Source organism: Haladaptatus sp. AB643 (assembly GCF_024136975.1).
Classification (GTDB): domain Archaea; phylum Halobacteriota; class Halobacteria; order Halobacteriales; family Haladaptataceae; genus Haladaptatus.
On the sequence record NZ_JAMYJW010000001.1, the window covers coordinates 447,493 to 502,497 of the forward strand.

The 55,005-nt window shown below is 61.9% G+C and carries 62 protein-coding genes (2 of these 62 cut by a window edge); 31 read left to right on the forward strand and 31 right to left on the reverse strand.

The features are described 5' to 3' along the window. Positions 1-778: the 3' portion of an SPFH domain-containing protein gene (locus NKF25_RS02295; protein WP_253225109.1), read on the forward strand. Its footprint begins 341 nt before the window's first position; the window shows 778 of its 1,119 coding nt (coding positions 342-1,119); its start codon lies off the left edge, out of view; it ends in the stop codon at positions 776-778. A 112-nt stretch (positions 779-890) separates the two neighbouring features. Beyond that, a complete protein-coding gene (locus tag NKF25_RS02300) occupies positions 891-2,015 on the forward strand; it encodes an SPFH domain-containing protein (protein WP_253225110.1) in 1,125 nt (374 codons plus the stop codon). 21 nt (positions 2,016-2,036) lie between these two features. Here the strand turns inward: NKF25_RS02300 and NKF25_RS02305 are convergent, their stop codons facing one another. From NKF25_RS02305 to NKF25_RS02315, 3 genes are all read right to left on the reverse strand, one after another. Continuing rightward, positions 2,037-2,951 carry a sulfite exporter TauE/SafE family protein gene (locus NKF25_RS02305; RefSeq protein WP_253225111.1) on the reverse strand — a complete coding sequence of 305 codons (915 nt, stop codon included), beginning with the start codon at positions 2,949-2,951 and terminating at the stop codon, positions 2,037-2,039. 187 nt (positions 2,952-3,138) lie between these two features. Beyond that, positions 3,139-5,196: an excinuclease ABC subunit UvrB gene (uvrB, locus tag NKF25_RS02310; RefSeq protein ID WP_253225112.1), complete on the reverse strand. Its 2,058-nt coding sequence runs from the start codon at positions 5,194-5,196 to the stop codon at positions 3,139-3,141. 214 nt (positions 5,197-5,410) lie between these two features. Beyond that, the gene (locus NKF25_RS02315; protein WP_253225113.1) at positions 5,411-5,917 is read right to left on the reverse strand and encodes a GNAT family N-acetyltransferase; all 507 of its coding nucleotides are present in this window, start codon (positions 5,915-5,917) and stop codon (positions 5,411-5,413) included. A gap of 166 nt (positions 5,918-6,083) precedes the next feature. Here NKF25_RS02315 and hmgA point away from each other — a divergent pair, with 166 nt between their 5' ends. Together hmgA and NKF25_RS02325 are read left to right on the forward strand one after the other, a co-directional pair. Then, the gene (gene hmgA / locus NKF25_RS02320; RefSeq protein ID WP_253225114.1) at positions 6,084-7,295 is read left to right on the forward strand and encodes a hydroxymethylglutaryl-CoA reductase (NADPH); all 1,212 of its coding nucleotides are present in this window, start codon (positions 6,084-6,086) and stop codon (positions 7,293-7,295) included. Between the two features lie 282 nt (positions 7,296-7,577). After that, entirely contained in the window at positions 7,578-7,718 is a 141-nt protein-coding gene (locus NKF25_RS02325; RefSeq protein ID WP_190303700.1) for a hypothetical protein, read from the forward strand. Positions 7,719-7,766: 48 nt separating this feature from the next. Here the strand turns inward: NKF25_RS02325 and NKF25_RS02330 are convergent, their stop codons facing one another. Both NKF25_RS02330 and NKF25_RS02335 read right to left on the reverse strand, forming a co-directional pair. Further along, positions 7,767-8,288, reverse strand: a complete 522-nt coding sequence (locus NKF25_RS02330; RefSeq protein ID WP_253225115.1) for a DUF5817 domain-containing protein — start codon at positions 8,286-8,288, stop codon at positions 7,767-7,769. Between the two features lie 504 nt (positions 8,289-8,792). After that, positions 8,793-9,002, reverse strand: a complete 210-nt coding sequence (locus tag NKF25_RS02335) for a hypothetical protein (protein ID WP_253225116.1) — start codon at positions 9,000-9,002, stop codon at positions 8,793-8,795. Between the two features lie 232 nt (positions 9,003-9,234). On the opposite strand from NKF25_RS02335, the gene NKF25_RS02340 reads away from it, so the two are divergent. Beyond that, the gene (locus tag NKF25_RS02340) at positions 9,235-10,125 is read left to right on the forward strand and encodes a DUF6293 family protein (RefSeq protein ID WP_066140725.1); all 891 of its coding nucleotides are present in this window, start codon (positions 9,235-9,237) and stop codon (positions 10,123-10,125) included. 10 nt (positions 10,126-10,135) lie between these two features. On the opposite strand, the gene NKF25_RS02345 is transcribed toward NKF25_RS02340, so the two are convergent. Next, positions 10,136-10,861 carry a DUF1405 domain-containing protein gene (locus NKF25_RS02345; RefSeq protein ID WP_253225117.1) on the reverse strand — a complete coding sequence of 242 codons (726 nt, stop codon included), beginning with the start codon at positions 10,859-10,861 and terminating at the stop codon, positions 10,136-10,138. A 108-nt stretch (positions 10,862-10,969) separates the two neighbouring features. Here NKF25_RS02345 and pdxS point away from each other — a divergent pair, with 108 nt between their 5' ends. Then, positions 10,970-11,878, forward strand: coding sequence for a pyridoxal 5'-phosphate synthase lyase subunit PdxS (gene pdxS, locus NKF25_RS02350; RefSeq protein WP_253225118.1), 909 nt, complete (start codon positions 10,970-10,972; stop codon positions 11,876-11,878). 68 nt (positions 11,879-11,946) lie between these two features. Here pdxS and NKF25_RS02355 read toward each other — a convergent pair whose 3' ends face one another. The 4 genes from NKF25_RS02355 to NKF25_RS02370 form a co-directional block, all read right to left on the reverse strand. Next, positions 11,947-12,126: a hypothetical protein gene (locus tag NKF25_RS02355; RefSeq protein WP_253225119.1), complete on the reverse strand. Its 180-nt coding sequence runs from the start codon at positions 12,124-12,126 to the stop codon at positions 11,947-11,949. Continuing rightward, entirely contained in the window at positions 12,126-12,383 is a 258-nt protein-coding gene (locus NKF25_RS02360; protein ID WP_253225120.1) for a hypothetical protein, read from the reverse strand. Before NKF25_RS02360 ends, NKF25_RS02355 begins: the two co-directional genes overlap by 1 nt. A gap of 306 nt (positions 12,384-12,689) precedes the next feature. After that, on the reverse strand, positions 12,690-13,112 hold the full coding sequence (locus tag NKF25_RS02365; RefSeq protein ID WP_253225121.1) for a hypothetical protein: 423 nt from the start codon (positions 13,110-13,112) through the stop codon (positions 12,690-12,692). 185 nt (positions 13,113-13,297) lie between these two features. Continuing rightward, positions 13,298-13,897 carry an NUDIX domain-containing protein gene (locus NKF25_RS02370; protein ID WP_253225122.1) on the reverse strand — a complete coding sequence of 200 codons (600 nt, stop codon included), beginning with the start codon at positions 13,895-13,897 and terminating at the stop codon, positions 13,298-13,300. A gap of 128 nt (positions 13,898-14,025) precedes the next feature. Here NKF25_RS02370 and NKF25_RS02375 point away from each other — a divergent pair, with 128 nt between their 5' ends. Continuing rightward, entirely contained in the window at positions 14,026-14,490 is a 465-nt protein-coding gene (locus tag NKF25_RS02375) for a DUF5812 family protein (protein WP_253225123.1), read from the forward strand. A 9-nt stretch (positions 14,491-14,499) separates the two neighbouring features. On the opposite strand, the gene NKF25_RS02380 is transcribed toward NKF25_RS02375, so the two are convergent. Then, positions 14,500-14,640 carry a phage terminase large subunit family protein gene (locus NKF25_RS02380; protein ID WP_253225124.1) on the reverse strand — a complete coding sequence of 47 codons (141 nt, stop codon included), beginning with the start codon at positions 14,638-14,640 and terminating at the stop codon, positions 14,500-14,502. Between the two features lie 122 nt (positions 14,641-14,762). Here NKF25_RS02380 and NKF25_RS02385 point away from each other — a divergent pair, with 122 nt between their 5' ends. The 4 genes from NKF25_RS02385 (at position 14,763) to NKF25_RS02400 (ending at position 21,095) form a co-directional block, all read left to right on the forward strand. Continuing rightward, the gene (locus NKF25_RS02385) at positions 14,763-15,494 is read left to right on the forward strand and encodes a nucleoside phosphorylase (protein ID WP_253225125.1); all 732 of its coding nucleotides are present in this window, start codon (positions 14,763-14,765) and stop codon (positions 15,492-15,494) included. A 63-nt stretch (positions 15,495-15,557) separates the two neighbouring features. After that, positions 15,558-17,432, forward strand: coding sequence for a chloride channel protein (locus NKF25_RS02390; RefSeq protein ID WP_253225126.1), 1,875 nt, complete (start codon positions 15,558-15,560; stop codon positions 17,430-17,432). A gap of 165 nt (positions 17,433-17,597) precedes the next feature. Then, a complete protein-coding gene (locus NKF25_RS02395; RefSeq protein WP_253225127.1) occupies positions 17,598-19,514 on the forward strand; it encodes a chloride channel protein in 1,917 nt (638 codons plus the stop codon). 117 nt (positions 19,515-19,631) lie between these two features. Next, positions 19,632-21,095: an HPP family protein gene (locus tag NKF25_RS02400; RefSeq protein WP_253225128.1), complete on the forward strand. Its 1,464-nt coding sequence runs from the start codon at positions 19,632-19,634 to the stop codon at positions 21,093-21,095. On the opposite strand, the gene NKF25_RS02405 is transcribed toward NKF25_RS02400, so the two are convergent. Continuing rightward, entirely contained in the window at positions 21,092-22,279 is a 1,188-nt protein-coding gene (locus NKF25_RS02405; RefSeq protein ID WP_066140751.1) for an NAD-binding protein, read from the reverse strand. The genes NKF25_RS02400 and NKF25_RS02405 overlap by 4 nt on opposite strands. A gap of 45 nt (positions 22,280-22,324) precedes the next feature. On the opposite strand from NKF25_RS02405, the gene NKF25_RS02410 reads away from it, so the two are divergent. From NKF25_RS02410 to NKF25_RS02420, 3 genes are all read left to right on the forward strand, one after another. After that, the gene (locus NKF25_RS02410; RefSeq protein ID WP_253225129.1) at positions 22,325-22,468 is read left to right on the forward strand and encodes a hypothetical protein; all 144 of its coding nucleotides are present in this window, start codon (positions 22,325-22,327) and stop codon (positions 22,466-22,468) included. 221 nt (positions 22,469-22,689) lie between these two features. Further along, the gene (locus tag NKF25_RS02415) at positions 22,690-22,965 is read left to right on the forward strand and encodes a ubiquitin-like small modifier protein 1 (RefSeq protein ID WP_253225130.1); all 276 of its coding nucleotides are present in this window, start codon (positions 22,690-22,692) and stop codon (positions 22,963-22,965) included. 3 nt (positions 22,966-22,968) lie between these two features. Then, entirely contained in the window at positions 22,969-23,745 is a 777-nt protein-coding gene (locus NKF25_RS02420) for a 5'/3'-nucleotidase SurE (protein ID WP_253225131.1), read from the forward strand. Here NKF25_RS02420 and NKF25_RS02425 read toward each other — a convergent pair. Together NKF25_RS02425 and gatD are read right to left on the reverse strand one after the other, a co-directional pair. Next, entirely contained in the window at positions 23,736-24,650 is a 915-nt protein-coding gene (locus tag NKF25_RS02425) for a GNAT family N-acetyltransferase (protein ID WP_253225132.1), read from the reverse strand. The two genes, NKF25_RS02420 and NKF25_RS02425, sit on opposite strands and share 10 nt — an antisense overlap. Next, on the reverse strand, positions 24,641-25,888 hold the full coding sequence (gene gatD, locus NKF25_RS02430; RefSeq protein WP_253225133.1) for a Glu-tRNA(Gln) amidotransferase subunit GatD: 1,248 nt from the start codon (positions 25,886-25,888) through the stop codon (positions 24,641-24,643). Before gatD ends, NKF25_RS02425 begins: the two co-directional genes overlap by 10 nt. Positions 25,889-25,969: 81 nt before the next feature. Here gatD and NKF25_RS02435 point away from each other — a divergent pair, with 81 nt between their 5' ends. Further along, positions 25,970-26,443 (forward strand): hypothetical protein, encoded by a 474-nt coding sequence (locus NKF25_RS02435; protein ID WP_253225134.1) that lies wholly within the window; start codon positions 25,970-25,972, stop codon positions 26,441-26,443. Positions 26,444-26,563: 120 nt separating this feature from the next. Here NKF25_RS02435 and NKF25_RS02440 read toward each other — a convergent pair whose 3' ends face one another. The 3 genes from NKF25_RS02440 to NKF25_RS02450 form a co-directional block, all read right to left on the reverse strand. Then, positions 26,564-27,280 carry a metalloregulator ArsR/SmtB family transcription factor gene (locus NKF25_RS02440; RefSeq protein WP_253225583.1) on the reverse strand — a complete coding sequence of 239 codons (717 nt, stop codon included), beginning with the start codon at positions 27,278-27,280 and terminating at the stop codon, positions 26,564-26,566. 124 nt (positions 27,281-27,404) lie between these two features. Then, entirely contained in the window at positions 27,405-28,193 is a 789-nt protein-coding gene (locus tag NKF25_RS02445; RefSeq protein WP_253225135.1) for a hypothetical protein, read from the reverse strand. Positions 28,194-28,305: 112 nt separating this feature from the next. After that, positions 28,306-28,935 (reverse strand): DUF1405 domain-containing protein, encoded by a 630-nt coding sequence (locus NKF25_RS02450; RefSeq protein WP_253225136.1) that lies wholly within the window; start codon positions 28,933-28,935, stop codon positions 28,306-28,308. Positions 28,936-29,085: 150 nt separating this feature from the next. Here NKF25_RS02450 and NKF25_RS02455 point away from each other — a divergent pair, with 150 nt between their 5' ends. Next, complete coding sequence (locus NKF25_RS02455) at positions 29,086-29,454, forward strand: DUF5802 family protein (RefSeq protein WP_253225137.1); 369 nt, start codon at positions 29,086-29,088, stop codon at positions 29,452-29,454. A 6-nt stretch (positions 29,455-29,460) separates the two neighbouring features. Here the strand turns inward: NKF25_RS02455 and tmk are convergent, their stop codons facing one another. Then, positions 29,461-30,054, reverse strand: a complete 594-nt coding sequence (gene tmk, locus NKF25_RS02460) for a dTMP kinase (RefSeq protein ID WP_253225138.1) — start codon at positions 30,052-30,054, stop codon at positions 29,461-29,463. Positions 30,055-30,216: 162 nt separating this feature from the next. Here tmk and NKF25_RS02465 point away from each other — a divergent pair, with 162 nt between their 5' ends. Together NKF25_RS02465 and dnaG are read left to right on the forward strand one after the other, a co-directional pair. Beyond that, positions 30,217-30,942, forward strand: coding sequence for a sugar phosphate isomerase/epimerase (locus NKF25_RS02465; RefSeq protein WP_253225139.1), 726 nt, complete (start codon positions 30,217-30,219; stop codon positions 30,940-30,942). A gap of 182 nt (positions 30,943-31,124) precedes the next feature. Beyond that, positions 31,125-32,549: a DNA primase DnaG gene (gene dnaG / locus NKF25_RS02470; protein WP_253225140.1), complete on the forward strand. Its 1,425-nt coding sequence runs from the start codon at positions 31,125-31,127 to the stop codon at positions 32,547-32,549. A 10-nt stretch (positions 32,550-32,559) separates the two neighbouring features. Here the strand turns inward: dnaG and NKF25_RS02475 are convergent, their stop codons facing one another. Beyond that, entirely contained in the window at positions 32,560-32,979 is a 420-nt protein-coding gene (locus NKF25_RS02475; protein WP_253225141.1) for a GNAT family N-acetyltransferase, read from the reverse strand. Further along, on the reverse strand, positions 32,976-34,292 hold the full coding sequence (locus tag NKF25_RS02480) for a DUF92 domain-containing protein (protein WP_253225142.1): 1,317 nt from the start codon (positions 34,290-34,292) through the stop codon (positions 32,976-32,978). The genes NKF25_RS02475 and NKF25_RS02480 overlap by 4 nt, the downstream gene beginning before the upstream one ends. A 96-nt stretch (positions 34,293-34,388) precedes the next feature. Here NKF25_RS02480 and NKF25_RS02485 point away from each other — a divergent pair, with 96 nt between their 5' ends. The 3 genes from NKF25_RS02485 (at position 34,389) to NKF25_RS02495 (ending at position 37,261) form a co-directional block, all read left to right on the forward strand. Beyond that, positions 34,389-34,997, forward strand: a complete 609-nt coding sequence (locus tag NKF25_RS02485; protein WP_253225143.1) for an undecaprenyl diphosphate synthase family protein — start codon at positions 34,389-34,391, stop codon at positions 34,995-34,997. A gap of 98 nt (positions 34,998-35,095) precedes the next feature. Next, positions 35,096-35,680, forward strand: a complete 585-nt coding sequence (locus NKF25_RS02490) for a hypothetical protein (RefSeq protein WP_253225144.1) — start codon at positions 35,096-35,098, stop codon at positions 35,678-35,680. 192 nt (positions 35,681-35,872) lie between these two features. Further along, the gene (locus NKF25_RS02495) at positions 35,873-37,261 is read left to right on the forward strand and encodes a hypothetical protein (RefSeq protein WP_253225145.1); all 1,389 of its coding nucleotides are present in this window, start codon (positions 35,873-35,875) and stop codon (positions 37,259-37,261) included. 42 nt (positions 37,262-37,303) lie between these two features. Here NKF25_RS02495 and uppS read toward each other — a convergent pair whose 3' ends face one another. Next, positions 37,304-38,227, reverse strand: coding sequence for a polyprenyl diphosphate synthase (gene uppS / locus NKF25_RS02500; RefSeq protein ID WP_253225146.1), 924 nt, complete (start codon positions 38,225-38,227; stop codon positions 37,304-37,306). Between the two features lie 126 nt (positions 38,228-38,353). Between uppS and NKF25_RS02505 the strand changes: the two genes are divergently transcribed. From NKF25_RS02505 to NKF25_RS02535, 7 genes are all read left to right on the forward strand, one after another. Further along, positions 38,354-38,548: a cold-shock protein gene (locus NKF25_RS02505; RefSeq protein WP_007976778.1), complete on the forward strand. Its 195-nt coding sequence runs from the start codon at positions 38,354-38,356 to the stop codon at positions 38,546-38,548. Positions 38,549-38,663: 115 nt separating this feature from the next. Next, positions 38,664-39,065: a DUF5778 family protein gene (locus NKF25_RS02510; protein ID WP_253225584.1), complete on the forward strand. Its 402-nt coding sequence runs from the start codon at positions 38,664-38,666 to the stop codon at positions 39,063-39,065. A 112-nt stretch (positions 39,066-39,177) separates the two neighbouring features. After that, a complete protein-coding gene (gene hemA / locus NKF25_RS02515) occupies positions 39,178-40,473 on the forward strand; it encodes a glutamyl-tRNA reductase (protein ID WP_253225147.1) in 1,296 nt (431 codons plus the stop codon). Between the two features lie 329 nt (positions 40,474-40,802). Next, complete coding sequence (locus tag NKF25_RS02520) at positions 40,803-41,078, forward strand: 4a-hydroxytetrahydrobiopterin dehydratase (protein WP_253225148.1); 276 nt, start codon at positions 40,803-40,805, stop codon at positions 41,076-41,078. Further along, positions 41,078-41,449, forward strand: coding sequence for an LWR-salt protein (gene lwrS / locus NKF25_RS02525; RefSeq protein ID WP_253225149.1), 372 nt, complete (start codon positions 41,078-41,080; stop codon positions 41,447-41,449). Before NKF25_RS02520 ends, lwrS begins: the two co-directional genes overlap by 1 nt. Positions 41,450-41,487: 38 nt before the next feature. Further along, positions 41,488-41,961, forward strand: coding sequence for a pyruvoyl-dependent arginine decarboxylase (locus tag NKF25_RS02530; protein ID WP_253225150.1), 474 nt, complete (start codon positions 41,488-41,490; stop codon positions 41,959-41,961). Between the two features lie 57 nt (positions 41,962-42,018). Beyond that, on the forward strand, positions 42,019-42,414 hold the full coding sequence (locus NKF25_RS02535) for a DUF5811 family protein (RefSeq protein ID WP_066140809.1): 396 nt from the start codon (positions 42,019-42,021) through the stop codon (positions 42,412-42,414). Here NKF25_RS02535 and NKF25_RS02540 read toward each other — a convergent pair. After that, positions 42,395-42,616, reverse strand: coding sequence for a hypothetical protein (locus NKF25_RS02540; RefSeq protein WP_253225151.1), 222 nt, complete (start codon positions 42,614-42,616; stop codon positions 42,395-42,397). The two genes, NKF25_RS02535 and NKF25_RS02540, sit on opposite strands and share 20 nt — an antisense overlap. A 79-nt stretch (positions 42,617-42,695) precedes the next feature. Beyond that, entirely contained in the window at positions 42,696-44,501 is a 1,806-nt protein-coding gene (infB, locus tag NKF25_RS02545) for a translation initiation factor IF-2 (protein ID WP_253225152.1), read from the reverse strand. Between the two features lie 159 nt (positions 44,502-44,660). Between infB and NKF25_RS02550 the strand changes: the two genes are divergently transcribed. Next, positions 44,661-44,906, forward strand: coding sequence for a PRC-barrel domain-containing protein (locus tag NKF25_RS02550; RefSeq protein WP_066140814.1), 246 nt, complete (start codon positions 44,661-44,663; stop codon positions 44,904-44,906). After that, positions 44,907-45,365, forward strand: coding sequence for an NOB1 family endonuclease (locus tag NKF25_RS02555; RefSeq protein ID WP_253225153.1), 459 nt, complete (start codon positions 44,907-44,909; stop codon positions 45,363-45,365). It begins immediately after the preceding gene. A gap of 4 nt (positions 45,366-45,369) precedes the next feature. Here the strand turns inward: NKF25_RS02555 and NKF25_RS02560 are convergent, their stop codons facing one another. The 5 genes from NKF25_RS02560 to pepF form a co-directional block, all read right to left on the reverse strand. Further along, complete coding sequence (locus tag NKF25_RS02560; RefSeq protein ID WP_253225154.1) at positions 45,370-46,128, reverse strand: type II CAAX endopeptidase family protein; 759 nt, start codon at positions 46,126-46,128, stop codon at positions 45,370-45,372. A 40-nt stretch (positions 46,129-46,168) separates the two neighbouring features. Beyond that, a complete protein-coding gene (locus NKF25_RS02565) occupies positions 46,169-46,861 on the reverse strand; it encodes a BGTF surface domain-containing protein (protein WP_253225155.1) in 693 nt (230 codons plus the stop codon). 107 nt (positions 46,862-46,968) lie between these two features. Continuing rightward, complete coding sequence (locus NKF25_RS02570; RefSeq protein ID WP_253225156.1) at positions 46,969-48,261, reverse strand: glucose-6-phosphate isomerase; 1,293 nt, start codon at positions 48,259-48,261, stop codon at positions 46,969-46,971. 411 nt (positions 48,262-48,672) lie between these two features. Next, positions 48,673-49,896, reverse strand: a complete 1,224-nt coding sequence (locus NKF25_RS02575) for a proteasome-activating nucleotidase (RefSeq protein WP_253225157.1) — start codon at positions 49,894-49,896, stop codon at positions 48,673-48,675. Between the two features lie 145 nt (positions 49,897-50,041). Then, positions 50,042-51,832: an oligoendopeptidase F gene (pepF, locus tag NKF25_RS02580; RefSeq protein WP_253225158.1), complete on the reverse strand. Its 1,791-nt coding sequence runs from the start codon at positions 51,830-51,832 to the stop codon at positions 50,042-50,044. A gap of 100 nt (positions 51,833-51,932) precedes the next feature. Here pepF and NKF25_RS02585 point away from each other — a divergent pair, with 100 nt between their 5' ends. After that, positions 51,933-53,267, forward strand: a complete 1,335-nt coding sequence (locus tag NKF25_RS02585) for a M28 family metallopeptidase (protein WP_253225159.1) — start codon at positions 51,933-51,935, stop codon at positions 53,265-53,267. Here NKF25_RS02585 and NKF25_RS02590 read toward each other — a convergent pair. From NKF25_RS02590 to NKF25_RS02600, 3 genes are all read right to left on the reverse strand, one after another. Then, entirely contained in the window at positions 53,264-53,500 is a 237-nt protein-coding gene (locus NKF25_RS02590; protein WP_253225160.1) for a hypothetical protein, read from the reverse strand. The genes NKF25_RS02585 and NKF25_RS02590 overlap by 4 nt on opposite strands. A 30-nt stretch (positions 53,501-53,530) precedes the next feature. Beyond that, entirely contained in the window at positions 53,531-54,322 is a 792-nt protein-coding gene (gene truA / locus NKF25_RS02595; protein WP_253225161.1) for a tRNA pseudouridine(38-40) synthase TruA, read from the reverse strand. A gap of 135 nt (positions 54,323-54,457) precedes the next feature. Next, positions 54,458-55,005 carry the 3' portion of an asparagine synthase-related protein gene (locus tag NKF25_RS02600; RefSeq protein WP_253225162.1) on the reverse strand. The gene runs 52 nt beyond the window's last position, so the window shows 548 of its 600 coding nt (coding positions 53-600); its start codon lies off the right edge, out of view; it ends in the stop codon at positions 54,458-54,460.

The window sequence follows — 55,005 nt, forward strand, 5'->3', positions numbered from 1 at the left end:
GGACAACTCGCCGCTGATGGCCGACGCCGTCATCTACGTCCGCGTCACGGACGCGAAGCAGGCGTATCTCGAAGTCGATGACTACCGCCGTGCGGTTTCGAACCTCGGGCAGACGACGCTCAGGGCCGTCCTCGGCGACATGAGTCTCGACGAGACGCTGTCGCGCCGCGACGAAATCAACGCGCGGATCCGTAAGGAGATAGACCCGCCGACGGACGAGTGGGGTGTTCACGTCGAAAGCGTCGAAGTGCAGGAAGTCATGCCAAGCCCCACCGTCGTCGAGGCGATGGAACAACAGACCAGCGCGGAACGCAGACGCCGCGCCATGATCCTCGAAGCACAGGGGGAACGACACAGCGCCATCGAGCGTGCGGAGGGTGAGAAGACGTCGAACATCATCCGCGCACAGGGGAAAAAACAGAGCGACATCATCACCGCACAGGGTGATGCGGTCGCCACCACGCTCCGCGCGAAATCCGCCGAGGCGATGGGCGAACGCGCCGTCATCGAGAAGGGAATGGAGACGCTCCAAGCCATCGGTGAGGGCAAATCGACGAAATTCGTCCTCCCGCAGGAACTCACCTCCACGCTCGGTCGCTACGGCAAACACCTCACCGGAAGCGACGTGCGCGAGGACGGCGCTCAATTGGAGAGCAAGGAGTTCGACGCCGAAACCAAAACGCTGCTCGGGTTGGACGATATCGACGAGACGCTGGCGGAACTCGAATCGCCGGACGAACCGGAACCAAAGCCGATTGAACCCGTCGAGGCCGAGTAGGCAGTCGAGGCGGAGTAGGACTTCTATTTTCCCCGTGGCGTCGTTGGATTCACGCCACCAATGTGGTTTGTTAGCACGTAACTGTTAAGCGACTCGTGGCGTAACCTTTCACATGGACAACCCCTTCTACGTCCTCGGCAAACTCTCGTCGGGGACCAGTGCAGGGAAGTCCCTGTTCGCCGTCGGATTCGTCGCGTTCTTCTTTCTCGCGCTTCCGTTTCTCGACACGACGGCGATAGCGGGGCTTCTCATCCTCGTCCTCGCGGCGGCAACGGTCAACAGCGCCATCGAAATCGTCGGTCCGTACGAGAAACGCGTCCTGACCGTGTTCGGCGAGTACCGACGCCTCCTCGACCCCGGCATTCACTTCGTCCCGCCGTTCGTGAGCGCGACCCACCGTTTCGACATGCGAACCCGCGTGTTCGACGTGCCGAAACAGGAAGCGATCACGAAGGACAACTCGCCCGTCATCGCCGACGCCGTCCTCTACGTTCGCGTGATGGACGCAAAGCGGGCGTTTCTCGGCGTCAACGATTACGAGCGCGCCGTCTCTAACCTCGGGCAGACGACGCTCAGGGCCGTCCTCGGCGACATGAAACTGGACGAGACGCTGTCGCGCCGCGACGTCATCAACACCCGAATCCGGGAGGAGATCGACCCGCCGACGGACGAGTGGGGGATTCGCGTGGAGAGCGTCGAAGTGCGTGAGGTGATGCCGAGCCGTTCCGTCGTCGGCGCGATGGAACAACAGACGAGCGCGGAGCGGCAACGCCGTGCGATGATCCTCGAAGCGCAAGGCCGACGCCGCGGTGCCATCGAACGTGCGGAGGGTGAGAAGACGGCCAACATCACGCGGGCACAGGGGGAAAAACAGAGCCAAATCCTCGAAGCGCAGGGGGACGCCGTTTCGACCGTGCTCCGTGCGAAGTCCGCCGAATCGATGGGCGAGCGGGCCGTCATCGACCGCGGACTCGAAACGCTTCGGAGCGTCGGCGAGAGCAAGTCGTCCACGTTCGTCTTCCCGCAGGAACTCTCCTCGCTGTTGGGTCGCTACGGCAAACACCTCTCCGGAAGCGACGTGCGCGAGGACACCATCCTCCTCGAATCGAATACGTTCGACACGGAGACGCGCGAACTGCTGGGACTGGACGATGTGGACGAAATGCTGGTCGAACTCGACACCCAGATGGACGAATCCTCGCAACTGGGTGGGAAGACGGCTACCGAATCGGACTGATTCTAAAAAGCGCTCGTCCGGTCACCCCAGGGCGAACACGCGGACGAGCGTGAAGATACCGACGAGCGAATAGACGACCATCATCGTCTGGACGGTCCGATGCTCCGGAACGCGGCTATTGAGGAACGCCCCCATCTGGCCGCCGACTGCACACGTCACCCCGGCGACGAGACCGTACTCGAACGGGACGGTGAAGTTGTGACCGCTCAGCGATTCGGGCGCGTAGCGCAGGAGGACGAGGTTCGCGACGAGCGCGGAGACGACGGTCCCGTGCAGGATGAGCGCGCTCGTCCCCGTGGAGATGCGGATGGACACGTTCTTCCGAACCGTCAACAGCGTCTGTGCGAGTTCGCCGATGGCGATGCCGACGAGGCCCGCCATCGCCCCGCCGACGCCCGCGATGGTGCGGTCGAAGCGGTCGAACCGGGGGGTTCGTGCTCCCCCGTCCGTCCGTATCCGATTCGAGTCCCGGGAAAGCACTCCCGACAGTCGGCTTTCATCGACCAAGTCACCGAGCGATTTCCCGTCCCGGTGTGAGAGATAGAGGACGGTCGATAGCACGAGCAACATCCCGCCGAACAGCAACTTGAGCGCGGTGGACGGGACGAAGTAGGACACCGCCCTCGCGAGGATTGCGATCGGGATGCTGACCAAGAGAATGGATTTGGCGACGGTCCAATCCACCTGCCCGCGGAACCAGTAGGCCGAGACGCTACTCGTGTACCCGAACAGTTCGACGAACAGCGCGAGGCCGATGGCACCCTGCAACGCCAGGTCGGGGAACGCTGGCACCAGTTCCGGGTAGACGAACAGGAACGCGGGCGTGAACAGCACCGCCGCCTCCATGGCGAACGTGTTGACCGTCGTCGCGATGAGGAAGGTCAGCAAGACGAAAACGCCGAGTCCGGTCGGAGAGAATCCCAACGGAAGCGACATCTCAGCTAACACCTTCGTTCGGGGAGTTCCAGCATCGGATTCCGCATTCTTCCTTGGAATCGACTGACGAACGACGTAGTGCGGTCGCTCGGTGTAATCGTGACATCGTGACTGCTACACACCCGTTGGCACTGAAAAAGGTTGATGTTCGTGAAAATCCCGGTGAACGATGAAGCAGAAAATCCGGTCAGAACTCCCCGCGCTCGGGTTCGACGCCGCCCATCTCCTCGTCCATGTGGAACTCCTCGCGGATGGCGCGAATCCGGTCACGGATGTCGGCGGCCAGTTCGAACTCCAAGTTATTTGCGGCCTCCTCCATGCGGTCTTCGAGTTGCTGAATCTGCTCGGCCGCTTCCTCGTCCGTTTCCGGTTCGCTCCGTGAGATGCCGCCCGTGTCCGTCTTGCTCCCCGGCAGATTCGCCTCCGAGACCTCCTTCTGAATGGTTTCGGGCGTGTTGCCGTGTTCCTCGTTGAACTCCTGTTGAATCTGCCGCCTGCGCTGGGTTTCGTCCATCGCGCTCTCCATCGCGTCCGTCACCTCGTCGGCATAAAGGATGACTTCGCCGTTGACGTTCCGGGCCGCCCGGCCCATCGTCTGGACGAGTGCCGTCTCCGAACGCAGGAAGCCCTGCTGGTCGGCGTCGAGGATGGCTACCATCGACACTTCCGGGATGTCCAACCCTTCGCGGAGTAGGTTGATGCCGACGAGCACATCGAACTCGCCCAACCTGAGTCCACGAACGAGTTCGTGCCGTTCGAGTGTGTCCGTCTCGTCGTGCATGTACTCGACTGCCACGCCTGCTTCCTCCAGATATTCCGTGAGGTCCTCGGCCATCCGCTTGGTCAGCGTCGTCACGAGGACGCGCTCGTCGTTCTCGATGCGCTCGTCGATACGATCCATCAGGTCGTCGATTTGGCCCGACGCGGACGCGACCTTCACTTTCGGATCCACGAGGTGCGTCGGGCGAACGATCTGCTCCGCGATCTGCTCGCTCTGCTCGCGTTCGTAGTCGGCGGGCGTCGCGGAGATGTAGAGCGTTTTGTCGCTCTTCTCCTCGAACTCCTCGAACGTGAGCGGGCGGTTGTCGTAGGCCGTCGGGAGGCGGAAACCGTTCTCCACGAGCGAGTCCTTTCGGGATTTGTCGCCCGCGAACTGCCCCCTGATTTGGGGCACCGTCTGGTGGGATTCGTCGATGACACAGAGGAAGTCGTCGGGGAAGTAGTCCAGCAAGGTGTACGGCGCGTCGCCGACCTCCCGCTCGGTGAAGTACACCGAGTAGTTCTCGATACCCGAGCAGTAGCCCGCCTCCTTCATCATTTCGAGGTCGAACGTGGTCCGCTCCTCGATCCGCTGGGCGGCCACCAGGTCCCCGTTGCGCTCGAAGTAGCGGATTCGTCGCTCCAAATCACCCTCGATTTCCGCGATCGCTTCCGCCATCGTCTCCTCCGGAATCGAGTAGTGCTCCGCCGGGTGGACGAGCACGGCGGGTTCCCGCGATTTGACTTCCCCTTCGAGCGGGTCGATCTTCACCATCTGATCGATCTCGTCACCCCACAGTTCGACGCGGATGGCGTACCGACCGTACATCGGGAAGATTTCGACGGTGTCGCCGCGAACCCGGAACGTCCCCTGCGTGAAGTCCATGTCGTTTCGGTCGTAGTTCAGGTCCACGAGCCGGGCGAGCAGTTCCTCGCGTTCGATGGTCTCGCCGACCTCCAGCCGTAGCCGCATGTCCTCGTAGTTTCGCGGGTCACCGAGGCCGTAAATCGCGGAGACCGAGGCGACGACGATGACGTCGTCACGGGTCAACAGCGAGCGGGTCGCGGAGTGGCGCAGGCGGTCGATCTCCTCGTTGATGGACGCGTCCTTGTCGATGTACGTGTCCGTCTGTTCGACGTAGGCCTCCGGTTGGTAGTAGTCGTAGTAGGAGACGAAGTACTCCACCGCGTTGTCCGGGAAGAGGTTTCTGAATTCTTCGTACAGTTGTGCCGCCAGCGTCTTGTTGTGTGCGATGACGAGCGTGGGTTTCTGGATTTCCTCTATCGTCCACGAAACCGTGTTCGTCTTTCCCGACCCCGTGACGCCCAACAGGGTCTGTTTTTCCATCCCCTGGTTGAACCCCGTCGCCAACTGCTCGATGGCCTCGGGTTGGTCGCCCGCCGGGTCGAACGGCGCGTCAACTCGAAAGTCGGTTTCGGCGTCGGGGTTGTCCGGCCGAAGCGGGCCGGACTGGGTGTCGCTCATGGTATCTTTCGTAGGAATTCGAGCTACTTGAGCGGGTCGCTTGTCTGAGCAAGTGGCGGTTCTCACGGCCGTCGTTGGTGGGGTGTAGCCCTCGAAAGCCCCCTCCGAGCCACGCTCGCACGATTCGCGTGACTGTACCGGTAGCTCCGTGGAAAGTCGCTACGAAAGGATCGAGTTTACCGCGACTACAGTTCCAGATCCCTCCGGCGCAACGTTATCCCGTGAATTGGTGGTGGTAGACGTACTGTTCCCTCGTCCCGCCGGTGAACAGGTCGGTGATGCGCTCCTCGATGCGTTCGAAGCCGTTGGATTCGAGGAACTCGGTTCCGGATTCGCTGTCGGCGAGGACGGGGGCTTTCAGTCGGGTGAGGCCGCGTTCGTGGAGTCGGTCCTCGACCCTGGAGAGGAGGGCGGTGCCGATCCCGGTCCGCCAGTGGTCGGGGTCGACGTAGATGTCGGTCAGTTCGCCCTCGCCGACGCTGTCGGCGTGGGTTTGTGCGGTGGCGTGACCGTACCCGACGAGTTCGTCGTCCGTGGTGGCGACGAGGGTTTCCGCCTCGTCGTCGGCCATTCGGGCTTCGATCTGTTCGACGGTATACCATTGGTTGAACGCGGCATCGTGCTCCTTGGGAGGGAGAAAGTCGTAGGCCTCCTGCCACGCCGCGCGTGCGACTCGGCGGATGTCGGCCGCGTCGCTTGTCGTCGCGGGTCTGATTTCCATACGGAATATGATTCCACGCTGAATCATAGCGTTGGCGGTGGTTTGGAACGGTTCTGCCGTACTCGGGGAATGGAACGGCACCGAATGGGCATGGAACGGCCCCGAATGGATAAGGAACGGCACTGAATGGGCAACTGTTAGGGGATGGAACGACAACCGGCGAATCATGACCGATGCAGACGACCTCGCGGAGCAGGTATTGGCGGGAGACCTGCGCCTGCACGAACTCGAAGACCACACGGATGCCGATACGGCGACGGAGGCGCGCCGGAAACTCCTCGAATCGGAGACGGACGTGACGCTCGACACGGTCGGTGAGTACGCCTTCCCGGCCGAGGACGCCGAGACCGCCATCGAGAACATGGTCGGGACGATTCAGGTTCCGCTGGGTGTGACCGGACCGGTCGCCGTCAACGGCGGGTCGGCCGACGGCGAGTACTACCTTCCGCTCGCGACGACGGAGGGGGCGCTCCTCGCCAGCGTCAACCGCGGTTGTTCCGTCATCGACTCCGCGGGCGGCGCGGACGCCCGCGTGACGAAGCAGGGGATGACCCGCGCTCCCGTCTTCCGCGTGCAGGGTATCGCGGAGGCCGAGACGGTCGTGAACTGGGTTCGGGACAACCGCGACGAACTCGCCGCGGTCGCCGAATCCACGACCAACCACGGGGAACTGCTGGACGTGACGACGTACGTCGTCGGCGACTCCGTCTTCCTGCGGTTCGTTTACGACACCAAGGACGCGATGGGGATGAATATGGCGACCATCGCGACGCGCGAGGCCGCCTCGCTCGTCGAGGAGGAGACCCCCGCGAGCCTCGTCGCGCTGTCGGGCAACCTCTGTTCCGACAAGAAACCGGCCGCCATCAACGCTATCGAGGGCCGAGGCCGGAGCGTCACGGCCGACGTGAAGATTCCGCGTGAAGTCGTCGAGGAGCGACTCCACACCACGCCGGAGGCCATCGAGGAGGCGAACACGCGCAAGAACCTCGTCGGCAGCGCGAAGGCCGGGGCGCTCGGCTTCAACGCCCACGCCGCGAACGTCGTGGCGGCGGCGTTCCTCGCGACCGGGCAGGACGCCGCGCAGGTGGTCGAAGGGAGCAACGCGATCACGACCGTTCAGGCCCGCGAGGACGAACTGTACGCCAGCGTCAGCATCGCCAGTCTGGAGGTCGGCACGGTCGGCGGCGGGACGAAACTCCCCACCCAGGCGGAAGCGCTCGACGTGTTGGGTCTCCGCGGCGGCGGCGACCCCGCCGGAAGCAACGCCGACGCCCTCGCCGAAATCATCACCGTCGGCGCGCTGGCGGGCGAACTCTCCCTCCTCGCCGCGCTGGCCGCACGCCACCTCTCCAGCGCACACGAGGAACTGGGTCGGTAGCCGCTAAATTTGGTAGTCGCTAAAACTAGTAGCCGGTAAAGTTGGTAGCCGGTAAAGTTGGTACTCGGCGAAGTCGGTGATCGGTGGACGGCCGTCGGTAGGATCGCACTTTATTATCAGTTTTTGAGAACGGATTGTAAGGACTCCTTGCCGACGGACCGGCACGAAAAACAACATAAAATCAAGAAAAAAGTACTAGAAATTTATTGTACGGGACCTCGAAGGTGCTGTCGGTGCGTGTGGGGGAACGGCTCCCGCCGTACCACCAAATGGTGACTCCCGATGGCAACATCCTCCCACGACGGGGACGCGCCGATAACCGACTCCCGGGCATATCATGTCCTCCAGTTCCTGAAGCTGTTGCTCACAGTCGTCACACTGCTCGTCGCGGTGTGGAAAGCGCTGAGCGGCCCGTTCCCGTAAGTCGGGTCCGTCCCGACTTTCGTCGATGAAGAAGAGGGGGAGTCGATTTCAGATACGGCGGTACCGGCCCCGACTCTCGCTGATCTCTCCCCGCCGAGCGAGTTTGACGAGTGCCTTCTCGACGTACTCCCCCGAAACCCGTCGCTCGCTCGCGTAGTCGAGAATCTCCTCCTCGGTCGGTTCGTCCAACACGTCGAGAGCGTCCAACACGACTTGCTTCTTGCTCGTTTTGTTTCCCCGGCGCTTCGTTCGCTCCCCGGCGGCGGCGACCTCCTCCGTGTTCAGTCCCGAACGGTCGAGGAACTCCTCGTCGTCCATCCCCGCCTCGTCGGCCTGTTCGTCCAACGCCGAAAACGAGTCGAGTTCCGCGAACGCCTCGCCCTGTCCCTGCCGATTGGCGAGCATCGACGCCCGCAACTCCCGGGCGTGGTCCTCGTCGTCCGTCTCCACGAACTTCTTCAACTTCCGGAACTGCCGTTGTTTTCCACACCGCGGGCAACTCGTCGTCTTCGGCCGCCCCTCGACGATCCACAGGTTGCTACAGCCGTTGCAACCCACGACACTGTACATACCGAGAGTTGGTGTCCCATCCGTGTTCAACCTTCTGCGAACACGACGACACACAAAATCCCGTTCACTCCGAATAGACGTACTTGGTAATTCTGCGATTGCAGTTACTGGGAAGCAGACCTCGAAAGCCCCCGCCCGCTCGCGACCGCTCGCCAACATCTTCCCTCGGCTCACTTCGTTCGCCTCGGGAAGAGGGGTTGACGAGACGACCAGGTAAACGCGAGCGGGCGGCCCCTTTCAATCCCACCCCACACCGCCACCGCATCGCTTGCTCGCGGGCCGTGCCCGCTCGCTTGCGAGGTTCCGGAGGAACCTCGTCTGCCACACCCTCCCCAGCCGATGCGCTCCACTCCCTACAGTCGTTCCGCTCATCCCTCGCGCGCGCCGCCCAGTTGGACGGTCGGGAGCTTTCTGGGCCTTCTTGGTCGCTTCTGAGCTCGAACCGTGTAGCCAGTTCGCACCAAAAAAGAATATCCAGCCGCCTCTAGCATCTCCTAGCCCGCTTCACGGTGTTTCACGCCACGAACGACCGGACGCGTACCGTCGCTGGGCGTGAACCGAGATATCCCGGACGAGCAGCCCTCGCTGCTTGAAATGCTCGTGGATCAGTTCCAACAACTGCTCGTCTACATCCTCGCGGTCAATGCCTTTGAGACAGAGAACGGTTTGTGTGGTGGCGATACGTTTTTCATCAGAAGTTTCGTTGTTTGGCATGCTTCGATAGCCTCGAAGCACACGAGGTCAGTGCCTTGAACACTGGCCTTTCGGCGGATACCTCGTCTGCTTCGTATGGGATTATTGACTATGGGGAGTTAATTCTATTGGTACTGACGGGTACGAAATCCGACGAATTTGGTCCTCCAACGCCGTCCGTCCCGCACTCGAAGTCGTCTTTCCGAGACCCGTTGACGACGACTTTAAACCCGTTTCCCGAGAATCCCCGCCCATGCAGACACACATCGTCCCGGTCGGGTTCGATTACGACCGGCTTATCGCGCCGCTGGTGCGCGACCAACTGGACGTTGACCGGGTCATCCTGTTGGAGGGCGCGGTGGGGAGCGAGGCGAACGTGGAGTACTCCCGTAACCTCTCCCGGAAACTCGGCAAGGACTTCGAAAACCTGCTCGGGGCGGAAACGGAACGCGTCGTCATCGAGGACGTGTACGACTACGACACGGCGTTCGAGCAGGCCTATGAGCGCATCAACGCCGAACTCGACGCTGGCGGCGAGGTGTGGGTGAACGTCAGCGCCATGCCCCGGACGGTGAGCTTCGCGTTCGCCACCGCGGCCCACTCCATCATGGTCGAGCGACAGGAGGACCGCGAGAAGATTCACACCTACTACACCGCACCCGAGAAATATCTGGAGACGGAACTCGCCGAGGAACTGCGCGAGGAGACGGAACTGCTCGAATCCGTGCTGAACGGCGAGGTGGACGAGGAGCGCATCGAGACGCACCTCGAACACGCCCGCGACCTGCTCTCGGAGTTCGACGAGCGCGGGACGACCATCGGCGCGAAACGGGTCGGAACGGGTCACATCGTGGAACTCCCCGTGGCGTCGTTCTCGAACGTCAAACCGTTCGAGGAACTCATCCTGTTCACGCTCGGCGAGCACGGCCAGTTCGAGAGCGTGAGCGAACTCGCACAGACGCTGGCCCGCGACCTGAACGAGGAGTACACCGACAGCTTTCGGTCGAAGGTCATCTACAACGTGGACCGCCTCGGCCCGGGCGGAAAGGGCTACATCGAACAGGAAGAGGAGGGGAAATCCTACCGCACGCGACTCTCACGAATAGGGGAGTTGTGGGTTCGCTCGCACACGAACGACGAATAACTCCGATTCTTCAGTCTTTCACCCTCGACTCCAACTTCTCGATTCGCGTCGTGAGAGCCAGGAACGTCGCCAGCAACGTTATCACCACCGCGCCCGCCGCGGCGATTCGGTGCGTGTGGACGGGGTGGTTGAACCAGCCGTTCGCCATCAGTTTCTGTGCTGGCAGTGCGGTGTGGTGGGGCGTTCCGACGATGGGGATGAAGTAGTCCACGACGTCGTTGAAGCCGTACCAGAGGACGGCGAACGAGATGGCTCCGACCGGAAAGCTACTGTAGCGATAGATGAGGAACGCCTCCACGACCATCGAGAGGTGACTACAGAACAGGAACGCGTACATCGGCCCGCTCGTGTCCTGGAGGAACCCGTTGTGGAACACGGCCAGCACGAACGGCGTCCAGAGGCCGAGTTGGAGACAGCCGAAGAAGGCGAGCATGTTCATCCACTCGTTGTTTCGCCCGAGTTTCCACAGGGCGAGCGATATCGCGATGAACAGCGTGGCCATCGGGCTGTCCGGAACGAAGAGCCACATGGAAGCCGGTTCGACGCCGAACTGCCACGTCATGAGCGGGTCGGAAAAGGGGTACGGATGAAAGCCGTAGTACCAGAAACCGAACGCGGTGCCGATGAGATTGATGATAACGATTGGCCACGCCATTCGCAGGCCGAAATCCTCCAGCCACTCTGGTAGCGGCGCGACGTACCGCGGGAGGGTTTCGCGGGCCGGAAGGCTCGTCATACCCTCGGCGAGGAATTGTCGTCCCAAAGAGGCTTCGATTGGCGTTTTGACTGGTTTCCCCGTGTCGCAATCGGTACGTCTTAACCCCCGGCTTCGTTAGGGTCCACCATGGCAGAGCCAACCGACATCGAGGAACTGAAGCGCGGCACGGAACTGGTCAAGCGCGGCTTCGCCCGCATGCAGAAAGGCGGCGTCATCATGGACGTCGTGAACCCCGAACAGGCCCGCATCGCGGAGGACGCGGGCGCGGTCGCCGTCATGGCGCTCGAAGCCGTCCCGGCGGACATCCGGAAGCGCGGCGGCGTGGCGCGGATGGCCGACCCCGCCGACGTGGAAGAGATCATCGACGAGGTTTCGATTCCCGTGATGGGCAAGGCGCGAATCGGCCACACGACGGAAGCTCAGATCCTCGAATCCATCGGCGTGGACATGATCGACGAGTCCGAGGTCCTCACCCCCGCTGACGAGGCGTACCACATCGACAAGCGCGAGTTCACCTCGCCGTTCGTCTGCGGCGCGCGCAACCTCGGCGAGGCACTTCGCCGCATCAACGAGGGCGCGGCGATGATCCGCACGAAGGGCGAGGCCGGAACCGGCGACGTGAACCAAGCCGTCCACCACCAGCGCACGATCAAAGGCGCGATTCGGGAGCTTCAGGGCAAGACCCACGAGGAGCGCGAGATGATCGCCCGCGAACTCGAAGCCCCTGCAGAACTCGTCCACGAGACGGCCGAAGCTGGACGACTCCCCGTCGTCAACTTCGCGGCCGGTGGCATCGCGACGCCCGCCGACGCGGCGCTGATGATGCACCACGGCTGTGACGGCATCTTCGTCGGCTCGGGCATCTTCGGTGCAGAGGACCCCGTACTGATGGGCAACGCCATCGTGGAAGCGACGAACAACTGGGACGACCCGGAGCGCCTCGCCGACATCAGCAAGGACATCGGCTCGGGCATGAAGGGCGAGGCCAACGTCTCGCTCCCGGACGAGGAGAAGTTCCAGGGCCGCGGCAACTGAGAACGCAGCGAATTCCGTTTTCGATATTTTTCTCCCGTCGAGAGCGACTCGCTCGCCCGGCCATCGGTTCAGTCGGTTTGCTCGTACGTCATCCGAACCAGCCTCTCGACGCCACCCTCCGGGATTTCCATCTCCGGGTCGAACAAATCGAAGCCGACCGACTCGTAGTACGGCACCAGTCCACGACGACAGAGCAGGGACAGGCCGACGACGTTCTGGAGGTCGGGATGGTCGACGACCGCCTCCATCAGGATTTCACCGAACCCCTCGCCCGGTGGTCCGCGGCGACGATGACATCGAACACGTTCGCGTAGTACGTGTAGTCCGTTAACACCCGTGCTGCCGCGACGAGGTTTTCTTCGTCTTCGACGCCGATGGCGACTTCCGTTTCGGCGAGGGCAGTTCGAACGTCGTCCACCTCGCGGTCATCCCACCACTCGTACTCCTCGTAGAGTTCCGTGAGTTCTTCCGCATCGCCGGGCGTAAGGTTTCGAACGTGGCTCATTCGTCACACCTGTTTCCCATGACGAAATAATTCTCTTTTGATACATTGGGGAGTGTTAGCACGGCTCTCTGACGGCTTTTTCGTCGGCACCGCTGACGGCGAGAAGAGGCACGGAAAATCGGCTCTGTTGAAACCTTCATCAGATGACAAAAGCGCCGTGCTGATGAGAGGATGTATTCAGCAACTCCGCCTCGTTAATTTCGCCCACTTCAGAGTGTGACATCTGCTAAGGAAGTTGGCTCACTCTTCAGCGCAGATCTCGGTCAAAACCTCGCAGTGTTCGAGAGAAGCAGCGACCGGGTTGGATTACTCGTGTGGAGTGACAACTTCTGTTGCTTTCGGCCAGAGAACGTCCCGAGCCACCGATACAAGGGAGAAACTCCACATAAAGGCAAGGCCGAATTGAGGAACGGTTTGGAGGAGCGTTGGTGGAAGCAGTATCCAGAGTACAATCGTCGTGATCCCAGTCAGAACCAGTGTAACTACCGTTGTACGAACATCGTTTTGTGATTCGAACTGAATCAGGCCTAAAACAACACTCGTCGTGATCCCAGTAACTACTCCGAGTGTAATCGCCGCGACTGTTGCTTCCACCGAGACGATAGTTCGAACCGGCTCTTGGAGTAGCAGGAGGGACGTTATTACAAGTGTGAACCAGAATGCCCGGAGGGAGTTCGACCGTTGCTCTGCGTCGGTTGGCTGAGGGGTTGTGGAGAGCAATCCAGTCATCAGGATGAAAGAATATCTCGGCAATCATAAGCTTTCATCCTGTACGCAGCGATTCAGAACCGACCTCGTGACCGATCTGCGCCCGCTATTCGGCAAGACAGTTGAATCCTCACATCGCGTAAGGGTTTCCACGAGGGCGAAAAATCGAACTCGCGGTACTCGAACTCACGATTTCCGAACGCCTGTTACTCGAAATCCCGCCGCATGGCGATTTCGAACCACGGGCACAGGCGAAGCTGACGGTACCAGCGCGGGTTCTCGTACAGGCGCTCGTAGGGCACCCACATCACGCCGCCGACCTCCTCCTCGACGGGGTCGAGCGAGGTATCGGTGAGGGTGAGTTTGAGCACTGAACAGACCTCGTGTTCGACGCCCTCCTGCGGGTAGTAGCGTTTGTATTCGAACTTGTCGGTCACGCGCAGGTCGTCGTACTGGTCGGGCGAGATGCCGAGTTCCTCTTCGAGGCGCTGGCGGGTGGCCTCCTCCTGGGACTGGCCGGGGTTGGGGTGGGAGGCGACGGTGCCGTCCCAGTAGGTGTCCCAGAGGCGCTTCGTCGGCGACCGCTGGGCGAGCAGGATGTCCCCGTCCTCGTTGAAGATGAGGGCGGTGAAGGCGCGGTGGCGGATGCCGTCGCCCATGTGGGCGTCCAGTCGGTTGACGATGTCCAGTTCGTTGTCGTCCCCGTCCACGGCGACGACGTTCTGTCGGGCGTTCTCGTGGCGCTCGTCGGTCGCGGCGCTCTCGGCGCTGTCATCCGGCGAGTCGGCGGCATTCTCAGTGCTCATACCGCTATAGAGAACCATCCGTTTCAAACGTTCTTCGGAAACCATCGACAAATCGTCGGAGAGCGTTCCGCGATGTCCCGTTGGACGGGAGCGCAACCCGGAAAAGGCACCGCGTCATACCACCCGCCATGACCGAGAAGACGAGCACGTTCCTCGTCACCCACGCCGAAGAGGAGTCGGCAGTGCTGAAGGACGTTCACGACGGACAGGTACACACCCTCTCGACCAACCCCGGCGTCGAAACGGACGACGCAGTCGAGGCGACCGTCGCCCCGGAACCGCCGATGGAAGTGACGTGGGAAGTCGTCGAACTCGACGAACGACGGCCCCTCACCGTCCACGAGAGCGACGAACCGCCGACCAGCCACGAACGGGAGGTCGCCGCCGAACAGGACGTCGGCGACCTCGAACGAACCGAACGCGCCGGAATCGGCGAGATTCACGTTCTATCCGTTCCGCCGGAGGAGACCGAGCACGCCGTCGCTGACGTGCTGGACGACAAGGGGACGCTCGCACGCGCCGCCCGATTGGGAGTCAACCGCGTCGAAATCCGCTCGGAGGACGGAACGGTGAGCGTTCGGTACTTGCCGTAGAAGTCTTCTTCACCCGTTGTCGCTCACGCCGAGGATCACGCCGCAGTGGGGACACTCCCACACCGTCGCCGCGCTGAACGTGTGGCGGGCGGTCGCGTTTCCTTTGGCCAAGTTCTCTATCTCATCGCCGCAATCAGGGCAGTGTGACATCGGATTCCGGTTTTCATTCAAAATACATAACAGTATTTGTTAGGGGTACTCGGAACTTCGAGAACGCGACATCCTCACTCGCTACAGCTAACCTTTTCTATCTCACCTGAAAACCCTCGGCCATGGCAATGCAACCGCACCTGCTCGTTGACGAGGGCGACCTGAACGACATCGCGCTGATCCCCGGCGACCCCGGGCGCGTGGACCGAATCGCGGCCCAGTGTGATTCCTCGGAAGTCGTCGCCGAGAACCGCGAATACAAGGTCGTCAACGCGGAGTACGACGGCGTTCCGCTCACGATCTGTTCGACCGGTATCGGCTGTCCCTCGGCGACCATCGCGCTCGAAGAGATGCACGCCGTCGGCGTCGAGACGGTCATCCGCGTCGGGACCATCGGCGCGCTCCAGCAGGACATCGAAATCGGCGACATGATCGTCGCCACGGGTGCGGCGAAGGACGAGGGGACGACCCGCCGTTACGAGAAGGACACCTATCCGGCGGTGCCGGACTACGACGTCCTCTCGGCGCTCGTGGATTCCGCGGAGAGCAACGAGGAGGACGTTCACGTCGGTCCCATCGCGTCCGACGACGCGTTCTACGCCGAGACCGACGAGTACGTCGAAGCGTGGGAGGAAGCGAACATCCTCGCCGTCGAGATGGAGGCGGCCGCCGTCTTCTCCGTCGCGCGCCGGAAGGGCATGCGCTCGGGTGCCATCTGTACCGTCGATGGCAACCTCGTGAAAGGGACCCAGAAGGGAACCGACACCGAGGACGACGAACTGCCGGAGAAGGCGAAGAACAACGTCGAGCGCGCGATCCGAATCACGCTCGACGCGGTCGTCTCGCTGTCGTAAGTACGGCCGTTTTTCGTCTGGCGGACCACAAGAGTGTAGCAACTCCCCGTCGTGTTGGTGTCCATGGCTGGAGGGCGAGGGGGCGACGACCCGGCAGTGGACGGTGTTCCGTCCCTGTCTCCATCGTCCCTACGGTCGTTCCCGTTGGACGGCGACCTTCGGATGCTCGTTCTGTCCCTCGCGACCGGAATCGTCGCCGGATTCGGCGCAGTGGTCTTTCGATTCGCCATCTGGATCGTCCAGGAACTGTTCTACGGACCGGCACTCAATCCCGGCAGCGTCGAGTTCCCGCTCGTTGCGGTTCCTAACGCCTTTTCGGTCCTCGCGGCCCTCGGTCCCGTTCGGTTCCTCCTGCTTCCCGCCGTCGGCGGTCTCATCGTCGGCGTCGTCATCAAGTTGACGTCGCCGGAGGTCAGGGGAACCGGGGTCGCGAGAGTGCTCGAATCCATCCTCGTTCGCGGCGGCCAAATCGACCCGAAAGTCGCGGTGTACAAAACGGTCGCGTCGTCCATCGCCATCGGGAGTGGTGGGTCGCTCGGCCGCGAAGGACCCGTCGTCCAAATCGGCAGCGCGGCCGGGTCGTTCTTCGAGCGGTACGTGGAGCGTCACGCCTACACCCGGACGTTGGTCGCGGCGGGAGCAGCGGGGGGAATCGCGGGAACGTTCAACGCACCGCTCGGGGGCGTCATGTTCGCGTTGGAAATCCTGCTCGCCGAATACTACCTCCAAAACGTCATCGCGGTCGTGTTGAGTGCGGTGACGGCGACGGCAGTCGCTCGGGCGTTCCTCGATTTCACACCGAAACCCGGTGTTCGTGCGTTCCTGGTGCCTATTCAGTACCACCTCGTCTCTCCGCTGGTCGAATACCCGCTGTACATCGTACTCGGTCTGCTCGTCGCCGTCGTCGGTGCTGGCGTCGTGAAACTGCTTTACGGTACCGCACACGTGTTCGACAGATTCGACGTTCCCGCCGCGACGAAACCCGCATTCGGTGGAGCGTTGCTCGGCCTTTCGGCACTCATCACGGCGGCCGTGTTCGGCGTCTCCGACCTTCGGAGTGCGACGTGGCTGTTCGGCGTCGGATACGATACGATACGTCACAGTATCCTCGGGAACTTCGGCATCGGGTTGCTGTTGGTACTCGCGCTGATGAAAGCCGTCGGCTTTTCCCTCTCGGTCGGCAGCGGCAGTTCCGGCGGCGTGTTCTCTCCCTCCCTCTACATCGGCGCGATGCTGGGCGGGACGTACGGCACCATCGTCCACGCGTTCGTGCCCGGAACTGCCGGGCCGGGTGCCTACGCCCTCGTCGGGATGGGCGGTATCTTCGCGACGTCCGCACGCGCGCCGCTGACGGCGACACTCATCATCTTCGAGTTGACCGGCCAGTACGACATCATCCTCCCGCTCTTGCTCGTCTGCGTTCTCGGCAACGAACTCTCGGACCGTCTTCTCCACGGCAGTACCATCTACGTCGAAAAACTCCGTGAGCGTGGAATCACGGTCCAAGAGCGGCGTATCGGGAGTTTGGAAGACCTGTGTGCGAGCGACGTGATGACGACGAAGGTCGAGACGCTTTCGGAGGACCTGTCCATCGAGGAGGCGATACCGACGATTCGAACCAGCGACCACGGCGGTTTTCCGGTCACCGATGAAAACGATCACATCGTCGGTATCATCACGTTGACCGACCTCGAACCGTTCATGACCGGGCGTGTGGAGGGGGAAACCGACAGACCTGAGGCGGAACAAACGGTCGGCGATGTCTGTACTACGGACGTCTGTACCGTCCACCCGGACACGAACCTGCTCTCGGTCGTGGACCGGATGGAATCGCTAGATATTGGTCGATTGCCAGTGGTGGACGACGGTACCGTGGTCGGTATCGTCACACGGAGCGACGTGCTGGATGCGTACGACCGAATGCCGTCTTTCGTTTAGGATTGTCCACTTCTCGCGTCGTCTCTATACCGAAAGGGAATTCCCCCCTGGCTCAGTATAGGCACATAAATGGGGTTATCGAGCGCATTACCTATCCTTTCCAGCTCAAATTCGAAGTCAGGTGATAGTTCATCCGGGCTCTCACTCAAAGACGAAGAAATCCGGATGAACCTCATCGCAATCGTCATCGGCGTTATCGCCGGACTCGGCGCTGTTCTTTTTCGACTGAGTATCTGGGCGGCACAGGAAGTCTTCTTCGGACAGGAGCTCAACCCCGGCAGCGTTCAGTTCAACCTCATCGATATCCCCAACGTCTACGCCGTACTCTCGTTTCTCGGCCCGCTCGAACTGCTCTTGATTCCGACCATCGGTGGGTTGCTCGTCGGTATCGTCATCAAACTCACGACGACGGAGGTCAAGGGCAGCGGCGTGCCGAAGGTCATGGAATCGATGCTCGTCCGTGGGGGGAAGATCGACCCGAAAATATCCGTGTACAAGACCGTTGCATCGTCCATCGCCATCGGCAGTGGTGGATCGCTCGGCCGTGAAGGGCCCATCATTCAGATCGGCAGCGCGGCAGGTTCGTTCTTCGGTCGATTCATGGATCAGAAATACACCCGAACCCTGGTGGCCGCCGGGGCGGCGGCCGGGATCGCGGGGACGTTCAACGCGCCGTTGGCGGGCGTCATGTTCGCGCTGGAGATCCTGCTCGCCGAATACTACCTCCAGAACGTCATCGTCGTCGTACTGGCCTCCGTGATGTCCACCGCAGTCGCGCGGACGATCCTCCAGTTCACCCCGAGTCCCGGTGTTCAGGAGTTCCTCGTCCACGGCGTCAACAACGGAAACGGCATTCACTATCACATGCTGACGCCCGCGTTGGAGTTCCCGCTGTACATCGTGTTCGGCTTCATTATCGGAGTCATCGGCGCTGTCATCGTGAAAACCCTCTACGGCACCGAACACGTCTTCGACCGCCTCGACGTGCCCGAGTACGTGAAACCGGCCGTCGGCGGCCTGCTCCTCGGGGGAACCGTCCTCTTGAGTGCCGTCTTCCTTCACGAGACGCCGATCACGACCGCCGATTGGTTGTTCGGTGTGGGATATACGACGATCCACACGGCCATCGCGGGCCACCTCTCGCTGCAGGTCATCCTCGCGCTGGCACTGCTGAAACTGCTGGCGTTCTCCTTTTCGGTCGGCAGTGGCAGTTCCGGAGGGGTCTTCTCGCCGGGACTCTACATCGGCGCGATGGTCGGTGGCGGGTTCGGTATCCTCTTCAGCATACTATTCACCGATATCTCCCACACGTTCGCGTTCGTCCCCGCCCTCGCAATCGCCGGGGCTGGAGCCTACGCCCTCGTCGGGATGGGTGGCGTGTTCGCGGCGACGGCACGCGCGCCGCTGACGGCGACGCTCATCATCTTCGAGTTGACCGGGCAGTACACCATCATCCTTCCGCTCCTCGTCGTCACGGTCATCGGCAGTATCGTCACCCAACGACTGCTCAACCGTGGAACGATCTTCACCGAGAAGCTCCGCGAACTCGGTATCACGGTTCAGGAACGACGTATCGGGAGCCTGGAGGACTTGTGTGCAAAGGACGTGATGACGACGAAGGTCGATACGCTATCGGTCGGGGGCAGTTGCGAGGACGCCCTCATGATGTTCCAACAGACGAAACATCACGGGCTTCCCATCGTGGACGAGGACGGAAGCCTCGTCGGAATCATCACGCTCACCGACCTCGAATCCGAACTCACGAACTCCATCATCCACACCATCGAAGGCCGTGAGGAGATCGACCTGCCCGACGAGGACCGGTCACCGGTCGAGAAGATCGGGTCGACGGACGTGCTGACCGTGCCGCCGTCTGCGAACCTGCTTTCCGTCGTCGATATCATGGAGAAACTGGACGTCGGTCGCATTCCGATCGTGGACGAGTCCAACCACCCCGTCGGCATCGTCACTCGAAGCGACATCCTCGACGCCTACGACAACGTGCCCGAACTGTCGCGCAACGAGGTGGAAATCCCGGTCGTCACCGACCCGAAACTCCCCAACACCAGCACGGACAAGTAAATCGACTCGGGCGGACGAACGAAGCGGATTCTCGACTTGGGTGGACGAACGGAGCGGATTCGGTCAGGGGCGAATTGGCAGAAACGAATATGCCCCGGGGTGGACAACTCTTCTCCGATGCGAGAATCGCTGCGGACGATGTACGAGCGCGTGCTGTCCCGCCTTCGCCGGACCAGACGCCGTGAGACGGAGGAATTTCGTCGCTGGTTGGAGACGAGCGCGAACCTTCGTCACCTGACCGCGCTCTTCGCGCTTCCGCTTCTCATCGCCGGGATCACGGCGATTTCGGACCGCGTGTCGATGCTGTCGTTTCTGCTCTATCCGCCGCTCGCTTCGGGAACGTACACCCTGTTCAGCGACCCGAACGGACGATACGCTTCGCCTCGAAACTTCGTCGGCAGTCTCGGAACGGGTGCGGTGTGTGGCTGGTTTTCGGTCTACTTCTCCGAGACGTACCTCCACATTCCCGACCTACAGCCGTTACACGCACATCCGATAACCGCCGCACTGGCCGTGTTTCTGACGCTCGTGACGACGTGGTCGCTCTCGCTCGAACTCCCGGCGGCGTTCTCGACCGCGTTACTCGCCGTCGTCGTCGGCGTCCACCAACCGACGTACGTCCTCAGCGTCATCATTTCGAGCCTCATCGTCATCTCGATTTTCAGCGTGTGGCACACCGAGGTGTACCAGAAACGATCGCGCTACCTGTATCAGTCCACGAGCGGCGACGACCACGTTCTGGTTCCGATGCGCGGCGAGTACGCAGAAGGGGCGGCGATGTTCGCCGCGAAACTGGCGGCGGCACACGACGCCGGTAAGGTCGTCCTCATGGACATCGTGGACGAGGACGCCATTGAGGAGGCGAGGGGAAGCGGGGAATCGAGCGAAACGGAGACGCTCGTCATGGAACCCGACGACGAGGCCGAGACACAGGCGGCGGACGAAGCGGCGACCGCCCTCGAACGACAGGCCCAACGGATTCGAACTCGGATGGGTGTCGCCTGCGAAGTCATCGTCGCGAGCGACGACCAAACGCGGCCACGGACGATACTGCGGACCGTCCGGGAGGAGAACTGTGACCTCGTCGTCGTTCCGTACGAGGACGAACACGGTGGACTCTCGTCGTTCGTCCGGACGCTGTTCCGCGGGCGAACCGACGCCATCGTGTACCGTCCCAGCGTGGCACCCGAGCCGACTGATTCCACCCGACTCGATTGGAAACGGATTCTCGTTCCCGTCCGGAGAGCGAGCGATACTTCCCACGTGATGCTCGATTTCGCACAGCGACTAGCCGGGAAGACCGGAACGGTGAGCGTCTGCACCTGCATCGACCGCGAATCCCAGCGGCGAAGCGCGGAATCGACCCTCGCCGACCTCGTCGAGGCGTTTTCGGGGTCGTTCGAGACGCGAATCTCCCGCCACGAAATTCTACAATTCCTCTCCGCGAACGATTCCCACTACGACCTCATCATCATCGGGGCGAGCACCGACAGGAGCGCCGCATCGCGGTTCATCTCGCCACCGACGTTCGAGCGACTGCAGGAGATCGAGTGCGACGTGGCGGTCGTACACCGGGGCTAACGCTCGAAATCCGTCAGCGTTCGATTCGATGCGTCGCCGGACAACTGTTCGGCCATCTCCTCGACGTGCTCGCCACCGAGCGCCGCTTGCACCAACATGCGACCGATGAGTGTCGGACTGACGACGATGTCCGCTCCCGCCCGACGCAGTTTGTTCACGTTTTCGCGTTCGGTGGCCGCCGCCACGATTCGAATATCGGAATTCAACTGCCGGGCGGTCAGCACCCCGAGCGAGTCGGCGGCGTCGTCCTCCGTGGCGACGAGCACCGACTTCGCTCGGTCGATGCCGACGCGCCGGAGCACGTCCTCGTCGCTCGGGTCGCCGTGGACGACGACCTTCTTCCGCTCGCGGAGTTCGTCCGCGAGGTCGGAGTCCTCCACGACGACCACGTACTCGGTCGTGCCGCCGAGTTCGTCGAGTATCGATTCCGTGAGCAGGTGTCCGTAGCCGAGGACGAGCAAGTGGTCTTCCATGAGGTCGATGTTCGAGTTCGGTGATTTGCCGAGCGCGCTGGCGAAACTGTTCTGCACGATGGGCGCAAAGAGCACCCCCAACGCCGCCGCGAAACTGCCGGTTCCGAAGACGACGACGGTCATCGCGAACGCTCGGGTAGCCGGAGTTGTCGGTTGAATGCTCCCGTACCCCACCGTGCTGGCGGTGAGCAGGGTGAAGTAGAACGCGTCGAACCACGTTCTGAGGTTGTTGAAATCCCCGCGGAGCGCGTACGCGCCGATGGTGCCGTACAGTTGCGCCCCGACGACGGCGACCGCGGTGGCTATTTGGGCGGTGGAGAGCTCTATCGGCCGCTGGAATCGCCCGCGGACGAGGAACAACACGGGCACCGTCACGAGCGCGAACGCGACGAGCGGAAGCGAGTACGGCGTCGATTGTAAGAATCCGTGAAGGACGGTGATCGGCACCAACAGGGCACACGAGTACCACGCGGCGCGGAACCCCCGCCGCAGTCCCATCGCGGCGATGAGCAACAGAAACCCGACGATGGTTCCGGTGTACGACGTCGTTTGCCGGACGGCCTCCGGAATCAGTCCGCCGAACAATCTACCGCCGGTCGACCCCGTCGCCGTCGTGACGAGACCCGTCGCTATCGAGAGGAGCGCGACCCCGATTACCAACCACACTACGACACGTGCCGACGTGAACCGCCGTCGGAACCCCCCCGCCATACGACCATGGGTGCAACGCCCGGTGGGATAAATGGGGTGGTCGATGTGTCATCCATCGACGGAACGGTATTCACGGGACGCCGCTACAACGAAACGGGAACGGACGTTTTCGTGATGATATCCGTCAGCGTGCCTGACCGACCGCTCCCGAGCCAACGACATCACGGCCCCACCGGTCGAACGCCGTGATCGTCCATTCTCGACGCGAATCAGGGCGTCCCTACGATGCCGTAGGCGATGGCTACTATCCTCTCGGTCGTCATCGCCTTCCCCGGGCGTTTATGTAGGATACCGGAACCAAACCGGTTCGATGGTCGTCACTGCCCTCGTGGTCCTATTCGCTCACTGGCTTCTCCACGGTCTTTCGTGGGAAAGAAACTCACTTCCCGTCTCCGACCGTCGTACCGACTATGCAGTGGAAACTCTTCGCGGATCTGGCCGAGATCGCCGGCGACAAGGAGGTGCCCGTGGACGCCGAGCCGGGCGATTCCGTGGGCGACGCGTTGGACGCCCTTCTCGCACCGCGGCCGGAACTCGAACATCGCGTTCTGGACGACGATGGCCGCCTCCAAGACCACATCAACGTTCTCCGAAACGGGACTGACGTCTTCTCCGAAGACGGCTTGAAAACCCCGCTCGAACCGGGCGACGAGCTGGCGCTCTTTCCCCCAGTGAGTGGTGGGTAGCGCGTGGACGTTCTCCTGACGAACGACGATGGCGTCGATGCGCCCGGCATCGACGCCCTGTACGACGAACTTTCGACCGTCGCCGACGTGACTCTCGTCGCCCCTGCGGAGGACCAGAGCGGGGTCGGCCGGTCGAACTCCCACACCGTCGAAGTGGACGACCACGAGCGTGGTCTCGTCGTTCACGGGACTCCCTGTGATTGTGTCGCTGTCGGTGTCCGAACGCTCGATACGGATCCCGCCGTCGTCGTTGCGGGCTGTAACGACGGGCCGAACTTCGGCGCACACAAACTCGACCGCTCGGGGACCGTCGGGGCCGCGAAGGAAGCCGCGTTCCTCGGCATCCCGGGAATCGCGGTTTCGGCCTACGACCCCGTCGATGGTGCGCTCCCCCGACTCGACCGTGAAAACTTCGCACAGGCGGCCCGAATCACCCGCGCGCTCGTCGAACACGCCGAGGCCATCGATTCGGGGACGTATCTGAACGTCAATGCCCCCGTTTCGGACGGCTCTCCGAACGTTCGAATCACGTACCCGGCACACGATTTCGACGTACGAATCGAGGACCTCGACGGAGACGACCACGATGCTATCGCACTCGTCGACGAGTTCTACGACCCGCTTCGGCCGGACCGACCCGAACCGCTGGAGGACCCGGTCGGAACCGACCGCCGGGCGCTCGCGGACGGGGAGATAAGTATCTCGCCGCTCGGCATCGCACACGAGTTACGGGATACGGAAATCGCCTCGAAAATAGCCGGTGCGGTCGATCAGCGGTAGTCCTTGGTCAGATCCATTCCCATCACGAAGTCCGGTTCCCCATCGACTTCTACGCGGCAGTAGGCCGTGTCGCTCACGAACCGCGGCGTTTCGGGGACGAGCGTTCGTATCCTGTCCGCGCCGCGCATCGCGGCGTCGCGGGCCATCGCGGCGAACAGCGAGCGGGCGGCGTCGGCATCCTCCCACGCGCTGATGGTATACTCGGCCCACAGTTCGGGTTCGCCGTCCTCGTTTTTCCGCTCTTCCTCCCGGAAGAAGCTAGCGAATCCGCGCGTTCCGTTCTCCCGCACGACGAGCAGTTCGTCGTTTTCGGCACTGCGTTCGAGGTCGTCGCGGGTCAGTTCCGAGAGCGCCCACGATTCCTCGAAGTCAAGGGCGAGGCCCTGAAGGTGTGACCGCGCGTCGCTTTTGGTCCAGTATCCCCACGCGGCGTCCGGGTCGTCGGTCACCGTCATGGCCGGGTCGGCGTTCGCGTCGGGTTCGGGGTAGGCCCACCGGAATTCGGTAATCGGCTCGTATCCGGTCGCCCGTGACTGTCCGAGTCCCGCGATGTTCCACGAGAAGACCATGTTGCGGAGCGTGGTCGCACCCTGTTCGCGTGCCCAGTCGAACAGTTCGCTCGTCATGCGGTTTGCGATGCCTTGGCCACGGAAGTCGGGGTTGACACGCATTCCCTGTCCCCACGCTTCCCACTCGGAGAGCATGACACACTGGACGATTCCGGCGATGGCGTCCCCGGCGTCGGCGACCACGGTGTAACGGTCGTCGCCGTCTATCCAGTCGTGGTAGACGTGTGGAATGTAGTCGCTGCTGTCCCGGTCGGACCACGTGTCCTCCGTGAACGCCACGACGTCATCGTAATCGTCGTGCGTGGCCTCACGGAGTTCGATGCAGCTTACTCCCATGGTACCGACCGCTCGGTGATCTCGCCCGCGATTGGCGTCCGCATGGTCTTCTCGGGCGTATCGCTGTTCGCGAGCGCCCACATCAGTTTCACCTTCGCCGTTCCGGGGAGCATGTCCTCGCCTTCCACGATACCCGCATCGAGCAAGTCGCGGCCCGTGTCGTACACGCGATCACAGACGCGCCCGCCGATGCATTGGCTGGTCATGACGACGGTCGTTCCGTCGTCCACGAGTTCGCCGATTCGGTCGACCCACTCCGAGTGGACGTGGCCCAATCCGGTCCCTTCGAGGACGAGTCCGGCCTTGCCTTCGGCGTAATCGAGCGAATCGACGGTCATGCCCGGCGTGAACTTGATGAGTTCGACTTCGCTTTCGATGTCGTCGTCGAGCGCCAGTTGCTGTGCGCCGCGTTCGTCGTAGTCCCGTCGGAAACGGACCGTGACGTCATCGGTGCTGTAGTCCACTTCCCCGAGCGGTTTCGCGCCGATGGTTTCGAAGGCGTCCCGGCGAGAGGTGTGGTTCTTCCGGACGCGCGTGCCGCGGTGAAGCGAACACACGTCGTCGCTTTCGCTCCCGTGCATGCAGACGAGCACTTCCGCGCAGTCGGCTTTCGCGGCCTCGACCGAACAGACCGCGTTCATCACGTTGTCCGAGGACGGTCGGTCGGCCGAGCGCTGACTGCCGGTGAACACGATGGGAACCGGCGTGTCGAGCATGAACGAGAGGGCGGATGCGCTGAACTGCATCGTGTCCGTCCCGTGCATGACGACGACGCCGTCCGCCCCGTTCTCGATCTCCTCGTACACCGCGTGGGCCAACTCCTGCCACACGTCGGGCGTCATGTTTTCGGAGAGGATGTTGGCCACGACGCGGCCGCGGTAGTTCGCCCGTCCGGCGAGGTCGGGGACCGCACGAAGCACGTCTTTGGCGTCGAACTGGGCCGTCACCGCGCCGGTTCGGTAATCGACCGTCGAGGCGATGGTTCCGCCGGTACTGATGAGAGAAATCGTCGGCAGGTCGGGGTCGAACTCCACGACCGACGAGTCGTCCGATTCCTTGTCTTCGATGTCGTACACTCCCGATTCGAGCACATCGACGGTCGCGTCGCCGCGGTCGATACCGACGTTGTAGCCACCATCGAGTTTGACGACGAGGTTCGCCGCCGTCGTGGATGGAAGCAAAACTCCCTCGTAGGTTTCGTCCGCTCGCTCGACGCGAACGCGGTCTCCCGGATTCATATCTCGGGGTAGCGCGGCGTTCGACTTCAATCCACTCGTTTCGGGGAAAGGCACATTACCTAACGGCGTCAATTCGGAAACATGACTCAGCGCACTCGGACGCGCGAAACCGATACCGATGTCTCAGACCTCCTCAACGACATCGACGGCGGGGAGGGGACCGAGGCGACGAGCAGCGAAAGCTACACGACCCGAGCGAAAAAGCGCGCTGGGAACCTGTTCTCGGTTCGCTACTTCGGCCTTGCGACGCTCCTCCTCGGCGTGGCGATGTTCTTCGGCGGCGTCATCCCAATTCTCGGTAGCGTGGCTGGCCTCGTCGCCGTGTTCGCCGTCTCGTTCGTCCTCGGGGCGGTGACGAGCGACTCGAAGATCGTGGAGACGGCGGTCGCCGGTGGCATCGCTGGCGGGGTCGTCTTCGCGCTCAAGAACATCGTCGCGCTCTCGGTCGCCGGATTCCCCATCTTCGCCATCGGTCTCGTCGCCGGTCTCGTCGCTGGCGGTCTCGGCGCGTACTTCGGCGGCGACCTGCGCGATGGCTTGACCAAGGACCTGTAGTCGGTCGATTCTGTTACTCGTTTTCGTCGCGTCACTCGTACCCGGTTCGTGATTCCATACGACGGCGTGTGCACTCGTCGGGAATGGTTCCTTAGATGTCCGTGCGTAGAATTCGATCCGTTATCCGGACAGCGTCCAGCTTTCGCCGTCCTGTTCCACGACTCCGCGCTCCGCCATGCTCCCGAGGTGGTTCTCGACGATGTGTTCCGGCGCGTTCGCCTCCCGACTGATCTCACGGGTGGTCTCCGAACCGGCGGCGAGCGCGGCCAAAATCTCCGCGCGAATCCGATTTTCGCCGTTGCCGTCCACCGCGTCGCTCAGCGAGTCCAGAACGCTCGTCATCCGCCCGTGCACCCAGCGTTGTGCGAGCGATAACTCGCTCTTCAACTCCTCCAAACTGTTGAGCTCGGACGCGAGGTCGGCGATCTTGCTCGCCTCCGAGTCGCTCATCTGCTCGACATCCTCGCCGTCTTCGTCGTCCTCGTCCTCGACCTGCTCGTTGAGGTATTTGACGTTCAAGGAGAGATACTGGCACGAACTCACGTCGAGGTTGGCGCTCGCGGGATACGCGCTCTTCATTCCGAACTCGTAGGGAGAGACGTCCACTTCGAGTCGGAGGTTCCGTGAGATGTTGAAGTATTTGCGACGCTGGTCGTCAGTCCGACTTTCGACTAGTCCTGCCTCCTCCAGTTTCCGAAGGTGATCGATGACCGCCTTCGGACTGACGCCGAGATAATCGCTGATCTCGGTCACGTAGCAAGGCTTGTGTGAGAGGAGCCGCAGGATACGCCGTCGGTTTTCATTTCCGAGTATATCGAGCAACGCGGCGGAGTCCATTCGCGTCTTCATCTTGGCAACCCGAACGGAAAAGGGTGTCTCTCGGTAGTAAACGTCGATTTCAGGTGAAATATAGGGTATCGCGTCCGATTTCCTCGATCCAGCGGTCGTTTTAGTTTCCGTTTCAGTTCCCGCCCTCGTTTCCATTCCCGTTGCTTCGTCCGTTTCCTTTTCCAACGCTGACAGACCCACTTCCGGTGCTGACCGTTCCGTTAGTGTTGACCGTGTGGTTCCCGCTGAGACTTCCATTCCCTGCGCCGATCTGCGTTCCCGTATCGGTCCCCTGCGTGGTGTTGTTCGAATCCCCTCCGGGGATCGAATCCTCCTCGTCGAAAGTGACGCCGTGCATCGATTTGGCGATCTCCCTTGCTTCGGGACCCCCTGCGGTTTTCGTCTGCTTGTCCAGTTTGTTCAACTTGTTCACCCGTGCTCCGACGGTGACGGCTCGGGGGTGTGTCGCCTTGATGGAGTGTTGGAGCGAACTGATTTCGCCGATCAGCCTGCTCATCTCGGATTGATATTTGAGTTGGCTGATACGGTCGTTTTTGTACTTCGTGACGAGCGTTTGCCTCCTATCTCGCAGGTCCGATAGCTGTTTTTGCATGTTGTCGACGCGATGTCGAACGAGCGCCTGCTGGGCGGATTTGTTTTTTGTTTGGTTGAACCTGGCCACCCAGAGACCGGTATCGACCGAGCCTTCGGCCTGGGACGTACTGACCTGCATGAACGACGAAATTTCGGCACCGAGCGTGCTGTTGTTCATTCGGACCGTACTGTTGTTCGCTTGTTGCTGCCGTTGGATGGAGGTGACATCTGCCGGAGTGTTCGGCGTCGGGGCCGCCGCCGCTGGGATGGTGACGGCACATCCACAAACGATGAGGACGGCTAACAGGATGGCACGAAGGGCGTTCATCTACCAGTGTAATACTCAGTCATCACTTAAAAAGGGGGTAATTCGTTCGTTCTGTTCACATCTCGTAACGAGGAATCGAGAGGAGGGAAGAACGTTTAAAAAGACATCTCAATCACTCTAACCGGTCCATAGCGTGTGAAGCGGCGAAGACGGACAGGAACGTAATTCCGACGGAGAGAATCGGTAGTACGATTCCGACTTTGTAGCGAAGCGGAGGGTGGTAACCGAACACGTAATCGAAAACGTTGTTCGCCATCATCAACACGAATGCCGCCACCAGCGCACCTCTCGTCGTCTTTCCGTAGTTCGGAATGAGATACGCCTCCGGGATGAACGCGAGGTGGGCGATGATGATGCCCCAGTAGTCGAGGATACCCGGGTCGGTCCACGGTGGGGCGTAGTAGTGCGAGAAGCCGAGGTTGAGCGCGGTGAAGGTCCAGAGGCCGAATTGGACGAGCCAGACGAACGCGATGGTGTTGAGATACGCGAGCGGCAGGTTCTGCGGGGAGTCCGAAAGACGCTTGCCGAGGTTCGGCAGGAGGGTGAAAAGCGACGCGGCGAACAGTGCAACTGCAGTCGGCGAATCGGCATACAACGGCCAGAGAAAGAGCGGAACGCCCGGCATCGTCTCCACGTAGAAGTTGACGCCGACGAGGACGAGCGCGAGGTTGAGAATGATAAGCACCACCAAACTCGGAGCGTTTTCGAGATAGTAGCGGGCATAGCGTTCGGGAACTGCCATATTCTACCCGCGTAGCGAGTTATTAAAAGAACTGCTATCACCGTTGCGTCCCCGAAACCCACGGAACGAAAACCCGAGTGATTGCCGTTCGACATAACGCTTCCGCATAACTCCTATATAACTATCCCTCCTTGTGTGTTATTGTCACTCATGTTCGAGTCGTTTTCCAGCGGATACTACCTCGGTCGGCTCTACGTCGAGCCATACGAGGGTGATCACGCCGTCATGTGTCGTGACGATCACGAATCCGTCAACAAAGCCCTGTACTCCTCCGGCGAAGGTATCGAGCGACTGGACTGGCCACTCGTGATGAAAATCGATCAGCAACACTTCTCCGTTCACGCGGAGGACGATATCCCGGACAATACGCTCGTGATTCCCGACGAGTTGCTCGACAACACCCGTATTCGCAACCCTCCCGAACTGAAGGAAGTCCTGTTGGCGAAGGCGGATCGTGTCGAACAGCTTATCGGATTCCAGCGTCGCCATCCCGGTTTCGGAAGCGGCGGCGCGGTCTGACGGGTCCTACTCGTCGGCTTTGTCGAGCACGCGCTCGATCGTCGAGACGACGTTGTCGATGACCGTCTCGGGCGAATTGGTCGCATCGACGCGAACGAACCGCCCCGGTTCGGCTTCCATCAGTCGTTCGTAGTTCGACTGTACCTGCGCGAGGAATCCGGCCTGTTCGAACTTGTTCGTCGCGCCGCTTCGCGCCGCGCCCGTCTCCGGGTCCACGTCGAGATAGATGGTACAGTCCGGCGGCCGCGTCCACGGTCGGTGCACGCCGATGATGTACTCCATCGGGCGAGTGACGGCCCCGTCCAGCGCGACCGCCTGGTAGGCGTACCGCGAATCGGAGTAGCGGTCGGAGATAACGAGTTTTCCCTCCTCCAGCGCGGGTCGAACGGTGTTCGCGAGGTGGGCCGCGTGGTCCGCCGTGTAGAGAAACAGTTCGGCGATCGAGTCGGCGTCGTCGTCCCCTATCGAGCGGTTGACCGCATCGCCGTACCACGTGTTCGTTGGCTCACGGGTGAACACCGCTTCGGGAAACTCCTCGTGAAGCACCTCCCAGACGGTCGTCTTTCCGCTCCCGTCCAGTCCCTCCAGCGTTAGCAACATATCCACCCCTTCGGGTCGCCGGGTAAAACGTTCGTGGATTTCGGGAGCAGGAGTTCGGAGTCGTGTCGGGTCTACTGGCGTGACTGTTTGGATTGCAGGAGTCTCTCTCACGTCATCGTGGGAGGAACAATCACTAACTCCGTGGCCCGCGCACGGGAACGTATGATGCGAACGGCGATTCAGTTGTACACGCTCCGTGAGATCGACGAACCCCTCCCGGAAATACTTGCGAGAGTCGGCGAGGTGGGATTCGACGGCGTGGAATTCGCAGGACTCGGCGACGCGGACCCGGCGGACGTGGCCGACGCGCTGGACGATGCCGGGTTGGAGGTCGCCGCCGCCCACGTTCCCATCGACGAGTTGGAGGACGACCCGGGGCGGGCGGCGCGCATCTATCACGAAATCGGCTGTGAGTGGGCGGTCGTGCCGTATCTCGACGCGTCGCATTTCGAGAGTGAGGAGGCGGCGACGCGGACGGCGCGGCGACTGGACGAACTCGCGGCGCGGATGGAGGGCCACAGCACGTCGCTCTGCTATCACAACCACGACCACGAGTTCGTGGACGTCGGTGGGAAGACCGGGTTCGAGGTCTTCCTCGACGAGTCCGAACTCGAAATCGAACTCGACCTCGGGTGGACCGTGGCGGCGGGACGGGACCCGGTCGCGCTCATCGACTCGCTCGGGGATCGTACCCCGTTGGTTCACGTCAAGGACACGCTCGACGGGGAACCCGTCGAACTCGGCGAGGGTGACGTCGATTTGTCCGCCTGCGTAAACGCGGCGCGGAACGCGGGGACCGATTGGCTCGTCTACGAACACGACGCGCCGAGCGACCCGCTGGCGTCGCTCGCTCACGGTGCGGAACATCTCCGGAAGTTGAACGAGTAGCGGGCCGATCATCAATCCGACCATCAATGGTGATGATTTTACACGCGAATTTGTGGTAGGATCGCAGGAGGGAACCCCCGTGACGACAGGTATTTGGGCGTTGGAGCGCCACACTGAGACGTATCCATGGCCACGCTCATGGACGGTACAATCACGCCCTCCCGGAGGGCAGTTCATCACTCATGGACGATACAGCGAAATACCTCATTCACGCAGACATTACCGCCGACGGGGTGGTAGAACGCAGTGATGTCGTCGGGGCGATTTTCGGGCAGACAGAGGGTTTGCTCGGAGACGACCTCGATCTACGCGACCTCCAACAGTCCTCGAAAGTCGGTCGAATCGACGTGCACGTCGAGAGCCAACACGGCCAGTCGTTCGGGACCATCACTATCGCCAGCAGCCTCGACAAGGTCGAGACGGCGATTTTAGCGGCGTCGCTCGAAACCATCGAGCGCGTCGGGCCGTGTCGCGCCAGCGTCAGCATTGCGAGCATCGAAGACGTGCGGGCGGCGAAACGACGCGAAGTCGTGGACCGTGCGAAAGACCTGCTGTCGTCGTCGTTCGACGACAGCGTCATGACGAGCCAGGAGATTCTGGACGAAGTCCGACAGAGCATCCGCGTCGAAGATATCACCGAATACGAAGGGTTCCCGGCCGGGCCGAACGTCGTCGACAGCGACGCCATCATCGTCGTCGAAGGTCGCTCCGACGTACTGACCTTGCTCCGTTACGGCGTGAAAAACGCCATCGCGGTGGAGGGAACGAACGTCCCGGACACCGTCGCCGACCTCACACAGGCGCGGACGACCACGGCCTTTCTCGACGCCGACCGCGGCGGCGACCTGATCTTGAAGGAACTCGATCAGGTCGGCGACATCGACTACGTCGCCGTCGCGCCGACGGGAAAATCCGTCGAGGATCTCTCGCGCGACGAAGTGATGGCGTCCCTTCGAGGGAAACGTCGGTTCGACCGCTTCGACGCGGACGATACGGTGATGGCCGCGACTGACGGAAGCACGCTTCCTGCACCCGAAATAGACGAATCTTCGACCGTTCGACCGCTGAAATCGTCCACCGAAACGAACGCCTCGGAAGCGGACACGACGTCCACGAGCGAACCGTCTACCGAGGAAACTGACACGATCGTCGAACCGACGGAAAGCGCTGAAACCGACGAAGACGCTGAAACGGACGGGACGGCCGAAACGCCTGACGGGTCGGAAACGGGCGAGACGGCAGACTCCGAGACGGTGGATTCCGAGATGGCCGACTCCGAAGCGACCGATTCGGCCGCGGCAGACGAACCGACGACGCTTCGCAGTCACGTCGGAGCGGTCATCGATGACGGGACGGCGACGGTTCGACTACTCGATGACGACTTCGGTATCCTGGCCGAAGCACCGGCCGACGAGACGTTCGCGGCCATCGAAGGGTCGGAGACGGTGCCACACGCCGTCGTGTTCGATGGCACGCTCAGCCAGCGGGTCCTCGACGTCGCCGCCCAGCGCGGCGTCGAGCAGATAGTCTCCCGCGACGAAGGCGAGTTCGTCAAAAAACCGACGACGGTCCGTATCATCACGGCCGATCAGTTCCACGAGGAGTAGCGTTCCCTTTTCACTGCAGTGGGTTCTCGAACAGCAACCCGTCTCCGCCGTCGGCGTAGTATCCCGATTCGCGCCCGACGAGTTCGAACCCCATCGATTCGTAGAGCGACCGGGCGGCTTCGTTTTTCTCGTGAACTGTGAGCGAGATGCGAGCACAACCGCGGTCACGGGCCGAATCGAGCGCGGTTTGGAGGAGCCGTCTCGCCCGACCTTCCCTGCGGTGTACCGGTTCCACGACGAGTTCGGCGATGTACGCATCAGTGCCGACGAGGGTGAGGATGTATCCGACTGGATCGTTGGCAGCAGTCGAGACGAAGACGGAGCCCGGTTCGGAAATCGTCGTTTCGAGGAGTTCCGGGGTCGGTTCGGAAAGCCACGACCGAACTTCCCGGAGTCGGGGAAGGTCGTCGGGCGTCGCCGGTCGGATCACGTCGCCAGGCCCACCGCCAACGCCAACCCGGCACCGATGAGTCCCCCGGCAAGCGTTGCGAGGAAGTTGACGCTCTGATTGCCGAGTCCCTCTCCCTCCACGGTCGCACCGAGGAGGCTATCCACCGTCATGCCGCCGATTCCGGCCAGCGCGATGACGCCGCCGCCGAGCGAACCGATGGAGCCGAAGAGGGAGACGGCGATGAGGGCGACGATACACGACCCGGTCGCTCCGGCCAGTTCGCCCTGCCACGTCACGCCGCCGTCGGTGCCGGGGTCGACCCGCCGCCACGTCGTGATGAGTCGGGGGTTGTCGAACACGCCGCCGATTTCGCTCGACAGGGTGTCGCTCATGGCGGCCGCGATACTTCCCGCGAACGCGTAGAGGAAGACGCTTTCCGCGACATGGAGTCGATCGCTGGCGGCGAACGCGAGCACCGCAATCAGTGCCACCGCGGCGTTGCCGAGAACGTTGCCACCGCCGCGAGCGCCTTCGTTGGCTTCCGCGACGCCGTTTTTGCGTTTCTGTTCGTATTTGAACTTCGTGGACAGGCCCCCTAGCGCGAAAAAGGAGATGAGGACGGCGAACCACGGGTAGCCCCCGAGGACGATGGTGAGCAACGCGAGGAGGATGCCGGTGAGCATGCCGGTGACGGACGCCGTGTCGAGCGCCCACGAGACGTAGCCGAAGCCGACCGTGATGGCGATGGCGAGGATGATGTCCCACTTCGTCACCGTCATCGTGAGGTCGGTGAACAGCCACAGCAGGACCGCGACCGAAAACATCACTACCGGGTCGTCCCGCTCGAAGAGAACCGAGCGGAGCAACCCCGCCAGTAGCGCGCCGCTCGCCGCGAGAAAGACGAGTTCCGGCAGTACCGGTCCGACCGGGTTCCCCTGAATACCTCGGACGATCATTTGCGCGAAAACAGCGGCGACGAAGCCGCCGGTGGTGAACCCGGCGGTCGCGGCGATGGTCGCGCTGCTCCGCGTTCGAACGACCTGTTCCGTGAGGTTCCCGTACGCGAGCAGACAGACCGCTGCGACGAAGACGCTCGTCGGCAACCCGACGAGCATGACGAGCATGGCGAGCGCGGCAGTTGCAAAGGAGAACGCGGCCAATCCGCGTAGGCGTCCCTCGTTCCGGTCGCTCGGCCGCGCGAAGAGGTCGAACAACGTCCCTTCGTCGAGGACGAGCGCGACTGCACCGATCGCGGCGAACAACGCCGCTACGGCCGCCACCAGCACCGACGCGGCGAGCGATAGCGTCGCAACCCCTGCGAACGCCGCCGCCCGCCGAATGCTCGAAGTCACGAGTTTCGTTTTCGCGGAGGGCCACTTAATATTCTCGAAGGAAGCGAACGGCGCGGGGCGTGACGTTTATGCGTCGATGGTGGTTACTCCGTTCCAGTGGGACTCTACGACCAGTACCTCATGGCCCGCGTTCGCCGTCAGAACGCCGACCCGCCGAGCGACATCGCCGTCGTCATCACGGAACGCGACTTGCTGGAACAAGGCGCGTACGAAACGCTCGAATCGTTCCTCCAGTGGGCGTTCGACTACGGCGCGGAACGCATCACGGTCTACGTGAGCGTGCTGGATTCCGGCGCAGTACCGACCCTTCAACGCGAACTCGAAAACGTCCGCGCACCGCGAGAAATCGCGGTTCGCGGACCCGAAGACCTCACCCCCGCCGACGCACCGATTCAGGTGAGCATCGGCCTCGGCGGCAAACACGAATTCGCGGAAGCGGTGCGTGCGGTCGCGGAGGACGTGGAGGCCGGGACGGTCTCGGCCGACGAGGTCGGCGAGGAGGAAATCGAATCCCGATTGGTGTTCCCGGCCGACCCCGACCTCGTCATCAAAACCGGCGCGGAACGCCTCTCCGACTTCATGATCTGGCAGTCGGTGTACTCCGAACTGTACTTCACCGACGTGAACTGGCGCGACTTCCGCAAGCGTGACTACCTGCGGGCGATTCTGGATTACAAGAACCGACAGCGGCGGTTCGGCCGGTAGGAACCCCGATTTTGCGAAGCGTTCCGACTCACATTCCGAGAACGGTTTTCGAACGACGATATCCGAAATCTTTTGTGTTCAATTTAACATAATCGCCTATGGACGACACACGAGCAAGACGACTCGCGCGGTATCTGTCGGTATTGTTGGTTCTGCTCGGCGCGGTCTTCGTCGGGTTCAGCGTCCTCACCGACGATAGTGTGGACATCGTTCTCGGCGTCGTCGTCGTCCTCTCCGGCGTCATTTCCCTTCGGTTCTTCCGGGTTGCCGACTCCGATATCGAGTTCGATCTCACCGAGTCCCCCTCGTTCGTCGTGAACGTCTTCCAGTTGGTACTGGTGCTCGTGGTCTTCGTGCTTCTCGCCTACTTGATAGACGATCTGGAGAACGTCGTCCGACTGCTCGACACCGGTGTTCCATCGTTGACGTTCGTCGCCGTCGTTGGAATCCTCATCGGCCTCGTGCTCGGCGGGGCCGTTCCCGTTCTCATGCAACGAATCGACGCTATCGGGAAGGAGATGAGCGATTCCCGTTCCGCTCGAACCGTTGGCTTCTCGTTCACGTTCGGGACGTTCGTTCTCTTACTCGTTCTGCAACCCGCCGCGAGCACGCTGTATGCCATCGCGTACACCGTGAGCCGAATCGGCGTTCTCGTCGGGGCGTACGCCCTGCCACGACTGTAACTTCCGATTCGTGTTCGTCCCGGTGTCGTGTTCGTCCCGGTGTCGTGTTCGGATTCGTGAACGAATCGCTCCCACGGTAGGCACCGTGTGACTCCGCGGCGCATCACGCTTCGACTTCGAAGGGACCGATTACTCCCTGAAACGCGGTTGTAGACTTCCTCTACCCCCGCAACCGTAAAATAGCGCACCGCTGTGACTCCGACTGGGATGGGAACGCCGAGCGACAGGACTACGAGACGGTCGTACCTCCGAGCGGCCGGTGTCGCCCTCGCGGCGACGATTGCGGGATGTGACATGAACTCCGGGCGGAGCAAGGAGTCGGTCGTCGGTCCCTATCGTGACCGGTTCGAGGAAGTCGTCGATATCGGAACGCTGGGTGTGGACGACACGGGTACCGAACCCGTCGATGCGGCGGTCCGTCGGGCGCTACGGGACGGGCGGTTGCTATACTTCCCTCCCGGAACGTACCGGCTTTCGAACCTCGATTGCTCCCGCCACGAGAACTGTGGACTCGTGGGAAACGACGCCACGCTCCACATTCCGGCGGGGAACCAGGGTAACTGGCTGTACGGTGAACCGGTTCGGAATTTCGTGCTCGACGGGTTCACCTTCGACTACACGAAGCCCGACGCCTCCCCGGTCGTCGCGTTCTCGGTCGCCGGTTCCCGGAACGTCCTGCGAAACCTCCGGTTCGAGGGTGACCACGGAACGTCCTCCCGGAGCGGTCTCGAACTGGAGGTGCCCGAGCGGTCGGCGTCCCTGCTCGTCGAACGGGTTCACATGCGAGGTGGATCACGGGGCGGAAACGCGATTTTCACGCATACGGGAGAGGGATCGCTACGGTTCGTCGATTGTCAGGTCGAACACTGGACCGAAGGTCTCTACGCGTCCCCCCACTCCGGCCCATTGCTCGTTCGGGGCGGGACGTACGCGAACAACGGCATCGACCAGATACGCATCGGCGGGGGAACGAGCGGTGCGCGCGTCGAAAGCGCGACCGTCCGAATCGATAACCCGCGGAATCCGGACGCGAAACCGAACATGCGCGGGATTTGGATGGAGGAGGGAACGAACGCGGAAATCGACAACTGTACCGTCGAGATTACCGACTTGAGTGGAACGTACAGCTCCGGCGGTATCGTCGTGGGAAAGCAGTTCGGCACCGCACGGATCACGAACACCACGATTCAGACCAACCACAGCGTCCCGGCCGTCAACGTGCGTTCTCCGGCTACCGAATACGACCCGACCACGATGCCGAGCATGCAAGCACTTCCATCGAACCACGACGTCACCTGTGAGAACCTCTCGATTTACGGCGCGGCCCCGGACGGAACCGCCATTCTGCTCACTGGACGGGACGGCTGTCGGTTTTCGGGGGTTTCCGTCCAACACCACTTCGGCAATCGGGACGGGATCACGATAGAGAACGGTCGACGGACGACAATTCACGACGCCCGTCTGCGGGTGAGCGGTACCCCCATCGTCACGTCCGGTCCGATGCCGACGACGAAAAACGTCGAGACGGGCGGAATCGGATCGCTCTCGAAGTTGGGTGACTCCCTGTTCGATACCCTGTAACGGAGTACGAATCGAAAAAACGGGTAGTCAGCAATCGTCCGTCTACTCGGTCGTTCGGCGCTCTTCCCCGCTCTCGATCTCCTCCATCGAAACGCTATCGGGAACGTATTCCTTGAATTTCCGCAGGATCGAGCGCGCTTCATCCAGTTCGACACCGCCGATGGCGCGCACGAGCGCGAGCGCGCGCTGAACCTTTGCCTGCCGAAACGACTGTTCGCGGGATTCGTACGTTCGGACCGCGCGCAGGAAGTCGATCTTCGAGAACTCGGGCCAGTACGGCGTACAGAAGAACACGGCGGCCTCGTTGCCGTTGGCGTGCCACGGGAGGAAGTTGCTGGTTCGCTCGTCCCCGCCGGTTCGGATGATGAGGTCCACGTCGCGGAGCGGCCGGGCGTAGAGTCTGGATTCGATGGTTTCGACGGAAATCTCGTCGGGGTCGAGGTCCCCAGATTCGACCTCGTGGGCCACGTCGCGGGCCGCGCTGAGGAGCTCGTTCCGGCCGCCGTACGCCAGCGCGATATTGAGGACGAAGTTGTCGTACTCCCCGGTTCGTTGCTCGGCGTAGTCGATGGCCTCCCTGACGCGGTCGGGGAGTTGTGGAACGTCACCGATTGCGCGGATGCAGACGCCGCTGTCGTGAACGCGTTCAGCATCGGCGAACTCGTACAGTTTGTCCTCAAGCAGGTCGAACAAGGCCTCGCGTTCGTGTTCGGGCCGCTCGAAGTTCTCGGTGGAGAACGTGTACAGCGTCAGTTCCTCGACGCCGATATCGTCACACCAGTCGAGGACGCGCTCGGTCGTCTTTGCCCCTTCTCGATGACCGTCCGACGCTTCGTCGCCCTGCTTGCTGGCGTAGCGTCTGTTGCCGTCCTGAATGACCGCGACGTGTGTCGGCGCACCGGAAACACTGCGTTGTAACTGTCGTTCGTACGCCGTTTCCAATTGTCGCCGAAGCCGCGTCAACATCGTCTTGTTCGTTTCCACTCACCCAACGGGTATCAGCCTTGTCCTCTGGTGGCCATGTGCATTGCTCACATATCGCATTGGTGGTTGCATAGATTTTTAAGTATGGGATTGCTTTGGTAGAACGCAATGGCGAAAGGTACGGTTGACTTCTTCAACGACACCGGTGGCTACGGCTTTATCGACACAGAGGACTCTGACGAAGACGTTTTCTTCCACATGGAAGACGTCGGTGGCCCTGACCTCGAAGAGGGGCAAGAAGTCGAATTCGACATCGAACAGGCTGACAAAGGACCGCGCGCGACGAACGTCCAGCGCCTGTAAACGGTATCAGTAGTAACTGATTCTCGCGGGAGTTGACGCTGCCGCGCGAAAACAACGATTTTTGAACCACGGTGACAACCGTAGGCCGTATAACCCGGGACGCGTATCCGTGAATATGGACAGTGCCATCGACGATGACCTGTATCAGCGGACACTGAAACTGCTCGAACCCGGAGAGATACAACTCAACGGGGCCATCGTTCACACCGATCTCGGTAGCGACGAGGACATCCAGATGCACCAAGCGTCGGTAGATATCGGTGACGTCATCGCGGAACACGCGGGTCACGACCCGCGCGACACCTACGTCTACTCCGGGACCGACGACACGAACTTCGCATCGAACCAGCACCAAGGGCTCACCCTCGACGGCGAGGAGTTCGTCTGGGAGTGTCAACAACTGCTTCGGAACGGCACGTTCGACATGGTGTTCTACTACGAGGCGAGCGCCGACCAGGAGGCGATTCTGGAGGGCATCCGCGACCTCGGCTTCGAGGTCACGGGTGTCGAAGGGTAGATATCCACGCCGAGTTAGAAGGCTTTACGTACGTTCCTTTCTAATCACGTGATAAGACCGTCGGAGTGTTTCGTATGAACTGTGTATCTTCTATTCACCGGGGGCAGAACCAGTGACACCGAGTACCGGCGTCATCTCTGGTATCCGCATCTCCCACGACCGGGCCAGCCTCGATGACGTGGCGGCCGCCTGCCACGACGACCAGCAGGACACCGTCGCCGCGCTCGCCGCGCAGTCCGAGGTATCGGAGGCGTTCGTGTTGCAGACGTGCAACCGGTTCGAGGCGTACGTCGTCACCGGCGCACCGTCGACGGGCCGAGCGGTGCTCGCCGATTTCGTTCCCGGAGTAAACGAGGTGGCCGTCGAGATGAGCCACGAGGAGAGCCTTCGACACCTCCTCCGCGTCGCCGCGGGGTTGGAATCGCTCGTCCTCGGCGAGGACCAGATCATCGGGCAGGTGCGCGACGCCTACACCTCGGCACAAACCATCGGTGCGGTCGGCCCGACGCTGGAGGAGGCGCTGACGAAGGCGCTCCACGTCGGCGAGCGCGCCCGGACCGAGACGGCGATCAACGAAGGGGTCGTCTCGGTCGGCAGTGCCGCCGTGGCGCTCGCAACCGACCAGTCGGGATTGGACGGCGCGACCGCTCTCGTCGTCGGCGCGGGCGAGATGGGGACCATCGCGGCCCACGCCTTCGCCGATTCGGATGTCGAGACGCTCATCGTCGCCAACCGCTCGATCGAACGCGCCGAAACCATCGCCGAAGCCGTGAACCTGACCGATACCCGCGCCGTCGGCTTGGACGCGCTTCCGGCCTGTCTGTCGTACGCGGACGTCGTCGTCACCGCGACCGGAAGCGACGGACACATCCTCGACACAACCCTGCTCGACGACTGTGGCGAGACCTTGGTCGTGGACATCGCCCAACCACGTGACGTGTCCCCGGCCGTCTCGGCACTCGACGGAATCACCGTCCACGATATGCAGGCGCTCGAATCCGTGACGGACGAGACCCGCGCGCGACGACGCGCCGCCGCCGAATCGGTCGAGGTAATGGTGGACCGTGAGTTCGAGAACTTGCTCGAACAGTACAAACGAAAGCGGGCCGACGAGGTCATCGCCGGGATGTACGAGGGTGCAGAACGGGTCAAGGAGCGCGAACTGCAGACCGCGCTCTCGCGCCTCGAAGCCAAGGGGTTGGACGAGGATCAACGAGCAATCGTGGAGTCGATGGCCGACGCGCTGATCTCACAAATGCTCGCACCCCCAACGAAAAGCCTCCGCGACGCCGCCGCGAACGACGACTGGACGACCATCAACACCGCGCTCCAACTGTTCGACCCCGAGTTCCGCGACGAAGCGCCCGCGTTCGTCACCGAACACCTCGAATCGACGGCCGACGACTGAGCTACCGAATTTTCACGACCGTTAGAAGGCGAACAGAGGATTCTCCCTCTCGAATCGGCAGGCGACACGACCGCCGAAAACGGCCGATGACACAACCGCTAATCACTGGCATCTCTCCGGAAAATCGGAGATTTTCCGGGCCGACGACTGAATGGAGTGGTTGACTCGCGGCGCGAGTCAACCATCGAAGTGAAGGAGGAGCGCTTTTGGTCCAGCTTTTACAGGGAGACAGCTAGCGGTCGCGCGCTACGGCACGCGACCGCTGACGTTCGACCGTCGTAAAAGGTGGGGCGAGAGGCTTTATTTACACCCCTGCCGTGAGGCGACGTATGGCAAGCTTGCTCTCGGATGACGAGGTGGAGAATCGAAAACCGAGCGACTGGGAGCGTGACGGTGACGAAATCGTTCGCACCTACGAGTTCGACGACTACTTGGACGGCGTCGCGTTCGCATCCGAAGTCGGGGAGGTCGCCGAGGAGGAGTTCCATCATCCCGAGATGATAATCGGCTACAAGGAAGTCGAGGTTCGGTTGACCAGCCACGAGGAGGGTGGAATTACGGATCAAGACATCGAGATGGCCGAGCGCTTCGACGACCTGCGCTGATGGACGCTCGCTACGTGTTCGCGGTTCGGTTCCGCCTCGAACCGGACGTTTCCGGAGTCTCGCTCGAACCCCAGGAGTTCGAAACGCGGCTCTTTCGTCGTGCCGACCCACCCGGTGAGGACGGGTGGCGGTTCTTCCGGGACAACCTCTGGCGGGGGGACGTCGGCGACGAACGCTACTTCAGGAAGCTGACGAGCGAGGCGCTCGGCGTCCCCGTGACGAACGTCGAGTACCGCGCCTTCGAAACCGACGAGGAGTACTATGATGCGTTGAAGGCGGAAATCGCGGCGGGTTTGGCGACGTTCAAGGCGGATTCGGTGTCGGAAGTGATATCGAAATACCTCGGGAGTTCGGTCGAAGTCGAACGCTAATCGACAGACCCTTTCCCGCGACGGACCGACCACCGACCATGAGCACGATTCGGGTCGTCTGGGGAACCGCGAGCGGACCGACGAAGATGTCGTCGTACGACGCTGCACTGGCCGAAGCCAACGTCCACAACTACAATCTCGTCTCGGTATCGTCGGTCATCCCCGCCGACACGCCGGTCGAAGCGGTCGGCACCGCGCCCGACCTCGGCCCCGCCGGAAACCGTCTGACCGTCGTGGAAGCGCGGGCGACGCGCCCGGGGCCGGGTCACGTCTCCGCCGGACTCGGATGGAGCGAAAGCGACGGCGCAGGACTGTTCTACGAGGCGTCCGGCGACACCGACGCGACGGAAATCGAGGAACGGGTCCGCGCCGGATTGGAAGCGGGCCGTGCCCTGCGCGACTGGGAGTTCTCCGACGAGACGACGAAGGTCGTCACCGCGGACGCCGAATCGGGGACGTACGTCACTGCCGTCGTTCTCGCGGTGTACGGACGGAGCGAGCCGATTTGTTAGTTTCCGGGGGCGACGGGTTTATACCGTGCTCTAACTTATCAGAGGGTAGTTGACCGCATGAATGGAAATACTCCCTACGCTGGCATTCCCGACGTGACGCAGGCCGGACAGCGCGCGTCCGTGGATGTCGAAGAACTCACTCCAAAACAGCGCCGCCTTCTGCGGGACAGCGTCTCCGATATCGCCACTTTGACCCGCAAATATCTCCCCGAAGAGTACATCATCGGCTCGCAGGTGACGAACAGCATGACCGGGCCGCAGGCGTCGGTGTCGGTGCAACCGCCGGTCGGTCACATCGTCAGCGCCGGGTTCGAACCGGAACGAGACGAACTCGACGATGAGGAACTCATCGGCGAGGAAGAACGCGACGAAGTCGCTCGCGGCCTCGCGGCCAGTGCCGCGTTGCAAGTGAAACAGGCCATCGAGGACCAAGTCACACCGACCGCCCGCTAGGCGGCCGGTTGAACATCGCGTCGCCGAGCACGAGCGCCGACACGATACCTGCAGCAGTTATTCCTGCGTGAGACGGTACCGGAAGGAGGACTTCAGCGACCACTCCGACGAGCAACACGGCCGGTAAGGCGAACAGAACGATGTCGTAGTACGAAATCGACCAGCGAGCGATACGACTCTGGAACTTGTCCTGTATACTCACTATGCATCCCTCCGGGAGGATGTATTACTGCCGAAAACTAAAACGTAACTCTTTGGCCGAAATCGACCGCGTTGAATCCTTACTTGCCCCAGAACGGGTCGCGCTTTCGTTGCTTGTCGAGGTACATCTGCAACGCTTCGAGTTCGTCGGCCGGGATGTCGTCCGAGAGTTCCTGTTCCAAAATCTTGGCGTGTTTTTCGGGGAGGTCGATCCACAACTCGTCGCCCTCGTCTATCTGCCTGCCGACGGTCGGTCCGTCGATGGCGATGCTGACTCGGCTTCCGGCGCGCGCCTCGTCCACGTCCTCGCCCTGTTCTTGGATGCCTTTGATGCTACCGACGCGTTTCGGCTCGTTGGCTTCGAACTTGGCGACGAAGGAGTTGTTCCGCACGGTTCCCGACATGACTTCCACGCCGACGACGGCGGGGTCGTTCTGTCTGAAGACGTGGTCTTCGAGGATACGGAAGCGGGCCGGGCGGGTGATGTTGTCGAGGACGGTCTGTTGTTGGGCACGCTCCATCTCGTCCACGTACTCCTCGTACTCCTCGATGAGTTGGTAGATCACGTCGCTGTCGAACATCCGAACGTCCCGCTGGTCGGCCTCGTCGGCGGCTTCGGCGAGCGTGTCCACGTTGAACGCCAGGATCGTCCGGTGTTTCGGCTCGTCGGCGGTCGTCGCAAAGCGAATGTCTCGCGGGGCGACGTCGCCGACTTCCGCACGCATGACAGGAATCTCTTGCTCTTCGAGCGTGCTCACGATGGCCTCGAGGCTTCCGAGGGTATCGGCTTTCACCGTGATCCCTTCCTCTTGGGTTGTGACTTCGACCTCGGCCAATTCGGCTTGCACCTCGGCGATGACGTCGTCGATCTCACGGTCACGGACGACCCTGACCGGTGCCCCGGCCATCGCGTCGTCGAGGTCGGGTGCGGCGATCTTCACCCCTGATGCCGCCGCGATGGAATCGACCTTCTCGAATCGGTCCTCGGTTCGGATTTCGGCGAGCGGTCGCGGCTTCAACAGGGCACGGACGTCCGTCACGATGGGTTCGTTCTTCCCGCCGACGACGATGGTTTCGTCGGCGCGGATAATACCGTCGTACAAAACCACGTCGATGGTGGTCCCGAACCCTTTCTCTTCCTTGACTTCGAGGACGGTTCCGGCACCCGGTCCGGTCACGTCGATTTCCATGTCCTCGCGCATGTAGCGCTGGGCCAGCCCCATCAACACCGTGAGTACGTCCGGGACGCCCTCGCCCGTTTCCGCACTGACGGGGACGACGCCGATGTTGTTCTGGAAGTTTTGCACGCGCCAGTAGAGGTCGGCCGAAAATCCCGCGTCGCTGAGTTCGCCGATCAGTTCGTAGAGGCTTCCGTCGAGGGTCGAGCGCGCACGGTCGCTTTGGGCCTCGTACGTTTGCTGCACTGGCGCATCGGCTTGGGGGTTCCACCCCGGCGTCGTGTCGATCTTGTTCGCCGCGACGACGAACGGCGTCTGTGACTGTTTGAGGATGTTGATGGCCTCCTCGGTCTGTGGCTGAAAGCCGTCGTTGACGTCCACGACGAGGATGGCGATGTCCGCGAGCGCGCCGCCGCGCGACCGAAGGGTCGTGAACGAGTGGTGTCCCGGGGTGTCGATGAACAGTAGCCCCGGCAGGTCGAAGTCGTCCGGGTTGACCAGTTTCCCGGCGACTTTCGACACCACGTCGAGTGGCACGGCCGTCGCGCCGATGTGTTGTGTAATCGCTCCCGCCTCACCCTCAATGACCGTCGAGCCTCGAATCTTGTCGAGCAGGCTGGTCTTGCCGTGGTCGACGTGACCGAGGACTGCGACGATGGGAGTCCTGAGGGATTGAGTTTCCGTTTCGTGTGTATCTGTGTCCGACATACCTACCACCCGGGAGAAGTTCTTATCACAGAACAGCCCCGCACGGCATTTAACTCCATCGCCACGCCTGTGTGGCCTTCGAACTCCATTCATCCGAATTCGTCGGGAGGCAAGTCCTCCCCGTGGAGTTTATGTAGTAGCGCTCGGTAATCACCTCGTATGCCGAGCATACTCGCTGAAAACCTCTCGGGGAAGGCCGTCATGGGTTCTGACGGTACGGAACTGGGAATGCTCTACAACATCACCATGAACCTGAAGACGGGGGGGCTGTCGAGTCTCGTCGTCGAACCCGACGAACAGCTCGACACCGACACCGTGAACCTCGATATGAACGAGGATGGTCATTTCGAACTGCCCGTAAACCGAGTGCAGGCGGTCAAAGATTACATCGTCGTTCAGCGGTAAATGTACATCCTAGATTCCTCAGCGTTTATCAACGAGTACCACACCACCCAACAGACCGCGTCAATTCCGATGGTTCAGGAGGAACTGGAGGGGGAACACGCCTTCCGGTTCGACGCGATGGAGGGTTCGGGAATGCACATTCACATCCCGAGAGACGACGCCGTCGAGAAAGTCCGGCGCGCGGCGGACCACACGGGCGACTTGAACGTGCTCTCGGACACGGACATCCGGCTCATCGCGTCCGCGTTCGAACTCGACGGAACGCTCGTCACCGACGACTACGCGATGCAGAACGTCTCCGACCGACTCGACGTTTCCGTCGAAGTCATCGCGCAGGACGGCATCGAGGAACAACGAAACTGGTCGTTCCAATGTGCGGGCTGTGGTCGGGAGTTCGACGAGAAGAAAGAGCGCTGTCCGATCTGTGGCAGCCCTCTCACGCGGAAAAACCCGAACTGACCCGTTAGCTCGTGAACTGGAGGTATATCGTGGCGAAAGCGATGGCGTCGAACGTGCCGTGAACGAGCGCAGACGCGGTGAGGTTCTCCGTTTTGAGATACACCGTCCCGAGCACGAGCGAGAGGAGGAATATCGTGGCGAGTGTCCCTCCCAGTTGTGCAGGCGTCGACCCCGAACTGTACACGAAGACGTGTGCGAGCGCGAAGATACCGCTCGCGACGACGACGGCACCGTAGCCGGAAAACGTATCGTACAGCGACTTTTGAATGATGTTCCGGTACAACAGTTCCTCACACGGCCCGATGATGAGCCACGAGAGCGGGATGAAAAGGAGGAGTATCTCCGGATTCCCGCTTTTCGCCGTCTGCTCGACGCTGTGACTCGCCTCTTGGACACCGAACAGCGACAGGAGCGCGGAGCTGAGATACGTCAGTAGCAATATCGCCACGATCCCCGCGAGGGCGTAGCCGATATCACGCCTACTCGGAACCTCGAAATCGACGTAATCGAGTCCACGCTTGGCGATGACGGCCAGCGCAATCGTCCCGGTTCCGAGTCCGAGCGAAACGATGCTCAGCGCGGATTGTACCATCACGCCGACGCTTGTTCCCCCTGCCAGGGCGACTAGCACGGTCGCCCAGAGGGAGATAGCGAAGAGACCAAGCGCCCCGAGGGCACCGCTTCGGAGCACCGCTTGCACCATCCGAGCGTGTGAGGGGTGGTTCGAGGACTCGCCCGAACTCGTCGCGGTACCGTCTTCCATGCGAAAAACTAGGAGTTGGGTCGTAAATGTGCTCCGACCGCTATGCGTTTCGACGGACGAGACCGATTCCGACGAGCGCGAACAGCGCGATCACGATTCCGAATCCCGGCTGACCGTCGCTCGCCGTCCGTTCGTTCGCCATCGTTTCGGTCACGGAATCCGTGTCGGTGGTGTCGTTTATCGCTCGGTCGGTCGGCGTGGTGCTCGACGTGGTCGATGCCATCGTCGCGTCCGTCCGTGTCGTCGCCGTCGTCGCGGTCGTCGTGGCTGTCGTGTTCCCCGTGGTTGTCGAACCGGTGGTCGATTTCTCCGGTCGCTGGAGGACCCCGTCGGCAGTCGCCAGCACGTCGATTTCCGTCGAGTTGTTCCGTGGTAAACCGACGGAGACGCCGAACTCCGTGCCGGGTTCGTATTCGCTGAAGTTGAACGAGGCGTTGAAGCTGCCGTTCGGTTGCACGGTCACCGAATCGGACATGAAGAACTGCTTCGTGGCGTGGACTTGCACTTCGAGATTCGTCCCGGGATCGAGCGTGGTGTTCCCGCGGACCGTCTGATTGGACGCAGCGTCGAGGGAGATCGAATCCCCTTCGTGCCGGATCGAAACGGAACTGTTGTTTGCCGGTGTTTTGTCGTGGGTAAACGGCGTACTCCCCACCGAATCGGGGGCGTACCGTCCGTGGGCCGTCGTCACACCCGTGACGAGCGAGAGAGTGAGAAATGCCACGAGTGTCATACAGAGTGATTTTCGTCTGTTCATACTGGAACGCGCCGTTTAGGGGACGACGCAGTTGATATCGAATGAAAATCCGTGGTCCGGTATATGCTTTGTGAACGCGTGAGTTATTCGACAACCAATCTTGATTTCTCGGCTACCGCTTCCGCCTCCTCGAACTCACCGCCACCGAGAAGGCCGCGGGCGGCGCGCTTGCCCCATTCGACGGCGGGTTGGTTGAAGGTCTCGACGCTGTACAGTTCGCCCGCGAGGACACACGCCGCTTCCAAGCAGTAACAGAGTTCGCCGAGTCCGTACTCGTCGACGCGGTCGATTTCCAGACGGACGTTCGGTTGCCCGGACGCCGCGAGACTCGCCTCGGTCGCCTCGAACTCGGCCGACAGGAGCGTTCCGAGGCTGCTCCCGCCCAGATATTCGAGACCGGGGAGGTCGGTCTCGGGAATCGAACGGTCCTCCCGTTCCGTCGGGCGGACGAACGTCACCATCTTGTCCGAGGGTCCGGCCCGGTACAGTTGGAGTTGTGAGTGCTGGTCGGTCGCACCGAGAGCACGCACCGGCGTCTGTCCCACGCCGTCCTTCCCCAGACTTTCGGCCCACAGTTGGGCGAACCATTCCGCGTACGTCTCCAGTGATTCGGCGTAGGGCATCATCGCGTTGATCCCCGCGCCGCGTTCGTCCAGCGCGTAGGTGATGGCCCCGTAGGCGTACGCTGGCGACTCGAACAGCGACCCTGACAGTCGGTCAGCCTCGGCCTGCGCGCCGTCGAGGACCGCCTCGATGTCGTGGCCCTGGATCGCGGCACACGCCAATCCGACCGTCGAGAGCATCGAAAATCGACCCGGGACGCCGTCGGGAACGTCGAGCGCGGGCAGGTCGTGACGGTCGGCGAGGTCGCGGAGGTTCCCCTCCGCGCCCGTCGTGACGAACGTCTGCTCGGTCCAATCCACGCCCGCCGACTCCATCGCGTCGCGGACGACGAGGAAGTTCGCCAGCGTCTCCGCCGTCGTTCCGGAACGCGAGACGACGTTGACCGCGGTGTCGGCGAGCGAAATCCGGTCGAGCAGGGATGCGACGTGTTCGGGGTCCACGTTGTCGAGGAAGTAGGCGTCCACGTCCGACTCCAGTCCGTGCGCGAGCGTCGCCGCGCCGAGCGCGCTGCCGCCGATGCCGACCGTCAGCACCGTCTCGACGTCGGCGAACGGTTCGACTGCGGTCCGAATCTCCTCCGGGTTCGTCGTCTCCGGAAGGTTCAGGGCCGCGTAGCCGTGTTCGTCGTTCGCTCGTCCTGTTTCGATTCGCTCGTGGGCGTCCGCGACGCGGTCGTCCAATCGGGACAATGTGTCGCGCGAGACGCCGGGCGAGGCGACGCTGTCGAGAGCGTTGCCGAGATCAACTCGCATACGAAATTACCCACCGTCGGACGTAAAAAAGACACCTCCTTCGAGGCGGGAAAAATAATTCTCGAATGGCAGGTCGATTTTCCGTCGAGATGAAATCCGACAACCGTCGTCGTTTCTCGGACGGACACGACCGCCGGAATCAGCAATTGAGACAACCGCAAGAGAACAGCAACCGACGCAAACAACGGGAATCGGCAACCGACACGAGCGACAAGTATCAGCGATTGACGCAACCGCGGAGACCAGTATCATCTCCGGAAAATCGGAGATTTTCCGGGCCGACGACTCCCTCGAAGGAACGATGGGGACTCGCGAAGCGAGTCCCCGAGTGACTGAGGGGGTGAGGAGCGCTTTTGGTCCAGATTTTTATCGAGGGTCGCGGAGCGACCCTCGCAATAAAAAGGTGGGTTCTTAGTAGGCGTACCGCAGGTTCGGGACCGTCGTGTCGTCACCGGCTTCCATCTTTTCGAGCGCGTCTTCGAAGTCGGCCATGGTCACTTCGGTCCGCTCGTCGCGGATGGCGACCATGCCGGATTCGGTGGTCAGGCTCTCTATCTCCGCACCGCTGAAGCCGTCGGTTTCCTCGGACAGGCGGTCGAAGTCCACGTCGTCGGCGAGGTTCATGCGCTGGGTGTGGATTTCGAGGATACGGCGACGGCCCTCCGCGTCCGGGTTGGGCACTTCGATGAGGCGGTCGAAGCGACCGGGGCGGAGGATGGCGCTGTCGAGCATGTCGAAGCGGTTGGTCGCCGCGATGATGCGGATGTTGCCACGGTCCTCGAAGCCGTCCATCTCCGAGAGCAGTTGCATCATCGTCCGCTGGACTTCGGCGTCGCCCGACGTCTTCGAGTCGGTGCGCCGCGAGGCAACGGCGTCGATTTCGTCGATGAAGATGACGGCGGGTTCGCGTTCGGCCGCGAGCGAGAACAGGTCGCGGACGAGTTTCGCACCCTCGCCGATGAACTTCTGGACGAGTTCCGACCCGGCCATCTTGATGAACGTGGCGTCGGTTTCGTTGGCGACCGCTTTCGCCAGCATCGTCTTCCCGGTTCCCGGTGGGCCGTGGAGGAGGACGCCGCTCGGCGGTTCGATACCGGCCTCCTCGAACTGTTCCGGGTTGACGAGCGGTTCCTCGACCGCCTCCCGAACTTCCCGAATCTGGTCGCCGATGCCACCGATGTCCTCGTAGGTGACGCTCGGCGACGCGTCGACTTCCATCGCCTGTGCACGGGCATCCTTTTCGGTGTCCAACACCCGTTGGATGGTGAACGAATCGTTGACCGCGACGCGGTCCCCTGCCTCGATGTCGGACCGCATCTGGACCGCCACCTCGGTCAGCACTTCCTGGTTGTTGCCGTGTTGTTTGATGATGATGCCGTCGTCGGTAACATCCTCGACGGTCGCGACGTACAGCGAAGTCGTTTTCAGCATCTCGTTTTCGCGCTGTAGTTTGTCGACCTCTTCGGAGAGGTTGTCGTGTCGCTCCGCGGCCGCATCGACGCGCTCACGCAGTTTGTCGTTGACTTTGGTGATATCCGTAAAATGATCTTGAAGCGCCGACAGGCGCTCATCGTCGGACATGTCCGGGTCCAGTTCAAGCGTCGGACGGTCGGGAACGGATGGACTACGTGACATTTGTTGTTCGTCCGTAAGGCGCCACATTAAAAGTGCCTTTGGGTCGCGGGGTATCCACAAAGTTGGTATAGCTGCATCTATCGGCGCGGATTGCCGGGAAATTCCACGCAAAAAAAGCGCTGACGAGTGGGAAAAACGACGCGCGTTAGAGCAGTTCTTCCATCTCGTCCAGTCGCTCACCGTACACGTCCAGCGCGCGCTGAATGGGTTCGGGCGAACTCATATCGACGCCCGCACCCTGGAGCAGTTCGAGCGGGTACTCGCGCGACCCGTTACGCAGGAAGTCGAGATACCGTTCCGCGGCGGGTTCGCCTTCCTCCAAAATCTTGTCAGCCAGCGCGACGGCGGCGCTGATCCCCGTGCTGTACTGATAGACGTAGTAGGCACGATAGAAGTGCGGGATACGCATCCATTCGCGCTCGATTCGGTCGTCGACGACGGCGGGTTCGTAGAACTCGCGCTTCAGGTCGCCGTACACCCCGTCGATCCTGTCGGGCGTGAGCGCCTCGTCGTTTTCCGCGAGTTGGTGTACTTGATGTTCGAAATCGGCGAACAGCGTCTGTCGGTAGAGCGTCGAACGGAATCGTTCCAGATACTCGTTCAGGATGTGTCGGCGGAGGTCGGGGTCTTCGACCGTTTCGAGGAGGTGGTGGGTCAACAGCGCTTCGTTGACCGTGCTGGCGACTTCGGCGACGAAGATTTCGTACCCGCTGTACGCGTAGGGTTGTTCCTCGCTCGTCAACTGCGAGTGAAGGGAGTGACCGAGTTCGTGTGCCAGCGTGTACATCGAGGAGATGTCGTCCTGATAGTTCATCAGGATGAACGGCTGGGTGTCGTAGGTTCCACCGCTGTAGGCACCCGCCCGCTTGTCCTTCGTCTCGTACACGTCGATCCACTGCGATTCGATCCCCTCGGCGACACGCGACTGATAGTCGTCTCCGAGCACTCCCACTGCGTCCACGACGTACTCGATCGCTTGGTCGTAATCGAGGTCCGGGCTTTCCGTGTCCGTCATCGGCATGTACACGTCCCACATCTGCAGTTCGTCCACGCCGAGACTCTCGCGTTTGAGTTCCACGTGCTTGTGGAGTTTGTCGAGGTTGTCACGGACGGTATCGAGGAGGTTGTCGTACACCTCGACGGGAACGTTCGGGCCGTCCAACGCGGCCTCGCGTGCGGTGTCGTAGTTCCGGGCACGGGCGTACTTCACGTCGGATTTGACGCTGTTTTTGTACGCCGCACCGACCGAGTTTCGAACGTCGCTCCACTCGTCGAAGTAGTTCTCGTAGACGGTCTGACGGAACTCGCGGTCCTGATTTTTGAGGAGGTTGGTGAAGTTGCTCTGGGTGATTTCGACCGACTCCCCGTCGGGGTTTTCGACCGTCGGGAACGTCATGTCGGCGTTCGAAAGCATGCTGTAAATCTCGTTCGGGGCGCCGGTGACTTCGCCGAACTCCGCGAGCAGGTTCTCGATCTCGGCCGAGCGGGTGTGCTCTTTCATCCGGATCGTGTCGTCCAACGCGTGTTCGTACTCCTCGAGTCCGTCCGTTTCCGCGATCATCCGGTCGAGTTCCTCGCGGTCGAGCGACTGAATCTCCGGTTCGATGAAACTCGTCGCGCTTCCCGCACGGGACGCGAGCGACTGGGCACGCGAGGCGAGCGCTTGGTACTCCTGGTTGGACGTGTCCTCGTCGCTTCGCATCCGAGCGTAGGAAGCGACCATCGACACTTCGCGTCCGAGTTCGTCGGTGAGTCGAAGTACCGTGAGGAGCGTCTCGCCGTCCTCGGTGACCTGTCCCTCGTACTCTTCGAGTTCGTTTAGCCGCTCCTCCACGTCCTCGTATGCGTCCTCCCACTCGTCGTCGGTCGCGTAGATACTCTCCAGATCCCACTTGTATTGGGCGTCGATATCGCTCCGTTCGGGAACAGAACTCATACCACGACCTACGACTAGCCCCGCCGTAAACGTTGATATTCCGGAATGAGGGGATTTCCGCTGAAACGAGGTTTTTAACCGATGACGACGCAGTGGCTGTATGACCGACGAGACGGCACGCGCGCTCGGCGAAATGTGGCAGGACGACTATCCGTGGACTTTCCTGACGAAACTGACCGAACTCGAAAACAGGATGGGTGGCCATCCCGGTGAGGAACGAGCGGCGGAACTAGTCGTGGAGGCGTTCGAACGTGCCGGGGCACGAAACGCACATACCGAGGCGTTCGACATGAACTGTTGGACCCGCGGGTCGGCCGAACTCGCCGTCACCGACCCGATCGAACGGTCGTTCGAAACCATCGCGCTCCCGTACTCGCTGGCGGGTGACGTGCAGGGAGAACTGGTAGACGTCGGTCATGGTATGCCCGAGGAGATAGACGCGGTCGACGTGGCCGGAAAGATCGCCGTTGCCAGCACGACGACGCCCGACGGAAGCCGGTTCATCCATCGAATGGAGAAGTTCGGACACGCCGCCGCCGCGGGTGCGGAGGCGTTCATCTTCCACAACCACGTTCCGGGACAACTTCCGCCGACCGGTTCGCTCACGTTCGGGGACGAAGCCGCGCTTCCCGCCGTCGGCGTCAGCAAGGAAACCGGCGCGTGGTTGACCGAGTACGCCGAAACGGGCGCGACCGCGAGGCTGGTCGTCGACGCGACGACCGAACCGGGAACCAGTCACAACGCCGTGGCGGAACTCGGTCCCGAGACCGACGAGGAGGTCGTCGTCGTCGCCCACTTGGATTCACACGACATCGCGGAGGGAGCACTCGACAATGGCTGTGGCATCACCACCGTCGTCGCGGCGGCCCACGTGCTCGCGAAGATGGACCTCGACACGCGCGTCCGGGTCGTGGGCGTCGGCTGTGAGGAAATCGGGCTACTGGGCGCACAGGCGTTGGTCGAGTCGCTCGATACGGAGCGGACGAAAGCCGTCGTGAACGTCGACGGTGCCGGGCGGTTCCGTGACATGCTGGCGTACATGCACGGCTCCGAGACGATGCGTTCGGTGATCGAAACCGTCTCCGATGACGCGAACCAACCGATCTCGATTCAGGAGGGCGTGCATCCGTTCAGCGACCACTGGCCGTTCCTGAAGGCAGGCGTTCCGGCGCTCCAACTCCACAGTGAAGCCGACGTCAGCGCACCCGGCCTTCGGGGACGCGGGTGGGGTCACACTCACGCCGACACGCGGGACAAGGTCGACGACCGCAACCTCCGCGAACACGCCATGCTGGCGGCGTTGTTGATCCGGGAGGTCGCATCGCGCGGCGAGATTCCGCGTCCGGTGCCGGACGAAATCGTGGAAAACCTCCGTGAACAGGAGTACGAGGAGGGAATGCGAGCGGCGGGTATCTGGCCCGACGGCTGGAACTAGGCTCGGTTCGTGATTTCCGCCCGAACGATCTCTTCGACGAGTATTGCAAGCCCGCGAACGATGAGATACACGCCACCGACGAGCGACGCGAGCGCGAGGAGGGCGAAGACGACGGTTCCGAGGAACCCGAACGCTCCCATCACGAACACGCCGAGCGTTCGTCCCAAAAACATCGCCAGCAGCCCCAGCACGATATTTACCGTTACTTCCCACAGCAATCCATCATTGACCATACCGAAAAGAAGGGCGTGTTCGGTATATATCTACTCGATAGTTCGACAGATGTCCCGCGCCACGCGACTCCTCGTCCGCCGTTCCACTCGGAGGTCGCCGAACACGTCGTGGAGGCTTTTCGTCGCCGCGCCGTCCACCGCGAATTCGAGATCGTAGCCCACGTCCGCGAGGTAGAGCGGATGGGCGGGTGCGCACGGAACGCCTTCCTTCCCGTCGAGCGGTTCCGACGCGAGCACGCGGTCTATCTTCGCCATCTCCTCCTCGCCGGTCGCGATGGCGTGAATCAGCGAGACGACACGCCGGACGAGGTTTCTGGCGAAGCCGCCGGCGCGAAGCGTGAAGACGAGGTAGTCGTCGTCCTGGAGCACGTCGATATCGAGGTCGCGGACGGTTCCCTCGGTGTCCGGGGTCAAGTTGTGAAAGTCGTGTTCGCCCGAGAGCCGTCTCGATGCGTCCTTTGCCAGCCCGAGGTTGGCTCGTGGCGCATGTGAATGATAGACGTACTCCCGGTAGTAGGCGTCGTGAGTCGCGTGAAACGCCGGATCGACGTCCGTGCTGGCCCAGACGCGAATCTCGCCCGGGAGTTCGCTGTTGAACGCCGACGGGGAGAGCCACTCTGGGCACTCGAAGGCGACCGTCTGTGCGAGGGCGGACACGCCCGCGTCGGTTCTTCCGGCGGCGGCGTACCCCTCCGGTACGTTGTCCGCGACGCCGAGGGCACACAGGGAATCGAACAGGGTATCCTCGACGGTCGGGACGTCCGGCTGTCGCTGGAATCCGTAAAACGGGCTACCGTCGTAGGCGACTCGAAAGGCGCGCATCGACAGTCGGTACACGAGCCGAGCCTTTAGTTCGTCGGTTGTTACCGCCTCTGCGGAGGTTCGCTGGGAAATCGTACCGGAAAACAGGGCCGTTGTTCGAATCGAGTATCCTCGGAGTATATTCGAAATCCGGGGTTAACGTTCCCCGGTGAATCCCGTAACGTAGGTCTGTTCGTGGGCAGGGAACACGTCGGCGATGGTCTCGTCCCCGTGTCCATCGGCGAGGAGCGTTCGAAGCTCGGCCTCGTAGTCGGCCTTCCGAATCTCGTCGCTCGGCCCGGACTCCACGTCGAGCGTCGCCGCGACGAGACGGTCGACGGCACCCCGGCCGAATCCGGAGAGCGGAACGATGTAGTCGATACCGTGGCGGTCTTCGAGGCTCTGGGCCTGTGCACGCGAGACGGTCGGCACGCGGTCGTCACGGCGCGTGCCGTCGGCAATCGCGTCGAACCCCATCGCCGCGACGGCTTCCAACGCGTGAAGATGGACGTGTTGGATGCCGTTTCGCGGGTAGCCGTCATCGACCATCCGCTCGACGGCTTCGTCCGCGACCTCCCGGTCAAGTTCGACCGCCTCGAAGTCGAAACCGGTCGCCTCGGCGGTGTCACGGGCGTATTGCCAATCGTCCGTGACGCCGAAGTGAGCCGTTACGAGGGTGATGTCGTAGAAGTCGTCCAGTATGA

Bases quoted from the DNA above. Each gene is read 5' to 3' on its own strand.
- NKF25_RS02300 (WP_253225110.1), top strand. From the start codon at position 891: ATGGACAACCCCTTCTACGTCCTCGGCAAACTCTCGTCGGGGACCAGT.
- NKF25_RS02305 (WP_253225111.1), bottom strand. From the start codon at position 2,951: ATGTCGCTTCCGTTGGGATTCTCTCCGACCGGACTCGGCGTTTTCGTC.
- uvrB (WP_253225112.1), bottom strand. From the start codon at position 5,196: ATGAGCGACACCCAGTCCGGCCCGCTTCGGCCGGACAACCCCGACGCC.
- NKF25_RS02315 (WP_253225113.1), bottom strand. From the start codon at position 5,917: ATGGAAATCAGACCCGCGACGACAAGCGACGCGGCCGACATCCGCCGA.
- hmgA (WP_253225114.1), top strand. From the start codon at position 6,084: ATGACCGATGCAGACGACCTCGCGGAGCAGGTATTGGCGGGAGACCTG.
- NKF25_RS02325 (WP_190303700.1), top strand. From the start codon at position 7,578: ATGGCAACATCCTCCCACGACGGGGACGCGCCGATAACCGACTCCCGG.
- NKF25_RS02330 (WP_253225115.1), bottom strand. From the start codon at position 8,288: ATGTACAGTGTCGTGGGTTGCAACGGCTGTAGCAACCTGTGGATCGTC.
- NKF25_RS02335 (WP_253225116.1), bottom strand. From the start codon at position 9,002: ATGCCAAACAACGAAACTTCTGATGAAAAACGTATCGCCACCACACAA.
- NKF25_RS02340 (WP_066140725.1), top strand. From the start codon at position 9,235: ATGCAGACACACATCGTCCCGGTCGGGTTCGATTACGACCGGCTTATC.
- NKF25_RS02345 (WP_253225117.1), bottom strand. From the start codon at position 10,861: ATGACGAGCCTTCCGGCCCGCGAAACCCTCCCGCGGTACGTCGCGCCG.
- pdxS (WP_253225118.1), top strand. From the start codon at position 10,970: ATGGCAGAGCCAACCGACATCGAGGAACTGAAGCGCGGCACGGAACTG.
- NKF25_RS02355 (WP_253225119.1), bottom strand. From the start codon at position 12,126: ATGGAGGCGGTCGTCGACCATCCCGACCTCCAGAACGTCGTCGGCCTG.
- NKF25_RS02360 (WP_253225120.1), bottom strand. From the start codon at position 12,383: ATGAGCCACGTTCGAAACCTTACGCCCGGCGATGCGGAAGAACTCACG.
- NKF25_RS02365 (WP_253225121.1), bottom strand. From the start codon at position 13,112: ATGACTGGATTGCTCTCCACAACCCCTCAGCCAACCGACGCAGAGCAA.
- NKF25_RS02370 (WP_253225122.1), bottom strand. From the start codon at position 13,897: ATGAGCACTGAGAATGCCGCCGACTCGCCGGATGACAGCGCCGAGAGC.
- NKF25_RS02375 (WP_253225123.1), top strand. From the start codon at position 14,026: ATGACCGAGAAGACGAGCACGTTCCTCGTCACCCACGCCGAAGAGGAG.
- NKF25_RS02380 (WP_253225124.1), bottom strand. From the start codon at position 14,640: ATGTCACACTGCCCTGATTGCGGCGATGAGATAGAGAACTTGGCCAAA.
- NKF25_RS02385 (WP_253225125.1), top strand. From the start codon at position 14,763: ATGGCAATGCAACCGCACCTGCTCGTTGACGAGGGCGACCTGAACGAC.
- NKF25_RS02390 (WP_253225126.1), top strand. From the start codon at position 15,558: ATGGCTGGAGGGCGAGGGGGCGACGACCCGGCAGTGGACGGTGTTCCG.
- NKF25_RS02395 (WP_253225127.1), top strand. From the start codon at position 17,598: ATGAACCTCATCGCAATCGTCATCGGCGTTATCGCCGGACTCGGCGCT.
- NKF25_RS02400 (WP_253225128.1), top strand. From the start codon at position 19,632: ATGCGAGAATCGCTGCGGACGATGTACGAGCGCGTGCTGTCCCGCCTT.
- NKF25_RS02405 (WP_066140751.1), bottom strand. From the start codon at position 22,279: ATGGCGGGGGGGTTCCGACGGCGGTTCACGTCGGCACGTGTCGTAGTG.
- NKF25_RS02415 (WP_253225130.1), top strand. From the start codon at position 22,690: ATGCAGTGGAAACTCTTCGCGGATCTGGCCGAGATCGCCGGCGACAAG.
- NKF25_RS02425 (WP_253225132.1), bottom strand. From the start codon at position 24,650: ATGGGAGTAAGCTGCATCGAACTCCGTGAGGCCACGCACGACGATTAC.
- gatD (WP_253225133.1), bottom strand. From the start codon at position 25,888: ATGAATCCGGGAGACCGCGTTCGCGTCGAGCGAGCGGACGAAACCTAC.
- NKF25_RS02435 (WP_253225134.1), top strand. From the start codon at position 25,970: ATGACTCAGCGCACTCGGACGCGCGAAACCGATACCGATGTCTCAGAC.
- NKF25_RS02440 (WP_253225583.1), bottom strand. From the start codon at position 27,280: ATGGACTCCGCCGCGTTGCTCGATATACTCGGAAATGAAAACCGACGG.
- NKF25_RS02445 (WP_253225135.1), bottom strand. From the start codon at position 28,193: ATGAACGCCCTTCGTGCCATCCTGTTAGCCGTCCTCATCGTTTGTGGA.
- NKF25_RS02450 (WP_253225136.1), bottom strand. From the start codon at position 28,935: ATGGCAGTTCCCGAACGCTATGCCCGCTACTATCTCGAAAACGCTCCG.
- NKF25_RS02455 (WP_253225137.1), top strand. From the start codon at position 29,086: ATGTTCGAGTCGTTTTCCAGCGGATACTACCTCGGTCGGCTCTACGTC.
- tmk (WP_253225138.1), bottom strand. From the start codon at position 30,054: ATGTTGCTAACGCTGGAGGGACTGGACGGGAGCGGAAAGACGACCGTC.
- NKF25_RS02465 (WP_253225139.1), top strand. From the start codon at position 30,217: ATGATGCGAACGGCGATTCAGTTGTACACGCTCCGTGAGATCGACGAA.
- dnaG (WP_253225140.1), top strand. From the start codon at position 31,125: ATGGACGATACAGCGAAATACCTCATTCACGCAGACATTACCGCCGAC.
- NKF25_RS02490 (WP_253225144.1), top strand. From the start codon at position 35,096: ATGGACGACACACGAGCAAGACGACTCGCGCGGTATCTGTCGGTATTG.
- uppS (WP_253225146.1), bottom strand. From the start codon at position 38,227: ATGTTGACGCGGCTTCGGCGACAATTGGAAACGGCGTACGAACGACAG.
- NKF25_RS02505 (WP_007976778.1), top strand. From the start codon at position 38,354: ATGGCGAAAGGTACGGTTGACTTCTTCAACGACACCGGTGGCTACGGC.
- NKF25_RS02510 (WP_253225584.1), top strand. From the start codon at position 38,664: ATGGACAGTGCCATCGACGATGACCTGTATCAGCGGACACTGAAACTG.
- NKF25_RS02520 (WP_253225148.1), top strand. From the start codon at position 40,803: ATGGCAAGCTTGCTCTCGGATGACGAGGTGGAGAATCGAAAACCGAGC.
- lwrS (WP_253225149.1), top strand. From the start codon at position 41,078: ATGGACGCTCGCTACGTGTTCGCGGTTCGGTTCCGCCTCGAACCGGAC.
- NKF25_RS02530 (WP_253225150.1), top strand. From the start codon at position 41,488: ATGAGCACGATTCGGGTCGTCTGGGGAACCGCGAGCGGACCGACGAAG.
- NKF25_RS02535 (WP_066140809.1), top strand. From the start codon at position 42,019: ATGAATGGAAATACTCCCTACGCTGGCATTCCCGACGTGACGCAGGCC.
- infB (WP_253225152.1), bottom strand. From the start codon at position 44,501: ATGTCGGACACAGATACACACGAAACGGAAACTCAATCCCTCAGGACT.
- NKF25_RS02550 (WP_066140814.1), top strand. From the start codon at position 44,661: ATGCCGAGCATACTCGCTGAAAACCTCTCGGGGAAGGCCGTCATGGGT.
- NKF25_RS02555 (WP_253225153.1), top strand. From the start codon at position 44,907: ATGTACATCCTAGATTCCTCAGCGTTTATCAACGAGTACCACACCACC.
- NKF25_RS02560 (WP_253225154.1), bottom strand. From the start codon at position 46,128: ATGGAAGACGGTACCGCGACGAGTTCGGGCGAGTCCTCGAACCACCCC.
- NKF25_RS02565 (WP_253225155.1), bottom strand. From the start codon at position 46,861: ATGACACTCGTGGCATTTCTCACTCTCTCGCTCGTCACGGGTGTGACG.
- NKF25_RS02570 (WP_253225156.1), bottom strand. From the start codon at position 48,261: ATGCGAGTTGATCTCGGCAACGCTCTCGACAGCGTCGCCTCGCCCGGC.
- NKF25_RS02575 (WP_253225157.1), bottom strand. From the start codon at position 49,896: ATGTCACGTAGTCCATCCGTTCCCGACCGTCCGACGCTTGAACTGGAC.
- pepF (WP_253225158.1), bottom strand. From the start codon at position 51,832: ATGAGTTCTGTTCCCGAACGGAGCGATATCGACGCCCAATACAAGTGG.
- NKF25_RS02585 (WP_253225159.1), top strand. From the start codon at position 51,933: ATGACCGACGAGACGGCACGCGCGCTCGGCGAAATGTGGCAGGACGAC.
- NKF25_RS02590 (WP_253225160.1), bottom strand. From the start codon at position 53,500: ATGGTCAATGATGGATTGCTGTGGGAAGTAACGGTAAATATCGTGCTG.
- truA (WP_253225161.1), bottom strand. From the start codon at position 54,322: ATGCGCGCCTTTCGAGTCGCCTACGACGGTAGCCCGTTTTACGGATTC.